Raw genomic sequence first — 57,671 nt, 5'->3', positions numbered from 1 at the left:
GGAAGGCAAGCCCAACATCACCGGCAACGCCGCGCTGAAGGCGTCGCTGGAGACGATCAACAAGATCATGACGGCCAACATCTACAAGCCGGCCGCCGGCTGGTCCGACTGGGTTGGCACCTTCACGTCCGGCGACGTGGCAAGCGTGATCACCGGCGTCTGGATCACCGGCACGGTCAAGGCGCAGCCGGATCAATCGGGCAAGTGGGGCGTGGCGCCGATCCCGGCACTCTCGATCGACGGCGCGACGCACGCTTCGAACCTCGGCGGCTCGAGCTGGTACGTGCTTGAAAGTTCGGCTGAAAAGGCCGAGGCGATCGATTTCCTCAACGAAGTCTACGCCAAGGACGTCGATTTCTACCAGACGATCCTCACGGACCGTGGCGCCGTCGGCTCTCTGCTCGCGGCCCGCGGCGGAGCTGCCTATGGCGAGGCCGATGCCTTCTTCGGCGGCGAGAAGGTCTGGCAGAACTTCTCCGACTGGCTGGCGAAGGTTCCTTCGGTCAACTACGGCGTCTTCACCAACGAGGCGGACACCGCCGTCACCGCGCAACTGCCGGCCCTGACGCAAGGAACTCCGGTTGACGAGGTGCTGAAGGCGATCGACGCCGAAGTCAGCGCCCAGATCCAGTAATCGCTCCCGCGACTGACCGCACCTGGCCGTGGCGACAAAGCCACGGCCAACGGCACCTGCTACCCATGAGGATGATGATGGCTCTCGCGCGCCGCGGCGGCATCGGCCGATACTACAACGTCAATGGCTGGCTCTTCGTCGCGCCGGCGCTCGGGTTGATCGCGCTGTTCATGGTCTACCCGATCCTCTGGTCGCTTTGGATGTCGTTCCAGTCTGGCCGCGGGATGATGCTGAAGTTCGCTGGCTTTTCCAACATCGTCCGTCTGTGGAACGACCCGGTCTTCATCAAGGCACTGACGAACACGCTGACCTACTTCGTCGTGCAGGTGCCGATCATGATCCTTTTGGCGCTGATCCTGGCGTCACTGCTCAACAATCCGAAGCTCGTCGGCCGCGGCTTTTTCCGCACCGCCATCTTCCTGCCCTGCGTCACCTCGCTCGTCGCCTATTCGGTTCTGTTCAAAGGCATGTTTGCCCATGACGGCGTCGTCAACGCGACGCTCGAAGCCATCGGCATTATCGGCGAGCCGATCCCTTGGCTGACGCATCCGTTCTGGGCGAAGGTTCTCGTCATCCTCGCCATCACCTGGCGCTGGACCGGCTACAACATGATCTTTTACCTCGCGGCGATGCAGAACATCGACAAGTCGATCTACGAGGTGGCGCGCATCGACGGCGTTCCCGCCTGGGCCCGCTTCACCCACATCACCATTCCGTTGTTGAAGCCCGTCATCCTGTTCACGACGGTCATTTCGACGATCGGCACCATCCAGCTCTTCGACGAGGTCTACAACCTCACCGAAGGCAAGGGCGGACCGTCGAACGCGACGCTGACACTGTCGCTCTACATCTACAACCTGACCTTCCGCTTCATGCCGAACTTCGGCTACGCGGCGACGGTCTCCTACGTCATCGTCGTGCTCGTCGCCTTGCTCGCCTGCCTGCAATTCTTCGCAGCCCGGGAGCGCGACCGATGAACACGACATTCACACGCATCGCGGCCACCACCTTCACCTACGGCTTCGTCGGGCTGATGGCCTTTCTGTCGATCTTTCCCTTCGTCTGGATGCTGCTCGGCGCCACCAATTCGTCGATCGACATCATCAAGGGCAAGATGATGCCCGGCGGCGCGCTCGCCACCAACATCAGCGCTTTCTTCACCCAGGTAAATGCGCCGCTGATCTTCTGGAACTCGGCCAAGATCGCCATTCTGGCGACGGTGCTCACCCTCGCCGTCTCGTCGCTTGCCGGCTACGGCTTTGAGATGTTCCGCTCGCGCCACCGCGACCGGATCTACAGCGCTCTTCTGTTGACGATGATGATCCCGTTTGCGGCGCTGATGATCCCGCTGTTCATCATGATGGGAAAGGCCGGCCTCATCAACACGCACTTAGCGGTGGTGCTGCCGACGATCGGCTCGGCCTTCATCGTCTTTTATTTCCGCCAGACCACCAAGGCCTTCCCATCGGAGCTTCGCGATGCCGCCAAGGTCGACGGGCTGAAGGAATGGCAGATCTTCCTGTTCATCTATGTGCCGGTGATGCGCTCGACCTATGCGGCCGCTTTCATCATCGTCTTCATGACCGCCTGGAACAACTACCTCTGGCCGCTGATCGTGCTGCAGTCGAACGAGCAGAAAACGATCACGCTCGTCATCTCCTCGCTCGCCTCGGCCTACTACCCCGACTACGGCGTCGTCATGGTCGGCACCATCCTCGCGACGCTTCCGACCCTCGCGGTCTTCTTCTTCATGCAACGCCAGTTCGTCCAGGGAATGCTGGGCTCAGTCAAATAGGAATGATCATGCGTTCTGTTACCTCTTTCAATGACAGCTGGGTCTTCTCCGAAGGCTTCGAAGCCGCCAATGCCGGCCGGATGCAGCCGGGCAAGGCCGTCAGCCTGCCGCACAATGCCGTCGAACTGCCGTTCAACTATTTCGACGAGACCAGCTATCAACGGGCCTTCACCTACCAGAAGGTGCTTGCCTGGCGCCGCGAGTTCCACGGTCGCGAGGTCTCGCTCGTCTTTGATGCCGCCATGGCCGATGCCGTCGTCTACCTCAACGGCGAGGAAGTCATCGCGCACAAGGACGGCTACACCCCCTTTGAAGCGCGGCTGACGGACAAGCTGCGCGAAGGCGACAACGTGGTCACCGTCAAGATCGACGGCAGCGAGAACCCGGAAATCCCGCCTTTCGGCGGCCGCATCGACTACCTGACCTATGCCGGCATCTATCGCGACGTCTGGCTGAAGATCACCGACACAGTCTCGATCGCCAATCTCAAGTTCGAGACCCGCGATACGCTCAGCGATGCCAAGTCCGTCTCGATCCGCTGCGATCTCGCCAACCCGCAAGGCCTCGCCTTTGCCGGCGCGATCACAGCCCTCCTCAAGGACGCCAGCGGCAAGGTGCTGGCGGAAGTAACCGGCGAAACACGTGGCGAGAGCGTCACGCTGCAGATGACCGGCCTCACCGGGCTTTCGCTCTGGGACATCGACAGCCCGGTTCTCTATGAGATCGAAACACAACTGCGCAGCGATCGCGGCAGCGACCGCCTGTCGTCGTGCTTCGGCTTCCGCACGGCTGAATTCACCACGGACGGTTTCAAGCTCAACGGGCGGCCGCTGAAGATCCGCGGCCTTAACCGCCACCAGGCCTTCCCCTATGTCGGCTATGCCATGGGCCAGACGGCGCAGGAACGCGACGCGGAAATCCTCAAGCACACGCTGCATTGCAACCTCGTGCGCACCTCGCACTATCCGCAATCCAAGTGGTTTATCGAGCATTGCGACCGCATCGGCCTGCTGGTCTTTGAAGAAATCCCCGGCTGGCAGCATATCGGTGGCGAGGCCTGGAAGCAGGAGGCGATCGAGAACGTCCGCCGCATGATCGGGCGCGACTGGAACCATCCCTCGATCATCATCTGGGGCGTGCGCATCAACGAGTCGCAGGATTCGCACGATTTCTACGCCGAAACCAACCGGCTGGCGCGCGAGCTCGACCCGACACGCCAGACCGGCGGCGTGCGCTACATCACCGACAGCGAGCTTCTCGAAGACGTCTACACGATGAACGACTTCATCCTCGGCAACGAGGAATTGCCGGGCGCAAACCGCCCGCGCACGGCGCTGAGGCCCCAGCAGGAATGCACCGGGCTCAAGCGCAAGGTGCCCTACATGATCACCGAATTCGGCGGCCACATGTATCCGACGAAGATCTACGACCAGGAACAGCGCCAGGCTGAGCACGTGCGCCGGCATCTGGAGGTGCTGAACGCGGCCTATGGCGATGACAGCATTTGCGGCGCCGTCGGCTGGTGCATGTTCGACTACAACACCCACAAGGACTTCGGCTCCGGCGACCGGATCTGCTATCACGGCGTCATGGACATGTTCCGCCAGCCAAAATTCGCAGCCTATGTCTATGCCAGCCAGTGCGCGCCCTCGGAGGAGGTGGTGATGAAGCCGGTGACCTTCTGGGCGCGTGGCGAGCGCAATATCGGTGGCGTGCTGCCGCTGATCGTGCTGACCAATTGCGACGAGGTCGAGCTGAAATACGGTTCGCTCGTCAAGCGCGTCAGCCCAGATCGCCAGAACTTCCCGCACCTGCCGCATCCGCCCGTCGTCATCGACCATCGCCATTTCACCAAGGACGAGCTCGGGGTCTGGGGCATGAAGTGGGAGGATGCAGAGTTCACCGGCTTTATCGACGGCAAACCTGTGGCAAGCCTTCACATGGTCGCCGATCCCGTGCCGACGACGCTCGACGTTGTCGCCGACAACACGACGCTTAAGTCCGAGGGCCGCGACAGCGTGCGGGTGATCGTGCGCGCCCTCGATCAGGCCGGCAATGTCCTGCCGTTCCTCAACGATGCGGTCGACGTCACGGTCACTGGCCCGGCCCGGCTGCTCGGGCCCGAGCGCCTCGTCTTCCAGGGCGGCTCGACCGGTTTCTGGCTGGAATCGACAGGGACTGCCGGCGGCATCGCGGTCACGGTCACTTCGACGCGGCTTGGTACCGTGCGGCTGGAGCTTTCAGCGAAGTCGCAGGAGGCAGCCGCTGCATGAGCGAACTGCAACTCAGCGACGTCAGAAAATCCTATGGCAACTTCGAGGTCATCAAGGGTGTCGACCTCGACATCAAGTCCGGCGAGTTCGTCGTCTTCGTCGGCCCTTCGGGCTGCGGTAAGTCGACCCTGCTTCGGATGATCGCCGGTCTCGAAGAGATCACGTCAGGTGACCTGACGATCGACGGCGAGCGCATGAACGATGTCGATCCGTCGAAGCGCGGAATCGCCATGGTCTTCCAGTCCTATGCGCTCTATCCGCATATGACGGTCCGGGAGAACATGGGCTTTGCGTTGCGCTTTGCCGGCGTGCCGAAGGCGGAGATCGAACAACGGGTCGGCGAGGCAGCAGCGATCCTCGAGCTTGGACCGCTGCTAGACCGCAAGCCGAAGCAGCTTTCCGGCGGCCAGCGCCAGCGCGTGGCGATCGGCCGCGCGATCGTCCGCCATCCGAAGATCTTTCTCTTCGACGAGCCCCTGTCCAATCTCGATGCGGAACTTCGGGTCCATATGCGCATCGAGATCGCCAGGCTGCACAAGAAGCTGGCGACGACGATCATCTACGTCACCCATGATCAGGTCGAGGCGATGACACTTGCCGACAAGATCGTGGTCATGCGCGGCGGCGTGGTCGAGCAGGTCGGCTCGCCGCTCGACCTTTACGATAACCCCGCCAATCTCTTCGTCGCGGGCTTCATCGGCTCACCGAAGATGAATTTTCTCAAAGGGATCGTCGAGGCCGACGGAACCGAGGTCCGCCTGCCCGATTTCGGCAACGCGATCATTCCGGTCAGGGTCAAGGAGGCAAAGCCGGGGAGCGCGGTTACAATCGGCATTCGCCCCGAGCATTTTGGCGACAGTGGTTCGGCAAGCCTCGACCTGACGATCGACATGCTGGAGCATCTCGGCGGCGAAACCTTCGCCTATGCAAGGCACGGCAATGGCGAACTGGTCATCATCGAAACGAAGAACGGCCGCGACCTGAAATCGGGAGACGGCATCTCGGCCCGTTTCGATCCCGCAGCCGCTCTGGTGTTCGACGCCGATGGCCGGCGCCTGCGCTAAATCCGTTTCCGGGAAGAACAAAAGGACGGCGCCATCCGCAAGGTGGCGCCGTCCGACTTTGATTACGGGAACATGCCCTTCGGCGCCTCGCCCTTCAGGAAGGGCTCCATGAACGCCTGCAGCAGTTCCGGCTGATTGATGACGGCGGTGTGCGACGTCGCCGGCAGGATGGCGAGACGCGATGCCGAAAGCGGCTTGCCCATGTCGCCCATCGCGCCGCCACCGAGCAGGCGGAAAAGCGCAACGTTGTGTTCGAGCGTCGCCACATCAGCGTCACCAGCAATGATCAGCACCGGCACCTTCAGCATCTTGACGTCGGCCTCCCAGGCCATCGGCTCCTTTTCGAGCTGGATCAGCTTGCGTGCCAGTTCCGGAAAGCCGTTGGGATCGACGGCAAGCTTGCGATAGTCCTCGGCAAAGGGCAGGCCGACGAGCATCTCGACCGTCATCTGCGGGATGAACGCCTTGAATTCCGGCTGCCAGCCCTCGGCATCATAGGCAACCGATGCGGCGGCGAGCTTGTTCACCTTCTCCGGATGGCGGATTGCGAGTTGCAGGCCGGCGGCAGCGCCCATCGAATAGCCGAAGACATCGGCCTTCTCCAACTTCACCGCATCCATGAAGGCGGCGACGTCGTCCGCAAGGTTCGGGTAGGTGATCGGCCGGTCGATGTCGTTGGTCCGGCCATGCCCCTGCAGTTCGACGGCATAGACCTTGTGGGTCTCGGCCAACTTCGGAATGATCGCACCCATCGACGGTATGTTCATGTAGGCGCCGTGCAGCACGACCAGCGGCTCGCCCTCGCCCGAGACCTCGTAGTACATCTTCATGCCGTTGACTTCGACGGTCTCTGCCTCGGCAAATGCAGTGGCGGACATCAGCAGAGCGCCAGCGATCAAAGCGGTACGAAACATTCTCAATCTCCTTGTTGTCGGGGCGGCCCAGACCGCCTTCGAGATTAAGACGTGCGAGGATTTATCATTCCGACATCGACCACAAAGAAATTTTCGCGCTTTCATTGTGGAACCGCGAAAGCACGTCGCAAAGCGATGCGTCAGCCGTCGCTACAGGCACTTCAGCATGTAGCTCTTGAGCAGTTCTGCGTGGTTTTGCGTCTCGTCCTTGACGCTAAAGAGCAAGGTGACGGGACCTTCCTCCAAGCGCTGCCGCAGTTGCTCAACTGCGGCAGGGTTGCCGTCGAGTTCGGCGAGATAGCGCGCGCGGAATTCCTCCCAGCCTCCCTCACCCGCATGAAACCACCGGCGCAGTTCCGTCGTCGGCGCGATCTCCTTCAACCAAAGATCGACTGCGGCATCGGCCTTGGTGAGCCCGCGCGGCCACAGGCGATCGACCAGGATGCGCATCCCGTCGCCGTCCGCCTTTGGCTCATAGACACGTTTGGTCTTCAGCTGCATGACGCCCCTCGCCCGGTCACATTGCCTGGACCATAGCCGTCCGCGCTTACCCGACCAAGCCCGGAGATTGCGGCCGGCAACAGAAGTGCGGTCTCTATACCCCGCGCCGGTTGCCCCAGAGCAATACATGCAACTGCGGCAGCACGCGCGCCTCGAACCAGCGATCCTCCGTCACCTTGCCCACGAGCCAGAGCATGCGGTCGATGATGCCGTCGATGTCGACCGTGGCATCGTCATCATCGGGCGGTGGTGGTATGTGGTTGCCCGGCTGCAGGTAGAGCGGCAAAGCGGGGTAGCGCGCCGCGGCGTCACGGGCATAGGCATAGTCACGCTCGTCGAAGACGACGATCTTCAGGGCGATCTCGGGGCCGCCCGCCGCCATACGCAGACAGTCGTCGAAAGCCTGCCAGTCAGTCTCCATGCCGCTCGATGGTGGCTTCGGGCTCAGCACCAAAACGTCGAGATCAGCGAACCAGCCTTTGGCTATGCTGCCCTGCGTTTCCAGTGCGAAGCGGTAACCGTCGGCCTTTCCGCGGCCGATCAGCGGTCCCAGCGGCTGGATCGCCGGATTGCCGCCGGACAGCGACACCGTCAGCGCCTTGCCGCCGGAAAGCTTGGCGACCTCCGCCCAGATCTCGTCAACGGACATCGGCAGCCATTGGTCGCGGTATTCGCTGTCGACCGCATGCAGCGTATCGCACCAGGAACATCGGTAATCGCAGCCGCCGGTGCGCACGAACACGGTCGGAAGCCCGATCAGGACGCCTTCGCCCTGGATCGTCGGCCCGAAGATTTCGCTGACACGGATGCGCGTGTCTGCCGGCCCGGTCATGGCCGGTATTCCGCCCAGGTCTTCGGCGTCTCGCTGACACGAACGGCAGATGTTTCCGGCAGCCTCGCCTTGCACCAGTCGTAGAAGTGCTTCGCCAGGCATTCGGCCGTCACCCGGTCGTGGCCGAGAACGTCGTTCAGGTGGCGGTGGTCGAAGCTCTCGTCGATGTAGTGCTTCAGCGGCGAAAGCTCGTGGTAGTCGCGCACGAAGCCATGCTCGTTGAGATCAGTACCCGTCAGCTCGACCTCGACGACGTAGTTGTGGCCGTGCAGCCGCGCGCACTGATGATCCGCCGGCAGGCTTTTGAGCTGGTGCGAGGCGGAAAAATGGAATTCCTTGGTGATCCGGAACATCACTTCACCTCCTCGGCGGCAAAGGCCGACGTCGCCGCCACCCAGAAATCCGGGTCCTCGTAGTCGGTCGGGTCGACAACACCGGCAAGATGGAAGGCTTCGCGCCGCTCGACACAGGTGCCGCAGCGGCCGCAATGGCGCGCACCACCCTTGTAGCAGGACCAGGTCTCTTCGAACGGCGTCTGATGGCTTGCACCGTCCGTGACGATGTCCGCCTTCGAGATCGTCACGTAGGGCGCATAGAGCGACACATTGGCGTAGCCCTCGAGCGCGTGGTTCTGCATCGCCTGGAAGGCGTCGATGAAGCCGGGGCGACAGTCGGGATAGATGAAATGATCGCCGCCGTGCACGGCAACCGCAACGGCGTCCGCTTTCTGGGCCGCTGCGAGCCCGAAGGCAATGGCGAGCATGATGGCGTTGCGGTTCGGGACCACCGTCGCCTTCATCGTTTCCTCGGCATAGTGGCCGTCGGGCACGTCGACATCGTCCGTCAGCGCCGATCCCGTCAGATGCGCGCCAATCGGGCGGATGTCGATGATCTGATGCGGAACGTTGAGCCGCTTGGCGCAAGCGGCGGCAAAGTCCAGTTCCTTGCGGTGCCGCTGCCCGTAGTCGAAAGAGAGCAAGCCAGTGAGTTCGTGCTCGGCTGCGACCTTGTGGGCAAGCGAAATGGAATCCAACCCGCCGGAGCAGATGACAATCGTCTTCATCATAGGTGTCCTTGTTTTGACCGGGTAGGCTGCGACCGGATTACGGGGCGCCTTCTAGGACAAAGCGGCGGTGATGGGAAGCTTTATCTTGGTCCCGCGCGAACCGGGACCGTTTGCCCGCCTCTCGCTCGGCCACGCCTGCAATCGGCGCGGGTGGGACAAATATACGGGGGGTTCCGGGAATAAACTCCGCCGCTCGCCGTTCTTCCAGCATCTGCTCGAGGAGAACGACAATGGTTTTTGCCCTTCTGAACAGGCGGCAACCCGCGATGACCTTTCTCTGCCGCAAGGACGATGAGGCGGTGATCCCGCCGCCGGTGCGCGCCAAGACCGCATTGCCCGACTGGTTTCGCAAACTGCCGGCCATCGATGAGGCCCATCTGTCACAACCAGCAGCGGCATTACGGTCAAGCGCTGCATGCCCTTTCTCGACGCCATGGCGGCCGGCTGGGTCATCGGGCTTGCCGCAACCGTGCGCATGGAAATTTCCGGCAACGGTCGGACGGTCGATTGCGGCTGGGATTTCGACCGCACCATGGTAAGCAACCATGCCAGCCATCAGGTTGCCGGTAACCCACGCGAACCGCTGCCGCCCTGCAAGTTCCACAATTACTGGACCATCCGAACGCCACCGGGCTGGAGCTGCCTGTTCGTGCCGCCGCTCAACCGGCCGAGCGGCATCTTCGAAATCGTCTCCGGGATCGTCGACACCGACACCTATCACTCGGAAATCCACTTTCCCTTCTTCGCCACCGGCGCGGATGGTCTGCATGTGCTTGAGCGCGGCACGCCCATCGCCCAGGTCATTCCGTTCCGCCGCGACACCTGCGATCTCGACGCAGACATTCGTGCCGAGTGCGATCAGGAGCGCGAAGTGCGCAAGACGATCCTGCGCAAGACGCTAGCGTCGGATGGCTGGTACCGGAGGTTCGCCCGCGCACAGCGTTAGATCCGCTTCTCAGTCCGGCCATCTCACGGTCGCTTTGACCGGCAGCGGCGGCGCCTCGGCGCGCGCAGAGTATCCAAGCTATATAATTGAAAATATTTTTGTTTTTCTGGAATAGGCGCCCTTCAGCGACGTTCTTCCATCGCAGTCGCAGAGGCTGCCTCACAAAGGAGAACCGCCATGAAGAAGGCTATCGCAATTCTCAGCGCATTCCTGATGGTCGGCACGGCGGCGCCCGCGCCCGCCGTTGCCGACGACGACCCGGTTTCCCGCCTCCTGCAGAAAATGACGCGCAGCCACAAGGCAAGCCAGGTGCGCCACGACCGCTTTCGACACGACGACGGGTGGAGTTCCAACCGAAGCTCCAACAGTTCGTCGAACAGTTCGCGAAACTCCAGTTCGAACTCGAATTCAAACAGCAGCTCCAATTCATCGAGCAACTCCAGTTCAAACAGCTCGAGCAATTCCAGCTCGAACTCTTCGTCAAACTCCTCTTCGAACTCGTCCTCCGATGAGGATTGACACACAGGTTCATGAATGGGGGTCGCGCTGGCGGCGCGGCCCCTCCGGCCGGGCCGGAATGCACGACCTGCACCCGCACATATGCACAGCTCGAAATATTCGCCGACTGCCCGCTTGACTCGGCATGGGCTCGCCACTATCAAGTTGTAGGCCTAACCCTACAATTGGATGCCATGCACCAGTCTCAGTCACATTCAACGCCGGCGCTGTCCTTGACGGACCTTCCCGGTCCCGATGTCGCCATCCGCCCGCTGAAACACCCCGGACGCTGGATCAGCGGCGGTCTCGTGATCCTGCTCCTCGCCGTGATCGGACGCGCCTTCGCCGTCGGCCAGATCCAGTGGACCGTGGTCGGCGAGTTTCTGACCGCCGGTGTCATCATCACCGGCTTCGGCTGGACGCTGCTGATCTCGGCCTGCGCGCTGGTGCTCGGCGTGCTGCTCGGCTTTGCCTTCGGCATCATGCGGCTCTCGGAAAACCCGATCCTGCGTTTTGCCGCCTGGCTCTATGTCTGGGTGTTCCGCGGCACGCCGGTGCTGCTGCAGCTTCTCATCTGGTTCAACATCGCGCTGGTGTTCCCAAGGCTCTACATCCCCGGCCTCATCGACGCCCGCATGGTCGACGTGGTGACGCCGTTCGTCGCAGCCGTCCTCGGTCTCGGTGTGAACGAGGGATCCTACCTTACGGAAGTCGTGCGCGGCGGCATTTCTTCGGTGGACAAGGGCCAGAAGGAAGCGGCGCACACGCTCGGCATGACGCCCGGCCAGACGATGCGGCGCATCATCCTGCCGCAGACCCTGCGGCTGATCCTGCCCGTGCTCGGCAACAGCGCCATCGGCATGCTGAAGTTCTCTTCGCTTGCCGCCACCATCGCCATGGGCGAGATGCTGAACGCCGCACAGCGCATCTACTTCATCAATGGCGCCGTCATCGAACTCCTGTTCGTCTGCGCCGTCTGGTACCTGGCGGGAACCACGGTTCTCTCCATCGGCCAATACTATCTCGAACGTCATTTCGGCCGCGACGCCGCGACCGCAACCGGCGAACGCCGCTGGTTCAAACCATGGGCGCGGCGTCCGGCCGTCACAGGTGAAGCATGACACTTGCAGTCAAGGCGGTCGGTATCCGCAAGAGTTTTGGCAGCCACGAGGTCCTGAAGGGGCTCGATCTGGAAGTTGCCTATGGCGAGGTGCTCTGCATCCTTGGGCCTTCAGGCAGCGGCAAGAGCACCTTCCTGCGCTGCATCAACCATCTCGAAACGCCGAATGGCGGCTTTGTCTGGGTCGATGGCGCCATCATGGGCTACGAGCTTGCCCGCGGTGCCCTGCAGGAGCTGCCGGTCAAGCGGCTACGCGCCCAGCAGAGCCAGCTCGGCATGGTGTTCCAGCATTTCAATCTGTTCGCGCACCGCACGGTGCTCGGCAATGTCATCGAGGGACCGATGGTGGTGCGCGGCCTCAGCCGCGCGGACGCCGAGGCCCGCGCCATGGGCCTGCTCGAGCAGGTCGGCATGGCCGCCAAGGCGTCCAGCTATCCGTCGCAGCTTTCCGGCGGCCAGAAGCAACGCGTTGCAATTGCCCGGGCGCTCGCCATGGAACCGCGCGTCATGCTCTTCGACGAGCCGACCAGCGCGCTCGACCCGGAGCTCGTGGGCGAAGTGCTGGAAGTGATGCGCACTCTGGCACGCGGCGGCACGACGATGATCGTCGTCACCCACGAAATCGGCTTTGCGCGCGAGGTCGCCGACCGTGTCGTGGTGATGATCGATGGCGAGATCCGTGAAAACGGCGCGCCTCAACAGGTCCTCAGCAACCCCGGCGATCCGCGCGTGCGCACATTTCTCAGCCGGGTGCTTGCCTGATGCAAAGAGTTCAAAAAAGGGAGAACAGGAAATGAAACGACTGCTGCCGATGGTCATGGGGCTTGCCTCCGCCACCTTCATCAGCCTTGCTGCGGCGACTGCGGCGCATGCTGCCGACGAGAAGTTGGCCGCCGCCCTGCCGGACGCCGTGCGCGATACCGGCAAACTCAACGTCACGATCAGCCTTGCCTATCCGCCGATGGAATACAGCGACGCCGGCTCGACCGAGCTCAAGGGCTTCGACATCGACCTCGCCAAGGCGGTTGCGGAACGCCTCGGCCTGACGGCGGAGTTCCAGAACGTCGAGTTCCCGCAACTGATCCCGCAGGTCGTCACCGGTCGCTCCGACCTGATCATGACGGCCTTCTCCGACAAGGTGGAGCGCCAGACGCAGCTCGATTTCATCGACTACTTCAAGACCGGCAACGTCTTCTATTCGACCGTGGACCACCAGGGCGAGATCAAGGCCGAGGCCGACCTCTGCGGCAAGACCGTGGCCGTTGCGACCGGAACGAGTTGGGTCACCTGGGCGGAGAACCTCGGCAAGTCCATCTGCCCGGCCGACAAGCTGATCACCGTCATCCAGATCCCGACCCAGGCCGAGCACATCATGCAGATCCGCCAGGGCCGCGCCCAGGCCTCCGTAATCGGCCTTGAGGGCCTGCTCGACCTGATGAAGCAGGAACCGGACAAGTTCTACCAGATCGGCGAGGTCGGCGAGATCAACCACTACGGCATCGCGTTCGCGAAAGCCAACACGCAACTGCGCGATGCGATCAAGGGTGCGCTCGACGCCATGAAGGCCGATGGCACTTATGCACAGATCCTCGACCGCTACGGCTTGAAACAGGCCGGTGTCGAAGAGTTCAAGATAAACGGAGCCACGAAGTAACGGAACCGCGCCGGAGCCTGCCTTGACCCAACCTTCCATGCCAGAAGCACCCACCATCGCAGCACACGAAAACCCGGACGACCGCCTGTCCCGGCTGCGCCTCGATCTCTATTCGAGCGAACAGCTGTACCGGCAGCTCTATCGGGCATTGCGCGCCGCGATCCTCAGCGGCGATTTCTCCGAAGGCGAAGCCATTCCCTCGGAGAACCAGTTGCGCGACCAGTTCGGCATTGCCCGCACGACAGTGCGCAATGCGATGGCGCTTCTGGTGTCGGAAGGCCTGGTCCAGCAGGTTCGCGGCCGCGGCACGATCGTCTCGCACCGTCCGATCAGCCACAACATCTGGAACTTCGGCAGCTTCACGGAGCTTGCGCGCAAACAGGGCCAGCGCCCGGTGACACGGGTGCTGGAACACCGGGTGGACAACGGCCAACTCGTGCTGGTGCGCGCCCGCGGACTTGCCAATGGCGACAGCGTCACCTGGCTGAACGTCGACACGTCCGAGCTCGATCTTGCCCTCTACCCGGGCCTCGATCGTTACGATTTCGCGGCGCAATCGCTCTATGAAGTTTTGCGCCGTGACTATGACCGCCACCCCTTGCGTTCGGAATTGCTGCTGACCGTCGTGCCGGCCTCCGATCGCCTGCGGGAGGTCTTTGCTCCGGCACCGGATGTGCCGGGCTATCTTTGCGCCAGCGGAGATGTGCTCGATGCCGACGACCGTTTGGTCGAGCGTACGTCGATCGTCTACTCGCCGGCCGTCCAGATGAAATTCGCAACGCGCTGGGGCCGCGAGACCGCGCCGCCCGGCGTGCAGGAGAACAAGACATGAGCCGCTTCGGCGACACCTTCACCACCCCGAAACCGATCCTCGGCATGCTGCACCTTGCGGGCGACGGCCCGACAGCCAAGCTTGCCCAGGCCGAGGAAGAGGCCCGCATCATGGCCGGCGAAGGCGTAGACGGGCTGGTGGTGGAGAACTACTTCGGCAGCGCCGAGGACGTGGAGCGGGTACTGGAGCGGCTGTTCGGTCTCGACCTCGGCCCCCGCATCGGCGTCAACGTGCTGCGCAATGACGCGCGCGCCTTCGCGCTTGCAAAGCAATACCCCGTCACCTTCATTCAGGTCGATTCCGTCGCCGGGCATCTGACGCCGGATGCGGACGAACCCTTTGCGATCGAGCTGGCCGCGCGGCGCGAAGGCGTGTCGGCCCTTTTGCTCGGCGGCGTACGCTTCAAGTACCAGCCGGTTCTGTCGGGCCGCCCGGAAGAGGAAGACGTACGGATCGGCGCTTCGCGCTGTGACGGCCTCGTCGTCACCTCCGACGCCACCGGCCAGCCGACCGACATGGACAAGGTAGCCCGTTTCCGGACGGCGACCGGCGGGGAGACGCCCCTTCTGATCGGCGCCGGCCTTACCGAAGCCAATGCCGCCGAACAACTGGCCGGAGCCGACGGCGCCGTCGTCGGCAGCTGGTTCAAGCACGACCACAAGGACACCGGCCGCGTCGAGGCCAGCCACGTCGCCGGGCTGATGCGCGTCGTTCGCGCGATCAGGAGCGCCGCATGAGCGGCGGCGAAGCGGTTGTGGCAAAGCCGGTCACAGCTGAGAATTTCTCGCGATATGGCAAGGTCTACGACCTGACCGGAGACACCGATGCCAAGGTGACCTGGACGACCGGCGACGGCTGGCGTGACGGGTTCACCAAGAGCCCGCTGATCGATGGCGGCGGCCATCTCGGCATCACGCGCGGCGGCGCCGCCCCTTGGAACTGCGGCGCGATGGAGCGACATCCGCTGACCGAGGAGGCGATCTTTTGCCTCGCTGAACCGGTTATCCTCGCCGTCGCACCGGCCTCGCAGGCTAAGGCGCCGCACCGCGACGACATAGAGGCCTTCGTGATTGCGCCCGGACAGGCGGTCGTGATGGACCGCAACGTCTGGCACGACGCCTGCCGGGGTGTTTCCGGCCCCACCCCCTACTATTGGATGGCCGTCTGCGGCCTCGGCGAGACCCCCTGGGTGCCGGTCACCGGAGGACCCAAGCGGGTCGAGACGGCCGCAAGCGAGGGAGCCCTCGCATGACCGTCTTCTTCATCGGCGACGTCGCGCTCGACGAATACTACACCGCCGACCGCTGGCCCGGCCGCGCCGACAAGGGCATGGTCCAGGAACTGCCGGCCGAAGCTGGCGGCTCCATCGCCAATGCCGCAGTCGTGCATGCAGGCCTTGGCGGCGAGACGCAGTTCATATCACTGCTCAATGACAGCCCGCTGTCGAAGCGTCTGATTGCCGATCTCAAGGAGAACGACGTCGGCGTCGATCACATGCTGGTCGATCCGTCCATCCCGGAATCGCGCAACTTCATCTTCCTCGTCGACGGCGAACACATCGTGCTCACCGTCGAGATGGGCGAGCAGCCGATGTGGCTTACGTCCGCCAGTCTCGATGCACTGCGCCGGCCGGGTTTTGTCTACACGACGCTCTATCGCCTCCGCCGGCTGCACGCCGAAACGCCGGGCGGCATCCTCAAGCAGGCCGAGCTTCTCAAAGACCTGCGCCGCCATGGCCGCCGCGCGATCTTCGACCTCGATGTCGGCGGCTGCACGGACGAGGACATGCCCTATCTGGCGGGCGCGGCCGTCATCATCTTCAACCAGGTCGGTTTCCGCGCCGCCTTCGGCCACGACGATATCGCGCTGATCGGAGACTGGATGCGGGACCACCAGATCGACTGGGTGGTGCGGACCCTGGCAGCGGAAGGCGCCGAGGCACGCAATGGCGAGACGGTCATTCGCGTGCCGGGTCACGCGGTTGATGTCGTCGATGTCACCGGCGCCGGAGACACGTTCGGCGGCACGCTGACTTGGTGCCTTTCGCAAGGCCAGAGCTTCGAGCAGGCATTGGATTTTGCCATCGCCGCCGCCTCCCGATCGGTGACGATCCACGGACCGCGCGGCGGCAAGGCGAGCGCGGAACAGATCCGCCAATGGCGTGAAGCCGAAAGGCGATAGGCTCGATCCATTCTAACGGTGCTGTAGCAGGAACGCCTTGCTTCAGCTCATCCCGCAGCCGCGCTTTCCATGTCCTTCATGGCGAGTTGATGCGCGGTCGTCCCCAGGGCCGTGGCTGCCGCTTGCAGCTTGTCGATGTCGTATCCGGAGAAGCCGAGAATGAAGCCCTCGGCCTCGGTCTCTTCCATGAAGGTTTCCGCCAGCAGCAGCGCCTCGACATTGGCGCTGCTCCGGATCATCCGCGATAGCCCCGGCGCAAGACCCTCCCGCAGCCGGACGATCATGTGAAGGCCCTGCTCCGGAATGTCCGGCTGCAATACTCCGTGCGACGCGGTTCTGATGATTTCGGCCAACTGATCGCGGGCAGTGCGATACCGCCGCTGGCTCCTGCGCAGATACGAGGCAACCGTCCCGTCGGCCAGCAGATCGGCGACGGCATTCTGCAGGAAAACGGACATGAAACGGTCAAATCCGGCGCGACGCCTCAGGACCCGCTCCAGTGCTGCCGGCGGGACCACGGCATAGCCGATGCGCAAACCCGGAAACAGCGTCTTGGCGAAGGTCCCGAGATAGACGACCCGATCGGGCGCGAGACCGGCGAGCGCCGTCAGCGGCGGCCCCGAATAGCGGAACTCACTGTCATAATCGTCCTCGAAGATGAAAGCATCGGCCGCCTCCGCCCATTCGATCAAGGCCGCCCTCCGGGTCATCGCCATTCTCACACCGGTCGGAAACTGGTGCGAGGGGGTGACGTAGACGGCTCGTGCCCGGGGCGCACGCGAAACGCCGGCCTGAACATCGAGCCCGGCTGCGTCGACCGGCACCGGCACCGGTTGGACGGCGGCCGCAGCGAGCGTTGCCCGCGAGACGCCATAGCCAGGCTCTTCGACCCAGGCGTGGTCACCCGGGGCAAGCAGTGCATCGACACAGAGCCGCAAGCCGTGCTGGGTGCCGCTGACGATGATTACGCAACCGGGGTCACAGCGGATGCCGCGGTTGACGGCGAGGAACGACGCGACCTGCCGGCGCAAATGCAGGCTTCCCCGCGGGTCGCCATAGGCAAGGTCATTGGGGTTTGCATCGGCGATATGGCGCCGGGCGGCAGCAGCCAGCCGTGCCAGGAAGGCGGGGTCCACATGGGTCTGGCCGAGCGCGAAGGGCTGCCGGCTGCCGAAGACCAACGGAATATCCGGGGCCACCACTACGGATGGCGGTGTCGGCAGGCTGGTCGAAACGAACGTGCCCGAACCCGGGCGGGTATCGATAAGCCCGTCACTCGCCAGGTGCTCGAAGGCAGCGACGATCATGTTGCGGCCGATGCCGAGCTGTTCCGCGAGTTCCCGGGTTGATGGCAGACGCGCCCCGGGCGTCAGCAGTCCGTCGACAATGGCGAGGCGCAGTCCGCCGTGGACCCGAAGCGCCTGGTTGCGGATCGACGGATCGAGTTTGATCGGCGGAAAGGCCGATCGCTGTTTTGAGCGCAAAGTGGTTGCCATGGCGATGTTGAAAGCGGACCTATTCGCAACCAATTTGCGCATGGGAGGGTTGAGGACGCAAGCTTTGAAAGGAGCCGCAGTTGTCAGAGCACCCGATCCCCGCCTATCCCGTCGACCCCATCAATCGCGTCAAGCGCCGCCACGATCGCGGGTTCTACGACCATCAGACCGTGCACAAGCTGCTCGATGCCGCAGCGCTCGCCCACGTCGCCTATGTCATCGACGGCCAGCCCTTTTGCACGCCGACGCTGTTCTGGCGCGAAGGACAATATCTCTACTGGCACGGCAGCACGGCGAGCCGCATGTTGCGCAACCTTTCGGAAGGCGAGCCTGCCTGTCTGACGGTCACCCACCTCGACAGCCTCGTTCTCGCCCGCTCCGGCTTCAACCATTCCGCCGACTACACCTCGGTCATGGTCTTTGGAACCGCGCGACTGGTCGAGGACCCGCAGGAAAAGCTGCGTGCCCTGACGATGATGGTCGATCGGCTCTTCCCCGACCGCACCGCGACGTTGCGGCCAAGCACCACCCAGGAGATCAAGGCCACGGCGGTCATCGTCATGGAAATCGAGCGTGCCTCGGCAAAGGTCAGGGCCAAGGGGATCGCCGACGATGAGGAAGACTACGACCTGCCGATCTACGCCGAACGCCTGCCGGTACACACCGTACTCGGCGCGCCGGAGCCTTGCGTCCGTCTCGCCGAAGGCGTCGCGCGCCCGGAAACGCTTTCTCCCTATCGAACGGGTCGTGCCCTGGAAGGGGCTCTCAGCGAGGCCTATCAGGCCGCCTATGCCGGGAAAGTGGGCAGCTAGGGCACCCAACCCTGGAACGCCCGCGTCTATCTCGCCTCCGGCACGCTTGCCGGTCTCGCCGGCGTCATCCTCGCCTCGCAATTCGGCGCGGGTCAGCTGACGGAAGGTGTGGGTTGGGAGCTCTTCGCCATCGCCTCGGTGGTCGTCGGCGGCACGTTGTTCACCGGCGGCACGTTGTTCACCGGCGGCTCCGGCTCGGTCGGCGCGGCGCTTGCCGGCGCGCTGCTGCTTGCCATGGTGTTCAACATCCTGAACTTCGAGAACGGGCTGGGCTGGATCTCGCTCTCCGCCTATTGGCAATCTGTCATCCGCGGCGCCTTCCTGCTCGTGGTGGTCGCCTTGCAGGCAAAGCTGATGGTACGGCACCGCAATACGTAGATGCCGGTTCTGCAGAGCAAACGCATCTGCTTTGCCCTTGGGGCTGAAAAAACGGATTACACTGAAGCTACGCCGCGTACTCGCGGCCCGGAGCTGCGGCGCCGGGCCGCGGTCTTACTTTCACTCATCATCATGCATGGGCATGCGGGTGCTGCCGTTCGTCCCAGACCGACCAGATCGCGAGCGCAGTCACCAGCCCGCCGAGGACGACATGCGTCCACATCGGGGTGGCACTGATCGAGAAACCGAGCAGCCAGGGTGAAGCGATCAGCCAGAGCCCGACGATGAGGCTTGCCCATTCTTCCCATTCCGCGAACATGGCAAGCGTTGCGATCGCCAGAGCGCCGAGCACGACGGCAGCGATCCAGGCGTTCCAGGCCGGAACGCTTTCGACAACGAAACCCATGATCCAGGGAGAGACGAAAAGGCAGGCGGCAAGAACCAGATTGATCCAGTCCTGCGCTTTCTTTCCTTCCATCAGTGCCATGACAACCTCCACGAATGAAGCTTGGCCAAAGCGTATGACCGCGTGCGGTCGCACGCTCTGAAAACTATAATAAATTCAACCGAAAGCGCTTTCAAATCTTTTTCGCGCGAGCAGGTGGTGAAAGGCAGTGCTTTTCCCTGCGGCGGAGCTTCGTTCCGCCGCATCCGATCGACCCTGTTTGCCTGCCGCCACCCTATCGTGGACGCTAGTAGCCGCGCGCGGCACCCGCGCCGATGCGGCTGTCGACCGCGCCGTTGTAGCGGGCGCCACCACCCTTTTCGATGTCGGCAAGGCTCTCGCCACCGACGAGAATGCCGGTCGCCTGTCCCCAGATCGTCCAGCTTTCGTCGATCTCGACGTCATGACCCATCGCCGCAAGCAGCTTGCGGGTATCGGGAGACAGCGCATAGGGCTCCATGAACACCTTGTCCGGCAGCCACTGGTGATGGATGCGCGGTGCGTCGACCGCCTCCTGGATATTCATGCCGTGATCGATGACGTTGAGGATCGCTTCCAGCGTGATGGTGATGATGCGCGCACCGCCGGGGCTGCCGATCACCATGAACGGCTTGCCGTCCTTGGAGATGATCGTCGGGCTCATCGACGACAGCGGCGTCTTGCCGGGGGCAATCGCGTTGGCCTCGCCCTGGATCAGCCCATAGAGGTTGGGCACGCCGGGCTTGGCGGTGAAATCATCCATCTCGTTGTTCAGCAGAATGCCTGTTCCGGGCGCCACGACGCCGGCGCCGAAACTTCCGTTCAGTGTATAGGTAACGGCGACCGCATTGCCCTCATCGTCGATGATCGAATAATGCGTCGTTTCCTTGCTTTCGCCGAAGCCCGCGGGGATCAACGCTTGCGAGACGCCGGCGCGGAACGGTTCGATCTTGCCGCGGATCTCCTCGGCATAGGCCTTGTCGGTGAACTTGGCGACCGGGTTGTCGACGAAGTCCGGATCGCCGAGCGCGGTATTGCGGTCGACATAGGCATGGCGCATCGCTTCGATCATCACATGCACCGTGTCGGCGGAACCGTATCCCATGTAGGAAAGCGGATAGCCCTCAAGCACATTGAGGATCTCGCAGATGATCACGCCGCCGGAGGAAGGCGGCGGCGAGGAGACAATGTCATAGCCGCGATAGTTGCACTTGACCGGCTCGAGCTCGCGCACGGCATAACGTTCGAAATCGGCCTTGGCCAGGATGCCGCCCTTCTCTGCACTTGCCTTGACGATCTGGTCCGCGATTGTGCCCTTGTAGAACGCATCGGGACCTTTCTCGGCGATGCTCGAAAGCGACTTTGCAAGATCCACCTGGACCAGCTTCTCGCCAACCGCAAAGGTCTTGCCGTCGGGTTTCAGAAAGATCGCGGCGGCGGCCGGGTCGCGGGCCAGCCTTTCCGCCCCACCTTCGAGCGAGTCGACATCGCCCTGCTCCAGCGCAAAGCCATCCTTCGCAAGCGCGATCGCCGGCGCGATCAGTTCGGCAAGCGGCTTCGTCCCATAGCGGCTGCGGGCATATTCGAACCCCATGACGGGGCCCGGCACACCGACCGCGAGATAGCCTTGCGTGCTCAAGCCTTTGACAATATTACCTTCGGCATCGAGATACATGGTCTTGCTCGCTGCCTGCGGCGCGCGTTCGCGGAAATCGAGGAAGGTGGTCTTGCCGTCCTTGAAGCGGATGGTCATGAAGCCGCCGCCGCCGATATTGCCGGCAGTCGGATAGGTGACGGCGAGCGCATAGCCGACAGCGACGGCCGCATCCACAGCGTTGCCGCCGCTTTTTAAGACCGCAACACCAATATCGGACGCCAGGTGCTGCGCCGTGACCACCATGCCATGCTCCGCCTTCACCGGCTCTGGCGAGGCGGCATGCGCCGACCAAGGGGCCAGGCTCGATGCAAGGAGCAAGGTAATCGACAGGATCTTCAACCGGGAACTCGGCATGCGTCTCTCCCTCGCAGGCTCGTGGCGCATTGCCAAAGTTCCACGGTCGTGACCTCGCCGCGTCGAGCGCGGTGGCAACGATCGTTCGGTAGGGGCAAGCACCTGATATGGGCGGCTATGAAGTGCGGGAAGTATAGCCACGCCCGACCGGCGATTGCAATTCACGTGTGGCCGCCACGCACAGGGGGCAATTGCCCCCTGTGTCCGTGATCCGCAGCAACGGTGCTCCAGCCCGTTTGGTCCGGAGCGTCGTTCTGCCTAAGCGGCGTCCGCGAGGATCAGGTCAGCACCCTTCTCGGCAACCATCATCGTCGGCGCATTGATGTTGCCCGCGGTGATGTTCGGGAAGATCGACGCGTCGACGACGCGCAAGCCGGGCACGCCATGCACGCGCAGACGGCTATCGACGACCGCGCTCGTTTCGTCCGGCCCCATCGCGCAGGTTCCACAGAGATGATAGATCGATCCGGAGTTTTCGCGGAAATAGTCCATCAGCGCTTCGTCGCTCTGAACCACGGGCGCCGGCGAGATTTCTTCGGCCGTCAGCGATGAGAGAGCAGAGGCCGACGCAATCCGCCGCACCAGCCGGCTTCCCTGCAGCACCTCATCGATGTCGCGCTCGGTCGTCAGGTAGTTCGGCCGGATCAGCGGTTTTTGTGCCGCATCAGACGATGCGATCGAAATGCTGCCGCGGCTCGTCGGCCGGCAGGAATTGAAGCAGATCAGATAGCCCGGATAGGGTTCCGGCTTCAGCCCAGCCTTCGGATCCTTGGGAATGCGATAGGACAGCGGATTGAAGTAGAGCTGGATGTTCGGCCGCTCCTCATCAGGCCGGCCGCGGAAGAAGCCGCCCGCCTGGTTGACGCTCATCGAGAACGGGCCCTTGCCGGTCAATAGATATTGCAGGCCGAGCCGCATCTGGCCGAAGAGGCTGCCGAACTCGTCGTTGAGGGTCGGGATGGTGGCGCGGTAGTAGAAGCTCGCACAGAGATGATCCTGCAGGTTCTGGCCGACCGCCGGCAGGTGCCGCCGTATCTCGACGCCGAGCGACGACAGCGCCTTGCCGTCGCCAATGCCCGAAACCTGCAGCAGCTGCGGACTGCCGACAGCACCGGCGGCAAGGATGACCTCGCGCCGCGCCGTGAAGCGCCGCTTTTCTCCATTCTGGACAACGTCGACGCCGCTCACGCGCCCGTCATCGGCAAAGACCAGCTTTTCGGCCTGCGCGTAGCGCTCGATCGTCAGGTTGGGACGCTTGAGCGCCGGACGCAGGTATTCGGCACTCGAATGCGACCGGCGTCCGTTGTTGGTGTTGACGTCGTAGACACCGGCTCCTTCGATGCTCGCGCCGTTGAAATCCTCGTTGAGCGGCAGTTGCAGCGATCCGCAGCTTTCGAGAAACGCGTCGGTGATCGGATGCGTCATGCCCCGCATCGGGGTGATGTGGATCGGTCCTTCGCCGCCATGCCATTCGGATGATCCGCGGGCGTGGGTTTCCAGCCGACGGAAATAGGGCAGCACGTCGTCATAGCCCCAGCCGGCATTGCCGGCCGCTTTCCAGTCGTTGAAATCGTCGCGGGCGCCGCGAACATAGATCATCGCGTTGATCGAGCCCGAACCGCCCTGCACCTTGCCGCGCGGCACGTAGATGCTGCGATCCTGAAGCTCGGCCTCCGGCTCGCTCGAATACATCCAGTTGACCTGAGGATTGTAGTAGCTGCGGGCGTAGCCGACCGGGATCTTGAACCAGAAGGAGTTATCGCTGCCGCCCGCCTCGAGCAACAGGACGCGGTAGCGACCGCTTTCGCTAAGCCGGCTCGCCAGGATGCAGCCGGCCGAGCCGGCGCCGACGATGATGTAATCGTAGGTCATCTCGTGTCCCATTGTCGCAAATTACCCGCGCGCCGGCGCAAAGGCCTTCACGTCCGCCGGCCGGCTGTCCATCTGCAGGTGAAGGCGTTCACCGGTGTACGGCGTGTGCTTTTCGACGACGTCCATGTTGAGCTCGATGCCGAGGCCCGGTTCGCGCGACGGAATGATGTAGCCGTCCTCGACCACGAGCTTGGATTTCAGCACATCGGCATGGAACCCTGAGAAATCGAGGATTGCCTCGTGGATGAGGAAGTTTGGCGTGGCGGCCGAGAGCTGGATGCTGGCGGCGGCACCGACCGGGCCGTTATAGAGATGCGGCGCGATCTGGGCATAGTAGGCCTCGGCCATGCCTGCGATCTTCTTGGCTTCGAGCAGGCCGCCGACGCGTGCCACGTTCATCTGCAGGATCGAGGCAGCCTTCAGCTCAAGCACGCGCTGGAACTCGTACTTGGTCGTCAGGCGCTCGCCGGTCGAAACCGGTATGGACGTTGCGCGCGCCACTTCGGCCATCGCCGCTTCCTGCCCCGGAGGGACCGGCTCTTCGAACCAGAGCGGATCGTATTTTTCGAGACGGCGGGCAAGGCGGATGGCAGAGGACGGAACCATCTGTCCATGGGTGCCGAACAGCAGATCGGCACTGCTTCCGACCGCATCGCGGATCTTTCGGCAGAACTCCTCGCAGCGATCCATGACGCCAAGGGAGATCTGATGACCGGAGTAATTGGTATAGGGACCGGCCGGGTCGAACTTGACGGCGGTGAAGCCCATGTCGACCATTTCGATCGCGCATTCGGCCGCGAGATCCGGATCGTTGAAATCAAACTCCCCGGCAGCGTTCTTCGGGTAGAGATAGGTGTAGGCCCGGAGCTTCTCGTGCACGGTCCCGCCGAGGAGGTCCGAGACCGGCCGGCCGGCCGCCTTGCCGATGATGTCCCAGCAGGCGATCTCCAGGCCCGAGACGATGCCCATCATCGTGGGGTCGGGGCGCTGGGTGAAGCCGCTCGAATAGGCCGAGCGCCAGAAGCGCTCGATCTGGTGCGGATCATGGCCAAGCAGGTGCCGCTCGAACACGTCCTCGATCAGCGGCGTCATGGCGCTCGGATGGAAGGAAGTCGCATAGATCTCACCGATGCCCTCGATGCCGCAGGCGGTCGTGAGGCGGACGAAGATCCAGTACATGCCGCCCACATGCGGTGGCGGGACGGCGACGGCGTAGGTCTTGAGAGACGCGATCTTCATTGTGTCATGCCTTCTTCTTGAGGCGGGCCATCAGCGCCAGGGTGGCGATGGCGCCGAGGATGCAGATGGCGGCGATGTAGCCGAAATAGAACTGGTAGCCGGTAATGCCCGGATAGGTATCGGAGAGGTATCCGTTGACCAGCGGCAGGTAGGTGTCGGGCGCATAGCCGACCAGCGAGATGATGCCGATCGCAAGACCGGTGATGTTGGCTGGCACGTGGCAATCGTCGAGGATCGCCCAGTAGAGGCCGCGGATCGTATAGGTGATGAGGCCGACGACGAGCACCAGCCCGACGAAGAGGATCGTGGAGCCGATACCCGGCAGGGCGATCATCGCCACCAGGCTGGCGGCCGCCACGATGAAGCTCAGAAGCAGGATCGCGGTCTTGCCGTAGCGGTCGCCAAGCAGGCCACCACCGATGCCGCCGACCGGGCGCAGCCAAAGCTTGATCGTGACAATCAGGCCAGCCATCGCCGCCGAAATGCCGAAACCGCCTTCCTGCAGATAGGCCGAGAAGCTGTAGGTCGCGAGGAACACATGGTAGCCGCAGAAGATGATGGCAGCGACCAGCCAGACCTCGGGGATGGCGAGCAGTGTCTTAATGTCGGCGAGAAGGTTGCCGTCGCGCTTGCTGGCTGTCCTGTCGGTTTTGACCGGCTGCGACACCGCGAAATAGGCGACGCCGACGATGATGCAGAAGATGGCGTAGAGAAGCACGACATCACGGAAGCCAACGGCAAGCCCTGCCCCGCGCGTTTCCGTGGTGAAGACGAAGAGCGCGATGGCGACGCTTGCGAGCAATGCTTCGACAAGGCCGCGGCCGCCGTCGAGGATGCCGAAGAAGCGTCCCTGTTCATTGGCGCCGGCGATCAGGTTCACCTGCTTCAGTGTGGCTGCCCAGAACGTCAGTCCCGTCGTGACGCCGAAGCCGCAATAAATGACGAGTAGGGCGGAATAGCCGGGCAGCGTCGCGTACCAGAGGCCGAGCAGACCGGTGCCGACCATGGAGATCAGGATCAGGATGCGCGGCTGGACGCGGTCGGCCAGCCAGCCGCTCGGCAGGTAGCCGAGAAGAAAGCTGGTGCCGAGGATGGAATAGAGGACACCGAGCTCGGTGTTCGAAAGCTTCAGCACCTCCAGCATCGTCGTCTGGTAGGACTGGCGCAAATAGAGGATCGGATAGATCGCGCCGGCGGCGATCACGATAAGCGCGAGCTGCAGATAACGGCTGCGTGCCGACACAGTTGGCGCTGACATTTCGGATTCGATCGTTAGGCTCACGGGCAGTCTCCTCCCCGGCCGACGGCGAGAGCGATGCCACCGGCCCGGTATTGATGTGTTGGTGTCAGAGCAGTTCCAGCCTTCGCTTGGGATTGCTCAATTCAGAAGATCTAGTGCTTCAGGACGACGAGGCGTGTCTGGGTGAACTCGAGCATGCCGTGCTTGCCGTCGTCGCCACCGAGGCCCGAACGTTTCCAGCCTGCATGGAAGCCCTGGTAGGGATCGGCCGGGAAGCGGTTGACGTAAAGCTCGCCCGCCTCGATCGCGTCACTGGCGCGCATCACGGCGCGATAGTTCTCGGTAAAGAGCACCGCGCTCAGGCCGAACTGATGATCGCTCGCCTTTGCCAGCGCCTCTTCGAAGGTAGCGTAGGAAAGGACCGCGAGCACCGGTCCGAAGACCTCCTCGCGAACGATCTCCATGTCCTGGCGGCAGCCGGAAATCAGCGTCGCCGGATAGAAATAGCCCGGGCCTTCTGGCAGATAGCCGCCGGCTTCGACGACGCCGCCCTCGGCTTTCGCCTGCTCGACCATATCGTGGACGCGCTTCTGTGCCGCGGCGTTGGCGAGCGGACCCATGCGGGTCGCATCCTCGGCTCGGTCGCCGAAGGTGCGGGCTGCGAAGCCTTCCTTGAGCTTGGCGAGCAGGCGATCATGAACGCCTTCGTGGACATAGAGCCGCTCGGCGCTGGTGCAGACCTGGCCGCAATGGGTGGTCTTGGCAGCGATGATCATCCGGGCGACGGCGTCGAGATCCGCGTCCGGCTCGACGATGACAGGCGTCTTGCCGCCGAGTTCGAGCGACGGCTTGGCGATGTTTTCCTTGCAGTAGTCGAGCACGATCCGGCCGGCAGACACGCTGCCCGTCAGCGTGATCATGCCGACAGCCGGATGGGTGCAAAGCGTCTTTGCAACATCGTGCGACATGGTGAGAATGTTGACGAGGCCCTCCGGCAGGCCCGCCTCGACAATCGCTTCCGCCACGGCGAACGCGGAGGTCGGCGTGTTGTTGCTTGGCCGCACGACGACGGCGTTGCCGGCAATCAGCGCCGGGGCGATTTTCCGAGCAAGCGTATAGATCGGATAGTTGAACGGGATCAGGCAGGCCGCAACGCCGATCGGCGCACGCTTGAGCAGCAACGTCTCGCCGGGATTGTCGCTCTCGATCACCTCGCCCTCGATGCGACGCGCCCATTCGGCGTGATAGCGCATCAATTCGGCGCCGTAGATCGCCTCGGCCGTGGCGTCGGCAAGGCTCTTGCCTGATTCCAGCGCCAGGGCCGCGCCGATGCGCTCGGCCCGGCTTTCGAGCACCGCCGCCAGCCGGCGCAGGGCGTCGCCGCGCTGGATGGCCGGCAATGCGCCCCAAGCGCGCTGCGCCTTCACTGCGGCTTCAACTGCCGCCTTTGCCTCGTCGTGTGTTGCCGCCGGCACCGACGTGAACACCGCACCGGTTGCCGGGTTGCGAACGTCGATTGCGGCGGCAGACGTGCTTTCGATGAAGCGTCCGCCGGAAAAGTTGCGATAGGGGCTCATGGCATCTCGGAATGGTTTGCCGCGACCGGCATGCCAAAAGCGGCGCAGGAGGCGGACGAGCCGGGAGAGAGCATCACGAGCGACGGCCCGTCCTCTCTCCCACGACCGGATCCGTCACCAAATTGATGCGACGATGCGCAGAACCGCACAAGCGAGTTATTTTTGGTGAGAGCATTCCAAAAAGGAATGCTTGGCTCAGGCCTGGCGTTCGGCCACCACTTCCGAAAGCAGCCAGGCGCGGAACGCGTCCACCTTGCCGTCGCCGGCCGCCTGCGGTCGCGTGACGAACCAGTAGGATTCGTGGCCTTCGACCTCGACGTCGAAGAGCTGCACCAATTGCCCCGACTGCAGCTGGTTGCGGACCATGGAACGGTCGGCGACGGTGACGCCGAGCCCGGCGCAGGCCGCCTCGATCGCCAGATCGAGCAGGTCGAATTCGAGCCCGCCGCGGGTATCGACATCCTGAAATCCAGCCGCGTCCAGCCAATGGCGCCAGGTCAGATAGCGCCGGTCGGGCGAGGCAAGCACGTGCAGGAACGTGAAGCGCTGCAGGTCGGAAGGGCCGGTGACGTCAGTGCCTTCGAGCAACGAGGGCGCGCAGACGACCACGTGCCGCTCGGTCATCAGGATGCTGGCGTCGAGCATCGGCCACTCACCGTCGCCAAAGCGGATCGCGCAATCGAGAAGCCCGCGCTCGGCGAGTGTGTCGGTGGCTTCGGTGCTGACGCTGATATCGACGTCAGGCAAGGCCTCGCGCAGCCGGGCAAGGCGTGGCAGTAGCCAGCGCTTGGCAAAGGTCGGCGGCACGTTGATTCTTAAGCGGTTCTGGTTGCTCTTCTCGGTGATGCTACGCAGCGACACCTCGATGTTGTGGAACGCTTCCTGGATCGTCGCCAGCAATTCGGCACCGGCGGGCGTCAGCTCGAGATGATGATGACGGCGGATGAGCAGGTCCTCGCCGAGCTCGTCCTCGAGGTTGCGGACCTGCCGGCTGACGGCGCTCTGCGTCAGGTTGAGCCGTTCGGCGGCGCGGGTAAAACTGCGGGTCTGCCCGACGACCTCGAAGACCTTCATCGCTGACAATCCAGGTAGTCTTCGCATGGTGATCTCGGGCCTCTGGACGTTACACTCGAACGCATCCCTGCGGGTATCGCCGCGGGATCGATGCGCACTTTTGCGCGCCATGCACTAAAGCGCCGCGCGTCTTGTCAGCCGCGCAAAGGTCGCTGTAGGACTTTGAATTGCTGCATGTTTTTATCCTCCACCCGGCTAGGATTAGAGGAAACATGCAGCGGCGCACAAGCACGAAAATCCAAATCACATCTGACTGACCGCAGGCATGCGCCCGGCCGGCCCGGAGCGACAAACGGCGGCTCGCGCCGCCGTTTGCCTATCCAAGCTATCGCCCGGCCAAGTCCAGGCGAAAACCGGAAACTCGCTCGCCCCTACTCCGCGGCGTAAAAGCCGTAGAGCACCGGCATCAGTCCGACCAGCGCTTCGAAACGCTTGAACGACTTGCGCTCCGGCTTCGTCCAGCCGGTTTCGGCGAGTGCCGAAAGCCTCGGGAAGACGAGGCGGTCGAAGACGGCGCGGTCGGTCATCGGCTCGGACCAGATGCAGCACTGCACGCCGAGCAAGTGCTTCTTCTGCGTCTCTGTCCAGCCCTCGATCGGATCGAAGGCGTAGACCTTTTCCGGATCCGACCAGCCGGCCCAGCTGCCACCGGGCTCCGACCAGGCCGGGCTGTTGGCCATGTCGAGATAGTAGACCTGGCCGGGGCAGACGACGATGTCATAGCCTTCCTCGGCAAGCGCTGCCGACGCCTCGACCGTGCGCCAGCCGAAGAGCAGCGACTTTTGCTTGTCGATGACATTGCCGTGGGCGGCTTCCTGCCAGCCGCCGGTGACGCAGCCGCGGCTGGCGAGAAACGCCTGGATTCGCGCCAGGAATTCGCCCTGCAGCACTGCCGCACCCGAGCCGTCGATCTCGTCGGCGCCATGGGTGTTGGTGACGACGTTCAGCCGCTTGGCGTGGGTTTCGGCAACCTCGTCGCCGGCAACGGCCCGAAGCCGCGACAGCGCCTCGGGCGAACCCGACCAGGCGCCGAGCGGCACCTCGTCGGCGCCGACATGGATGGCGCGCATCGGGAAGAGCTCGATCAGTTCGTCGAAGATGATCTCCAGGACGCGGTAGGTTTCCTCCCGCGCCGGGTTGAGGCAATTGTCCGGGAAGCCCTGGACCGAGAAGTAGCTGCCCTGCTCCTCAGGGTCGCGCAGCTCCGGGATTGCCTGCAGCATCGCATAGGAATGGCCGGGGATGTCGATCTCCGGCATCACCTCGATTCCGAGGCTTTCCGCCAACGCCACGATCTGACGGATCGCCGCCTTGGTGTAGTAGCCGCCGGTCTGCTGCGGACCGGAGCCGAGCAGCGGCGGGATCGTGCGCCCGTGTCCACGCCAGGCACCGATTTCCGTCAGCGCCGGATAGGCGTCGATCTCGACCCGCCAGGCCTCGTCGTCAGTCAGGTGCCAGTGGAAGCGGTTGAGCTTGTTCCAGGCCATCAACTGCAGGAACCGCTCGACCTCAGCGGTGCTGTAGAACTGGCGGGCGACGTCGAGATGCGTGCCGCGCCAGGCAAGCGCCGGCTCGTCCCTGACCTCCCCACCCGTCGGGAACACGAAGGTGCCAGGATGAAGACGCGCACCGCGCAGGACCTGGCCAAGCGTGATCAGGCCGTAGAGGATACCGGTCTGCGTGCTGCCGGCAACGGCAACGCCGGCTGGCGAGAAACGGATCGAGTAGGCTTCGGGGCCAAGATCCGTGGCCTTCGACAGGGAGACCGGAAAGCCGCCCTCAGCCGCTGGCCGGACGATGCCTTCGACCGGGAACAGGCTTGCCGTCAGATCCGCGAAAGCCTTCGCCGCGCGGGCCGCTTCGTCACCCTCGGGCTTCAGATCGAGCCCCGGAGGCGCCACCAGTTGTCCAGAGACGGAAACGGCCTCAGGCCACGGTACGATCGACACCGGCACCGGCGCCACTTTCGGAACCGGATAGACGGCAGCACCACGCTTCAGCTCGGCATTGTCGCCATGGGCGCGGGAGGCAAGCACCGCGACCGGCGCCATCGCGCCGTCCGCGAGCACCAGGAAGGCGGCATTGGCGCCATCGGTCCAGTGGCGCGGCTCGAAGCTCATGCCGTGCGCCTTCACCGTCCAGGTGGCACCCGGCGCGAGCTCGAAGCCTTCCGGCGGCGCAAATTCCGCGTAGTTCGAAAGCCGGATCAGCAATTGGCCGCCCTCGATCTCGGCTGCCGGGTCGATGCGCGCCGGTCCGGAAACGCCGAGGCGAATGCCTTTCAGCGTTCGGTCCGAGTTGTTGGTCAGGGTGAGCGCATAGACGGACTTGTCGGCGGTGCCGACCGGGACCCAGAGGGTTTCCAGCAGGAATTCAGATTTGGCGGCAAACGTCATCAAACGGCTCCATTGGCAGGACTGGTCTTGCAGGCCGACAAAACAGTCGGCGGTTACTCCTGGGGAAGGCTTTCCTTGGTTCACATAGCTCGCGTCGGCGATTGGCCAAGGGCACGGAAGAAATGGTTTGCCGGACCTTCTTTCAACCACAGCCGATGGCTGCCGGCGTGCAGGGGACTGCGCAGACACCGCATTGCCTCGACAGCCGTCATGACGAATTCCCCCTCAGGTTTCGTTGATCGATCTATTAAGTCAAGTAATTTGACTTAGCGATAAATCCGTCGAAGACACGCTGTCAATCGGGACGTTTCGTCCTGTCGATAGTGATTGCCGGAACCGCAAAGTGGTATTTGGAAGTTGAATACCACTTGCGAAAATGCACCATTCGGCGGGGCAATCAGCCGACCAGATCCGGCCGTGCAAACACTTGGCTGAGCGTGGCAAGGAGAATCACCGCACAGCCCAACATCTGTGAGAGGCTCAAAGGTGCGCCGAGAAATGTCAGCGAGAACAGCAGAACCCACACCGGTTCACTGCACATGATCAGCGACGCCCGCGCCGCCGAAATCGACTGCTGGCCGCGAAACTGCAGAACGAAACGAAGACAGGTCGATATCAGCACGCTTGCGAGAAACCAGCCCCAGATCTCGATCGAAGGGACCGCAGCGGGCACCTCCTCGACCACCAGCGAGGCGGCAAGGATGACGAAGCCCGCAACCACCAGCTGGACGGCCGCCACGCCCCCCGCGCCGACCGCGGCCGAGTTGTGTTTGACGAACGCCATGCTCGCCGCCCAGAGCAGTGCCGAGACGACGAAGTAGATGTGGGCCGCCTCGACGCGAGCGTTCGGCCCAAGAAACAGCAGCGCCATCCCGGCAAGCGCGATCGCGATCGATATCCAGAGCCTGGCCCCGACCGGCCAACCGAAGAAAAGCAGACCGAAGACCGGCACCAGAAGGTTGCCGGTCGAGGTGATGAAGGCGGCAACGCCCGGGTTGGCCGTTTGTTTCAGGCCGAAAATCCACGCTATCATCGCGACAGCAAAGGCGAGTGCTCCGGGAAGCAGCAAACGAACGGTCCTGCCGAGAGCAGCAATGGGCGGGAAACTCGCCATGATGCCGATCAAGAGACCCGCAATGACAAAGCGGCTGCCGAGAAACAGGAGCGGAGGAAGTCCGGCAAGCGCCTTGATCGAGAAGAGCCAGCCGGCGCCGGCCACGAAAGCCGCGATGGCGATCTGCGCGTCGGCGACCGCTCGAGGGGCATGCAGCACGGTGCGGTCTGAGGACATGGATGACGACGCAAGAGAGTTTTCGCCGGCAATGGACGACGGCCCTCTGTCCTCTTTATCAGTTCAGGCCGGAAACGACTACAGGTTGTTTCCGGCCGCTACTGAGGCTCGGCTGGCAGACGGGCAGCGGCTAATAACTCGCCACGAACGGCGCGCTCAACGGCCACCGGAGCTCCGTGGCCCTCGAACCGGCGCACTGAGGGGTGGCCGTTTTCGGCAATTCGGAACAAACATCCGATATCAGCCCGGTGCGGCGCGCGCCACCCTGTCTCACGCTCCACGGGGCGGTGGCGCTACTCCGCCGCCACGGCCGAGGGATAGCTCACCGGCTTCTGGATGTCTGAATCGAGCGGCTCCGCCTTGTCGGGCTCGGTCGAAGCCTTCTTGGGTTCGCGGCCGAAGAACAGGGCGTAGCCGGCCGGCAGCACCAGCACGGTCAACACGGTCGCCACCAGGATGCCGCCCATCATGGCGTAGGCGAGCGGTCCCCAGAAGACGCCGCGGGAGATCGGGATCAGGGCCAGAACGGCGGTCAAGGCCGTCAGCATGATCGGCCGGAAGCGGCGCACGGCAGAGCCGACGATCGCCTCGGCCCGATCCATGCCTGACGCAATGTCCTGGTCGATCTGGTCGACGAGGATGATCGAGTTGCGCATGATGATGCCGAGCAGCGCGATGACGCCGAGGATCGCGACGAAGCCGAAGGGGGCGCCGCTGAGAAGAAGTGCGGCCGAAGCACCGATAATGCCGAGCGGGCCGGTTGCCAGAACCAGCATCGCCTTGCCGAAATGCTGAAGCTGCACCATCAGGAGCACGACGATGACCGCCAGCATGATCGGCGCCTTTGCGGCAATCGAGGCCTGGCTTTCGGCCGAATCCTCGGCACCACCCTGAATGTTGATGCTGTAGCCGGCTGGCAGGCTGTCGCGCAGCGGCTGCATGTCGGCGAACATCTTCATCGCCACGTCATTCGGCTGCACACCGTCAGGCAGTGTGCCGCGCACGGTGATCGTCGGCAGGCGATCGCGCCGCCATTCAATGCCCTGTTCGAGTACCGGTTCGATCTTGGCGACCTGCGACAGCGGCACGAAGCCGCCGAAGTCGGTCGGGATGTAGATCGAGTCGACCGAGCTTAGGAGCTTGCGGCTGTCCGCCGGCTCGCGGGCAACGATCGCCACCGTTTCCTCGCCGTCTCGGAAATTGTCGAGCGGTGCCCCGGTCACGCTTGCCTGCAACATCTGGCGGATCCGCTGCGAGGTGACACCGAGCGCGCGGGCGCGATCCTGGTCGATGACCAGTTTCATCGCCGGCACCGGCTCCAGCCAGTCGTCGTGAACGGCTCCGAGTTCAGGGTTCTCGTGGAACTTCGCCTTCACCCGGTCGGCGATACGCCTGACCTCTTCACGGTCCGGGCCCATGACGCGCATCTGCACCGGCCAGCCGGTCGGCGGTCCCAGGAACAGCCGGTCGACCTTGGCGCGGATCGACGGAAAGTCGGCCGCAAGGATCGAGCGCATCTTGGCAATCAGCCGTTCGCGCGCTGGTTCGTCCTTGGCCATGACCAGAAGCTGGGCGAAGTTCGGATTGCGCAGTTGCTGGTCGAGCGGCAGGAAGAAGCGCGGCGCGCCCTCGCCGATATAGGTGGCGATGAAGCGCTTGTCTTCGTCGTCCATCATGCGGGCTTCGAGTGCCTTGGCCTGTTTTTCCACCTCTTCGATGCTGGTGCCTTCCGGCAGCCATAGGTCGACGAGAATTTCCGGTCGCGACGACTGCGGGAAGAAGTTCTTCGGAATGAACTGGAACGCCCAGAGGCTGACGAAGAAGATCACCAGGGTCGTTGACAGAACGATGACGCGATGGCGCACCGCCCAGGTCACCGTCGAGCGCAGGTGCCGATAAAAGCGCGTGTCGAAGACGTCGTGATGGTTGCCGGCATGGCTGCGCTGCTTCAGGAGCATGTTGCCGAGCCACGGGGTGAAGTAGACCGCGACGAACCAGGAAACGACGAGCGCAATGCCGACCACGAAGAACAGCGAACGCACGTATTCGCCGGCGGTGGACGCTGCAAAGCCGACGGGGATGAAGCCAGCGGTGGTGATCAACGTGCCGGTCAGCATCGGGAAGGCGGTCGAGGTATAGGCGAAGCTCGCGGCCTCGACCTTGACGAGGCCCTCCTCGAGCTTGCGCTCCATCATCTCGACGACGATCATGGCATCGTCGACGAGCAGACCGAGCGCAATGATGAGGGCGCCAAGCGAGATGCGCTGCAGGTCGATGCCAAGCTCGTACATGATGGCGAAAGTCGCCGCCAGTACCAGTGGGATGGTGATCGCGATCACCAGGCCCGAGCGCCAGCCGATCGACAGGAACGACACGACGAGCACGATCGCGAGCGCTTCGCCGAGCGCCTTCATGAACTCGCCGACGGCCTCCTTGACCACTTCGGGCTGGTTGGAAACCTGATCGACCTTGACCCCATAGGGCAGTGACGCCTCGAAGCGTTCATAGGTCGCCTCGACCGCCTTGCCGACGTCGGTCACCTTGAAGCCCTTGGCCATGACCACGCCGATCTGCACGCTGTCCTGGCCGTTGAAGCGGAACTTGCGCGAATAGGGATCCTCGAGCCCTGAGCTGATCGTGGCGATATCGCCGAGCCGGGTGATCTGGCCGCCCGCGCGAAGCCGGAGGTTCTTCAGATCCTCCACCTTGTCGAGGCTGCCTTCGACCGAAATGCGCACCGAGCGCGCGCCGGTATCGACGGAGCCAGCCGGGTCGATATTGTTCTGGCCGGCGATAGTGCTCCTGAGATCATTCAGCGTCAGCCCACGTTCGGCCAGCACCTTGGAGGAGACATCGATATAGATCTTCTCCGGTTGGTCGCCGATGATGACCGCCTTTTCGACGCCGGGCGTCGTCAACAGCATGTCGCGGGCCTGGATCGCAAACTTCTTCAGCTCCGGATAGCTGTAGCCTTCGCCGCTCAACGAATTGAGCGTGATGAAGGTGTCGCCGAACTCGTCGTTGAAATAGGGACCGAGCAAACCTTCCGGCAACTCGCTGGAGATGTCGCCGACCTTCTTGCGTACCTGGTAGAAGGCGTCCGCCACCTGCTCGGCATTGGTGTCGCCTTCGACCTGGAGCGTGATGATCGCGCTGCCGGCGCGTGTATAGGAGCGCACGAAATCGAGATGCGGCGTTTCCTGCAGCTTGCGCTCGATCTTGTTGACGACCTGGTCCTGCATTTCCTCGATCGAGGCGCCCGGCCAGAATGCCTGCACGACCATCACGCGGAAGGTGAAGTCCGGATCTTCCTTCTGCCCCATCCGCATCAGGCCGAAGGCGCCGCAAAGGATGATGAGGCCGAACAGGAAACGTGCCATGCTCGGATGTGCGATCGCCCAACGCGAAAGGTTGAAGGGGCGCTTTTCTTCAGAAGAAGAGGTGGTCATCGGCTCGGTTCCGCCCTTGGAGAAAGATCAACGCACGAGGCGGGTGTCGTCTGCCTCGGGGGTCACCAAGGCCGACTGATGCGATGTGTCGTTTGAAATCGTGACCTTGAGATCATCCGCCATGAACTGCGTTCCCGCGGCAACGACGAGATCGCCGACCTCAAGGCCATCGGTCACCCGCACACCGTCACCGGTGAAATCGGCAAGCGTAACCGGGCGGCTGCGCACGAGTTCGGTGCCGCGGTCGACGACCCAGACGATCGGATAACCGTCCTTCTGCGCCAGGGCACTCAAGGGCACGGAAACGAAGGGCGTGTCGCCGCCGGCAGAGGCCTCGACCGTCGCCGTCATGCCGAGCAGAACCCGCTGATCATTCGGCAGGCTGACGCGCACGGAAAAGGTTCGCGACTGCTGGTCGGCGCTGCCCGCTACCTCGCGCACCGTGCCGTCGAGCGACAGTGCCTTGTCGGCCCAAAGGCCGACCTTGACCGGCAGGCCTGCCCTAAAATTGGCGATCTCCGTCTCGGGTACGGCAACCTGAACTTCCTTTTCGCCTTCGACGGCGACGGTGGCGACAGGCGTACCGGAGCCGACGACCTGACCGACATCGGCATTGATTCCAGTCACGATGCCCGGCCGGTCGGCGGCTAGGCTGGTGTAGACCACTTGGTTCTTTGCCTGGGAGAGCGCTGATTTTGCCGCGTCCCGGGTGGCAACAGCCTGATTGTAGCTCAGCACCGCCTGATCGAACTGGGCCTGCGAGGCGAACTTCCTGGCGAGCAACTGCTCGGCGCGATCGCGCACCAGCATGACCGTCTCGACCTGGCGCTCGGCGGCGTCCAGGTTGGCAGAAGCGCTGCGAACCGCAAGCTCGTAGTCGGTCGCGTCGATGCGGGCGAGAAGATCGCCCACCTTGACCCGGTCGCCGACATTGACGAGGCGCTCGACGATCTTGCCGCTGACGCGGAACCCGAGGTTCATTTCGGTACGCGCCCTGACGGCGCCGGAATAGGTGAGTTGGCGCGCGGTATCGGCCTCGGCGATCTCGATAACCTTGACCGGCCGGACAAGCTCAGCGGTCTCGGCTTTCTCTTCCGAGCAGCCGGCAAGCCCCATGGAAGCGGCTGAAATCAGCGCTGCACTGGCAATGAATGAAATACGGCGGCGAAGTTCAATAGGCATAAACATAGTCGCACTCCTGAAAAATGGGCCGGCGCCGCACCTGGCCGCGCCGGAAGCAGTTCCGTCAGACCTTCAGCGCCTTGATCGCGAATTCGATCAGATCCTCCGGGCTGGGGCGGTTTTCCTTACTGAGGCATTGGGCAACCATTTGCGGATGACAGAGCGTGACGGTTGCCGCGCCGAAACAGCGCGAGGCAACGTCGGCGTCCTGCTCCGGGAACTCGCCGGCGGCGATCCCTTCCCGGATGACGTCCGCGAGCAGCTTGTCGATCCGGTCGATATGCTTGTCGATGACATGCCACTCGCTCTCAATGGCGACGATCACCATCTCGTGCACCTTCGTGTCGTCGAGCATCAGCTCGACGGTCATCTGATGTTGCGCGTGAACGTAGCGGCGGAGACGCTCGCTCGCGCTCAAGGGCTGCCGACAGATGTCCTCGGCCATTTGATAGCTGGCAGCCAGCATGCGCCCGCAGAGCGCCTGATGAATCTCGGTCTTCGAGGCGAAGAACCGGTAGATGTTTGCCGGCGACATGCCGAGGTCCCGGGCGATATCGGCAACATTGGTCTTGCTGTAGCCGAAATGCCGAAAGAGCCGCTCGGCGGCGTCCAGGATACGCGTGATGTTATCCTGCCTGGTCTGCTCGACGACGATATCGTTGTTTGCCGGCATTGCCGCCCTTTCGATTTACGAATGACGAATTTCATATTTCGTCAGTCGTAAATCGAAACAGGCTCGCGGTCAATGGTAGAGACCACTTCAGGCGGTCACAATTTGAGTCAAATTTGAACGCTGCGCCGTTTCGGGCATCGTGCGCTTTCGGATCGCGATTTGCTCGCAGGATCACACGGCCGTTGACTCGACACGCTATGGTGGCTACTGGCGATTTTACAGCCAAATTCCTTGGATTGCTCTCAAAGGGTTAGCAGTTTATGGCCACCGGTTTGATCGCCCTCCTCGACGATATCGCGGCCATCGCCAAGTTGGCCGCCGCCTCGCTGGACGACGTTGCAGCGCAAACCGCGAAAGCCAGCGCCAAGGCGGCTGGCGTCGTCATCGACGATGCAGCGGTCACACCGCGTTATGTCGTAGGCCTGACGCCGGAGCGGGAACTTCCGATCATCGCGCGCATCGCCTTCGGCTCACTCAAGAACAAGCTGCTGTTCCTTCTGCCCGGCGCGCTGCTGCTCGGCTATTTCGCGCCCTGGGCGATCACGCCGCTCTTGATGCTGGGCGGCGTCTATCTTTGCTACGAGGGCGCCGAAAAGCTCTACGGCGCGGTCTTCCCCCATGCCGCGCATGCGCATGAGGAAGCGGTGCTCGGCGAAAAGAGCGATCCGCTTGCCCTCGAAAACGAGAAAGTTGCCGGCGCCATCCGCACCGACTTCATCCTCTCGGCCGAAATCATGGCACTGACGCTGTCGACGGTTGCCGATGCCGGTGTCTACATGCAGGGCGCGGTGCTTGCAGGCGTCGGCATCCTGATCACGCTTGCCGTCTATGGCGTCGTGGCGCTGATCGTCAAAGCCGATGACGCCGGTGTTGCCCTGGCAAGGAACCCGCTGTCGGCCTTGCGCCTCTTTGGCCGTGGCCTCGTTTTCGGCATGCCGGCCTTTCTGAAGGTCCTCGCCGCGATTGGCACCGCGGCCATGCTCTGGGTGGGCGGCAGCATCCTTGTCCATGGCATGGCGCAGCTGGGCTACGCTGGACCGGAACACGTCATCCACGACATCTCCGAAGCCGTTGCGCATGCGGTACAGGTGGTGCCTGGCGTGGTCGGCTGGTTTGCCACTTCGGCAATCCAGGCGCTGCTCGCGATCGTCGTCGGCGCCGTCACCATCATGGTTATGGGCAACATCATCGGACCGATCTGGAGCCGCCTGCGTCCGGCAAACAGCTGACCCCTCACCAATCTGAGAAGGGTCAAGATCGTGCCAGCCGACGCGGCTTACCGTGACGGAAGCTCCCTCGAGCTGTCCGTCGCCCGGATGCCCGATCTCCGTTCGCCTTACCGCTTGTACTTCACGCCCGGCAAAACGCAGAGCATTTCATAGAGCAGGTTCGCCGCGGTGATTGCGGTTGTTCCGGTCGTGTCGAAAGGCGGGCTCACCTCGACGAGGTCGGCGCCGACCAGGTTGAGGCCGCGGCAGCCGCGAATGATCTCAAGCGCCTGGATCACGGTCAGCCCACCGATTTCAGGCGTGCCAGTACCGGGCGCATAGGCGGGGTCGAGGCTGTCGATATCGAAAGTCAAATAGGTCTTGTGGTTACCGATCTTGGCGTGGATGCCTTCGATCAGCGGCACGAGCGACTTGTGCCAGCATTCCTCGGCCGGGACGACGGTGAAACCCTTGTCGCGCGACCAGTCGAAATCATCAGACGCATAGCCTGTGCCGCGCAGGCCGATCTGGAAGACGAGGTTCGGGTTGAGGCAACCGTCCTCGAAGGCACGGCGGAACGGGGTGCCATGTGCGATCTTCTCGCCGAACATGGTGTCGTTGATGTCCGCATGGGCATCGACATGGATGAGCGCCACCGGTCCGTGTTTTTCGGCAATCGCCTTCAGGATCGGGTAGCTGATCGTGTGATCGCCACCGAGTGTCAGCGGAATGCAGTCGTGCTTGAGGATCGCGCCGATGTTGCGGCTGATGATCTCCAGATTGGCCGGCAGGTTGAAGGTGTTGATGGCGATGTCGCCGATATCGGCCACCTGCAGGCTTTCGAAGGGAGCAGCGCCCGTTGCCATGTTGTAGGGCCGGATCATCACGGATTCGGCGCGGATCTGCCGCGGCCCGTAGCGTGTTCCCGAGCGGTTGGACGCGCCGATATCCATGGGGATGCCGACGAAGCAGGCATCCAATCCCGCAGCCGACGCTGCCGTCGGAAGGCGCATCATCGTGCCGGGGCCGCCGAAGCGGGGCATGTTGTTGCCGCCGAGCGGCTGATTGAATTTCTCTTCCATCGAAGCTCTCCCTTTTGATTTCGCCGGAACCTATCAGGCGCTGCGAGCCGAGAAATGCCCATTGATCGAATGTTGCTTCGATCGCGATCAAACCAACATGTCTGACCCAGCAAAGGCAGGCGTTGCTTGCCATGTACGACGGCTCAGCCACGGCCGCACCTAGCCAAAGGGAGTGTTGCCCTCACAGGACCCGCCGATCACTTTGGCGAAAACAAAAATACGATGTCCTTGGGAGGAACCATGCAAAACTTATCTCGCACCACCCTGCGCTCCGTCATCGCGGCATCGCTTGCCGTCCTTGCGGTCTCCACCGCTGCCCAGGCGCAGGACAAACTCTTCATCTACAATTTCTCCGACTACTTCGCAGAAGACACCGTTGCCAACTTCCAGACGCGCACCGGCGTCGAGACGCGGCTCGACTTCTACGATTCCCTCGAAGTGCTCGAAACCCGGCTGCTTGCCGGTGGCAGCGGCTTCGATGTGGCCTTTCCGAGCGCCACTGTCGGCGAGCGCCTGATCCAGTCCGGCGCGCTGAAGCCGGTCGATCCGGCAAGCCTGAAGAACTACGGCAACCTCGACAAGGAACTCCTGAAGCTCGTCGCCGAACACGACCCGGACAACAAGTATCTCGTTCCCTACATGTGGCTGACGACCGGCGTCGCCTACAATGCCAAGCTCGTCGGCGAGCGGCTGGCCGATGCGCCGGTCGACAGCCTCGACATGTTTTTCAAGCCGGAAGTCGCCGAAAAATTTAGGGATTGCGGCATCGGCATCGTCGACGCGCCGAACGAGGTGATCCCGATTGCGCTCAACTATCTCGGCCTCGATCCCTATTCCACCAAGCCGGATGAACTCGAGAAAGCGAAGGAGCTACTGCTCAAGCTGCGCCCCTATATCCGCCACATGCAGAGCGGCCAGCTCGTGGCCGACATGGCGTCGGGCCAGCTCTGCCTGGCGCTGATGTGGAGCGGGGACGCCGGCATTGCGGCTGCCCGTGCCGAGGAGGCCGAAACGGGTGTGAAGGTCGACTATTCGATCCCGCAGGAAGGAACGATCATCTCCTTCGACACGATGGCAATCCCGGCGGATGCGCCGGACCCGGAGCAGGCACTCGCCTTCATCGACTATATCCTTGAGCCGAAGACGGTCGCGGCGATCAGCAACCACGTCTACTACGCCAATGCCAATGCGGCGGCGACGGCAGAGGTCAGCGCCGAGATTCGCGACAACCCGAACATCTATCCGCCTGCAGAGGTGCGCTCCAAGCTCTTTGTCGACAAATCCTTGCCGCCGCGCCAGACGCGCGAACGCACCCGCGTCTGGTCCGCCTTCCGGGCCGGCCAATAGCGCGAACCCGTCAACAGCAGGATCAGACCCCGTGCAATCCTATATTTCGATCGAGAACCTGGCGAAGTCCTATGGTGTCGTCCATGCCGTCAACAACATCAACCTTGGGATTGAGAAGGGCGAGTTCTTCTCGCTCCTCGGGCCTTCCGGCTGCGGGAAGTCGACGCTGCTCAGGATGATCGCCGGCTTCGAGACACCGACATCCGGCGTCATCCGGCTGGAGGGCACCGATGTGACCGACGTTCCGGCGCACCGCCGCCCGACCAACATGATGTTCCAGTCCTATGCGCTCTTTCCGCATCTCACGGTCGGCAAGAATATCGCCTTCGGCCTGCAGCAGGACGGGCTCGACAAGATCGAGATCAAGAAGCGCATCGACGATGTGGCCGAGAAGCTGCAACTGACCGCGCTGCTCGATCGCAAGCCGGCTCAGCTTTCCGGCGGCCAGCGCCAGCGCGTTGCGCTGGCCCGGGCGCTGGTCAAACGGCCGAAAGTACTGCTTCTCGACGAGCCGCTCGGCGCGCTCGACAAGAACCTGCGCACGGAAACGCAGCTCGAGCTCGTCCGCCTGCAAAGGGAACTCGGCCTCACCTTCATCATCGTCACCCACGACCAGCACGAGGCGATGACCGTCTCGACCCGCATCGCCATCATGAAACAGGGTCAGGTGCTGCAGGTCGGCTCGCCCGCCAATGTCTATGAGGCGCCGCATTCACGCTACGTCGCCAAGTTCCTCGGCGAAACCAATGTCTTTGCCGGCGGCCGGGCTGAGCGCAACGGCGACACGCTGCAGATCGACAGCAACGAAGCCGGCGGTCAGGTCCGCGCTACCTTTACCGACCGGGTGGCGCTCGATGCACCCTTCTGGGTCTCTGTCCGCCCGGAGCGGGTGGCACTCGCGACATCCGGCACAGGACTTGAAGGCACGGTCGAGCAACTCACCTACACCGGCGTCGAACGCCACTACCGGGTGCGGTTGAACTCCGGCGCAATCCTCGACGCGCGCCGGGTCAATCTCGGAGCCGAAAGCGATCTTGGTGTCGGCGATCGGGTTTTTGCGAGCTGGCCGCCGCAGGCGAGCCGGCTTCTCGCCGAATAGGAGGCCGCCATGTCCGCTGAACTGATCTCTTCTGCACGCATGGGCGACCGCTGGGGCAAGCGCCTCCTGATCGGCATACCCTATGCCTGGCTGCTGGTCCTGTTCCTCGCCCCCTTCGCGCTGGTTGCCGCCATAAGCCTTTCGACCGTGCGGCTCGGCATGCCGCCCTTCGAACCGCTGACCGCCTGGGATGGCTCGATCCTGAACCTCAGGCTGAACTTCGAAAACTTCCTCTACGTTCTCACCGACGACACCTATCTTCTGGCCTACCTGACGAGCCTCAAGGTCGCGGCGATCTCGACGGCCGTCATGCTCCTGATCGCCTACCCGCTCGCCTACGGCATTGCCTCCTGTGCGCCGTCCTCCCGTTCGCTGCTCGTTTTCCTGGTGATCGTGCCATTCTGGAGTTCGATGCTGATCCGGGTCTATTCGTGGATGAGCATCCTCAGGAACGACGGGCTTTTGAACGCCCTGCTCTTGAAGCTCGGCCTCATCAGCGAGCCGCTGCGCATCCTCAACACCGAAACGGCGATCTATATCGGCATCGTCTATACCTATCTGCCCTTCATGGTGCTGCCGATCTATTCCAACCTTGTCAGCGCCGACCGGACCCTGATCGAGGCGGCACGTGATCTCGGCTGTTCGCGGATCTCGGCCTTCTGGCGCGTCACCTTCCCCTTGAGCTGGCCGGGTGTTGCCGCCGGCTGCGCCCTGGTCTTCATCCCCGTCGTCGGCGAGTTCGTGATCCCGGACCTTCTGGGTGGTGCCGACACGCAGATGATCGGCCGCGCCATCTGGCTGGAATTCTTCAACAATCGCGACTGGCCGATGGCGGCCGCCGTGACGATCGTGCTCTTGGCGCTGCTCGTCGTGCCGATCGTGTTCTTCCAATCGCGCCCACCACGCGCTGGAGCTTGAGGAGTTGGCCATGACGAAACCAAGCCTGTTCAACCGGCTGTCGATCCTGTTCGGCCTTGCCTTCTTCTATCTGCCGATCGTCGTCCTCGTGATCTACAGCTTCAACGGTTCCAAGCTCGTGACCGTCTGGGGCGGCTTCTCGACGCAATGGTATGCCGCGGTTCTCAACAACCCCTCGATCATCGAAGGCGCCAAGGTCAGTTTCCTGGTGGCCGCGGTCTCGGCAACCGCTGCAACCGTTCTGGGGATCCTTGCCGCCATCGTCATGGTCCGGCTCCGCCGCTTCCGCGGCCGGGCGCTCTTGAACGGCATGCTGCTTGCCCCGATGGTCATGCCGGAAGTGGTGATGGCGGTGTCGATGCTGCTGATGTTCGTGACGCTCGGGATCGATCGCGGCCCGCTGACGATCACGCTCGCCCACACCACCTTCACCTTATGTTTCGCAACGGTGGTGCTGCAATCGCGACTGGTCGAACTCGACCCGTCTCTCGAAGAAGCGGCGCGCGATCTCGGCTGCCCGCCGGCCAAGGCCTTCGTCCACGTCGCCTTACCCAACATGATCCCGGCGATCGTCTCGGCCTGGCTCCTGTCCTTCACCCTGTCGCTTGACGACCTGGTGATCTCCAGCTTCACCACGGGTCCGGGCGCCTCGACCCTGCCGATGAAGATCTACTCGCAGATCAAGTTCGGTGTGACGCCGGAGATCAACGCGATTTCGACCATCATCCTCGGCATCGTCGTCTTGGGACTGGTGGCCGCGCAACTGCTCTCGCGCCGCACGGAACAGCGTGCGGGCGCTGCGGCCTGACGCGATACCGGGCAGGGTGTGACCGCGGCTTGCACGCGGAAGCGCCCTCCCCGGGAAAGATCAGTGCGGCCGCACCCAACCGGTTAGAGAACTGCCCGGAGACAGATAGGTGGTCAAAGGATCCTCGAAGGCATTGTTGGCCGACGACACCGCATCGATGAACAGCGAGAACAGCGCGGTCTGCGACGTGATGTCGAGCTTGGCGTAGAGGTTGCGGCGGTGCAGCTTGACCGTCGCCGGCGAGATGCCGAGCTTCTCGGCCGCCCCTTTGACCGAGTATCCGCGCAGGATCATCTGCGCCACCTGGCATTCGCGATCGGTCAGCACGCTACGGCCGAAATTCTTGATCGCCTGCGCCAGGGCATTCTGGAGCGAAGGGCTTTCGTCCCCCAGGCTTTCCGGCCGAAGGTCGCGAAAATGCCTGAGCACCGCCATGCTGAGCAGTGGCGCCGCCGTCTGCAGGAAGTCCTGGTCCTCAGCGCTGAAAGCAGCATTGCACCGACGCCTTGCCAGCGAGATCGCGATCTTCGTGTCGGCATCGAGCCCGACGAAGACGTTGATTTCGTCGTGCAGACCGGAATGCTGGTAGTAGTCCCGGTAATATTGCGAACGATCATAGGACGGGTCGATCTGCTTCAGCCGGTATAAGCCGTCGTCGCCATTGTCGAGCGCCAGCTGGTAGAAGGGATCCATCCGGTAGGGCCCCTGCAGATAGGCCCTGATGTCGGACAGGCCCTTGTCAGTGCGCCAATCGTTGAACAGGATCTTCGGCGCCGCATTGCGGCGATAAAGGAGGATCAGCCCGGCATCGATGGCAACGTGGCGCTTCAGCGACAACGCCAGCCTGTCCTGAAAATCCGAGCGGCCGACACCCCCCATCAATGACAGGGCCAGGTCGCCCATATTGGACGCCTGCTGCGTATCGGTCGAAACCTTGATGATCGTGTCATGGCTCATGATGTTCTCCTCCGCGCGGTACTTTAGGCGAAGGTTGAAGGTGCCGCAAGTAACGGATTTTCACTGCGGGATTTCCAAAACTATCTGTCGGCAACACAAAACAAGCCGGAAAACGCCGAAATCGCCGCCAGCCAACGGCCGGCGGCGTGCAATGGCGGCGCTCCTGCGGCTCCGACCTAGCCCTTTGGCGTATTCCGGGCATGCCGCCGAGCAACTAAAAAATGCAGCAAGCCGCAAAGAAAAGCGGCGGCGAGCGGAACAACGGACAACTGCCGAGGCGACATCGATCGCAGACGGCCACGAAATCGAAGCAACAAAACCGGGACGGCCCGCAGATTTACTTGTCGTGCGCCGTTCAGAACTGGAGTCTACATGTCGAAGGTCATCAAACTCGGCCGCAATGGTGTCGGCCTGCGGGAGCTTGAAAAGTGCAGCGTCGTCCCGCCGGAGGCGATCCTCTCGGGCACAGCCGACGAACTGGGTGATGTGCATTTCGAAAGCCAGGACGTCGTCATCGGCACCTGGCAGTCGACGCCGTACGCGGAAATGCTGTCTTACCCGAACGGCGTCGAATACAGCGTGATCCTCTCGGGCAAGGTCGCCATCACCAATCCGGATGGCTCGGTCGAGACCTTCGGAGCCGGTGAAAGCTACATCCTGCCGGCCGGTACCGAGGTGCGTTTCGAAGTGATCGAGACCATGCGCAAGGTCTACGTCCTTTACACCGCACCCGCTGCGAAATGATGTGAGGGCATCGTCCATGACCAAGGTAAAGACCAAAGCCCTCGCCGATGTGACCATGAAGCCGTTCTGGCTCGACCGGGCCGATGCCCCCGAGCCGAAAGAGCGATTGGCACGTCACCTGAAGGCGGACGTGCTCGTCGTTGGCGGCGGCTTTACCGGGTTGTGGGGTGCCATCCAGGCGAAACAGCGCCAGCCGGAAATCGACGTCGTGCTGATCGAAAAGGGCTCGGTCGCCAATGGCGCTTCCGGCCGGCCGGGCGGCGTCGTTTCGACCTCGGTGATGCACGGGCTGTCCAACGCCGTGCGGATCTTCCCCAAGGATATCGCGGCCCTTGAAAAGCTGGGCCAGGAGAACATGCACGGCTTCCTGCAGACGATCGAGGAACATCAGATCGACTGCCATGCCGAATGGGGTGGCGAACTGACCGTTGCCGTCGATGACGCCCATATCGAGGCGCTGCACGAGGAGCACGAACTCCACCTGAAGTATGGCCACCAGGCCACGTTCCTCGACCAGACTGCCGTGCGCGCCGAGATCAATTCGCCACGCTACAAGGCGGGTGTCTGGTCGAAGCACATTTGCGGCACGGTGCATCCCGCCCTGCTGGCCTTTGGACTGAAGCGGGTGGCACTCACTCTCGGCGTCCAGATCTTCGAAAACACCGAACTGACGGGTTTCGAGGACCTCGGCAACAGCATGAAGGCCCACACTCCCTCGGGCAGCGTGACCGCGCCCAAGGTGCTGCTTGCCACCAATGCCTTCACCTCCGGGCACAAGCAGATCAAGCGCCGCGTCGTTGCCGTGCGCGACCGGGTGCTTGCGACCGAACCGTTGTCGGCTGAACGCTTGGCGTCGATCGGCTGGAGCCACCGGCAGGGTGTCTACGACACCCGCACGCAGATGAACTACATGCGGCTCACCAAGGACAACCGCATCATCTTCGGCGGTCGGCTCGCCTATGCGTTTGCCGGCGACCCCTTCCCTTCCGTCGACCGGGAACTCGAGACCTACGAGCCGCTGGCGGCCGCCTTCTTCGACACGTTCCCGCAGCTCGAAGGCTTGCGCTTCAGCCATGCCTGGAGCGGCCCGATCGACCTCAGCACCCGCATGGCCGTGCATTTCCAGCGCTATTTCGGCGAAAAGGTCGTCTATGCCGGTGGCTATTCCGGATTCGGCGTGTCGGCGTCGCGCTTCGGCGCACGCATCGCACTCGACATTCTCGATGGCTCGAAGACACCGGAGAGCCGGCTCGAATTCGCCACCAGCCTTCCGAACGCCATCCCGCCGGAACCGTTCCGCTGGCTCGGCGCGCAGATCACCATGTATGCGCTCGATACGGCCGACAAGTCGGGCGGCTGGCGCAAACCCTGGCTGAAGATGGTCTCGGCCATGGGCTTCCCGCTCAGCTGAGGCTCACTACCGATGCGAACTCAAGCAGAGCCGGTTTTCCTGGCTCTGCTTTTTCATGGTTGCGACTGCGGCGGATCGGTTGCCGGGCGCAGTGGTTCACCGACCTGCGCGCAGGCGCGAAGCGCCTCGCCCGGATGGCGACACGCCGAACTCGCTCGTCAGCAGCTTGACGAAGAACGGCACCAGGCCCGATTTGGCACGCGCCTTGTCGAAGGCCGCCTGAAACGGCGCCTTGTAGCTGAAGAGATCCGGACGGATCGGCCGCAGCAGACCTTCATCGACATAGCGGTTGGCGAAATGGTCCGGCAGATAGCCGAGATAGCGCCCGGAGAGGATCAGCCGTGCTTCCGCCTCCATGTCGCTGACGGTCGCCCGCGGATTGGCGATCGAGAAGATCTTCAAGTCACGGGCGTTCCAATAGGAGCGGCCGATGAGATTGTAGGAGCGGATGTCGTCGACCTCGATCTCGCTGTCGTCCCGGGAAAACAGCGGATGCCCGGCACCGCAGTAGAAGCGCTGGGTCTCTTCGTAGAGATCGATATATTCCAGCCCCAGCGTCGTGCGCGGAAAGCTGGCGATCGCAATGTGAAGGTCTCCGGTGATCACGTCGCGCAACAATTCATGCGGCGGCCGCGTGACGATCGAAAGCGCCACTTCCGGCGCCTCTTCCGTCATTCGGGCAAAGACACGGTTCAGCCGGGAAGACGGATCGGACAGGGTGTTGTCGATGAGGCCGATCGAGAGCGTGCCATTGAGCTGATGCTGCAGGCCCTTCATGCGGGTGTCGAACTGGTCGATCGAGCCGAACAGGCGCTTGGCCTCCTCGTAGACGGCGCGGCCCTCCTCCGTCAGTCGGAAACCCGATCGGCCGCGTTGGCAGAGCGTCAGTCCCAGCCGGCTCTCCAGCGCAGAAATATGGTTGGAGATGGTCGAGAGCGACAGGTTGAGCTCCCCTTGCGCCGCGGCGAAGCCACCGGCTTCCACGATCGTGACGAAGATGCGCAGCAGCCGCACATCCAGCGAATCCAATGCCATTCCGACGCGCCCTTACCTTGAGAAAACTCCAAGTGAGGTGCGATTATTATGCATTTTCATGCACTAAGCTAGGTCCACACGCCTTTTGGCTAGGACGAGCTTAAGCGGCGGGCGACGCGTCGTCCTCCGACAGGAACTTTGCGTATTTGAGCATGTAGTCCGCCGCATCGCGGATATCGTGGGCGACCGCTTCGCGTGCACGCTGCGGGTCCTTCGCCTCGAGCGCTGCGACGATCCTGTCGTGAAAATCGACATCGAGGACTTCGGTCGCGGTAAACGGCGTTCCCTCGACCAGTTTGCGCAGGAACGGCCCTGCCTGCAGCCAGAGCATCTCGATGATGTAGATCAGGTGTTCGTTGCCGCAATGGCGGTAGATCGAGAACTTGAAGTCGAAGTTCGCCTGCAGATAACGGTCGATGTCGCCGGCCTTCGCCGCTGCGGTGCGCTGGTTGCAGTGATGGCGCACCGTGCGCAGGTTGTTGCCGTTGAGACGGGTGGCGGCAAGCTCCGTTGCGGTGCCTTCGATGGCGATGCGCGCTTCCGTCAGGCTGACGAAGGATTTGACGGTCAGGAGCGGCACCTCGACGCTGCCGTTCGGCAAAAGCTCCAACCCCTTCAACGCCTGCAACCGCTGGAAGGCGGTGCGCACCGGCATGGGGCTCGTCCCGAACTGTTCGGCGACCTTGCGGTAGGTCAGCTTCTGGCCGGGTTCGAAATGCCCGGCCATCAGCGCCTGCACGATCTGCTGATAGACCTGTTCATACATCGGAACCGGTGTTTCGATGCTGGTGATTTTTGCCGTCTTCTTCGTCGCCATGCCCGAAACCTAAGGCTGCGCCGGGAGCGCAGCCGAAAAAGAGAGAGTTCGCTTTGGTAGGAGATTTCGCGACACCAGCGCAAGACCTTCCGGATCGCTTGCGGCCGCTCAGACCATCTTCGCCAACGCCTTCATGAAGGCGAGGTTATCGTAGTCGAGCGCCTCCATCAGGGGTTCCGGCTGGCACGACATTCTGACAACCACCACCTCATTTTCCGGATCGACGAAAAGCCATTGGCCATGAATGCCGATGCCGCAGAAACTGCCCTCGCCGGTCTGGTACCATTTGTTGCGATAGCGCCCCTTGGGGAACAGCGGCGCGAAATCGCTACGTTGCCAGGCCTCGTGGCTGCCATTGTTGAGCGTGTCGGAGACCCAACCTTGCGAGACGATGCGTCGGCCGTTTGCGATGCCGCCGTTGCGCATCATCTCGCCGACCCGTGCCAGGTCGCGGGGCGTCAGCGATATGCCGGCCGAGGCACGGCTGGTGCCCTCTCGATCGACGGTAATGGCGATCTCGCCAGTGGTACCCAACGGCGCCCACAGCCTCTCCCGCATCAAGTCGGCGATCCTTCTGCCGGATACACGCTCGAGCAGAATGCCGAGCAGGTCGGTATTCGGAGACCGGTAGCGGAAAACCTCGCCATGCGGCGTCGGCAGGCGTTTCAGCGTGCAGAGGAATTCGAACAGCCCTTCGCCACCGCCGCCGGGATTCCAGAGCATCGCGCGCCGGTAGCGGCCGAAAGCACTGTCCGGATCAAGATAGGCTTCCTCGATATCAAGGCTGACGGTCATGTCCAGCACGTGCCGGACGGTCGCATCCGCATAGGCAGATCCCGCAGTTTCCGGAAGATAGTCGATAACCGGTGCGTCCGGGTGGAGCAGCCCCTCATCCTGCAGGATGCCGGCAATGATCGCGACCATCGACTTGCTGATGGAAAAGGCAATGTGCTTTTCGCCGAACTGCATGGTCGGCGCCACCCAGTCGCCGATGAACGTTCCACCCTTCATGACCGCCAGCGCGTCGGCATAGGAGCGCTCAAGAAAGTCGCCGATCCGCGTTTGCCCACTTGGCAGGGCAACCCGTTCCGAAAGCAGCCCAGACAGATCACGGGCCTCTTCCACTGCGCCTACAGTGGCGCCCATGACCGGCGCGCTCGGCACCAACTCACCAACGTTCTGGAACGCCCAGCGGCTGAAGGGGGCCGTGCGCCAGTTGGCAAGCGTTACCTGGTCGCGGCCAAAGCCGTATCTTTCGCTGAACGCAGTCTTGCCGGTCATGCATATGTCCTTTCTTGAACGGATCGACACAGCGCACGATGCCGCCACCAGACGAATGTCGGGCGGGAAGCAACGGTGTCGGCGCTGGCGAGAAGTGCTGGCGGCAGAGCCGCCAGCACTGAGATCAGAGGCATAGGCGAACGCCTACTTGCGAAGGTCGGTCCAGATCCGCGTATAGAGGTCCTGGGCTTCGGCTGAGCAGAGCCGCTGCAACTGCCCGCCTTCGCGGCTTTCGGCCGGGATCACGATTTCAGGCGCATTCTTCATGGCGTCGGGCATGAATTTTTCCGACCCGGCGATGCCGTTGGCATAGCCGTGGAAGGCCGAATTCATCGCCGCGTTTTCCGGATCCATGACGAAATTGATGAAGAGCCTGGCGTTCTCGGCGTTCTTCGCGTCCTTCAGCACCGCCGCGTTGTCGCTCCAGACCCCGTAGCCTTCCTTGGGGTAATGGAAGCGGATCGCCTGGTTCTTCATCCGGGCGCGAAAGCCCGCGCCGTTCCAGGCAAGCGTCGCCTTGAAGTCTCCGGCCGCCATCTTCTCGATGGTGTTGTATTCCATGGCGATCCAGTCGGCCTTGGCATTCACCAGGAGATCGCGGACCTTCTTCAGCACCGCCTTGTCGGCCGTGCATTGTTCGCCACCGACATACTGGATGGCGGCGGCCATCACGTCGTTGAGCTCGGGAACGACATTGACCTTGCCCTTCAGTTCTTCCGGCGGGTTGAAGACGATGCTCCAGCTATCGGCATCCCCCTTGTAGGTGTCACTGTTGACAACCACGCCGGTCGTGCCGACGGCCCAGGGGATCGTATATTTGCGACCGGGATCGAAGTCGGCGCTGACCCATTCCGGCGCGACATTCCTGAAGTTCTCCATGCCGCTCGCATCGAGCTCCATCAGGAGACCTTCCTTCACCCAGATCGGCACATAGACCTGGTTGACCACGACCACATCGTAGCCGGAGCCGCCCTGCCTTGCTTTCGCAAGGGCGGTGTCGCTGGAATCGTAGTCGGTGAGAGTGACCTTGACGTCGAATGTCTGCTCGAACTTCTTGACCATCTCGGGGCTCGTATAGTTGCCCCAGTTGTAGATGTTGAGTTCGCCCTCGGCATGCGCGATGCCGGTCGAGGCAAGGAGTGCGGCAAGCAGAAGGCTCAGGCGGTTGGCACGGTTCATTTGGTTCCTCCCATTAAGATCAGGTGCGTTTTCGGCTGACGATGAAAAACAGCGTGACGATGACGATCGACAGCAGCAGGAAGGCCGTCGAAATCGCGTTCATCTCCGGCGTGATGCCGCGGCGGATCTGGCCGAGCATGTAGGTGGGCAGCGTGTCCTGGCCGCCGGACTTCACAAACTCGGTGATGACGACGTCGTCGAGCGACAGCACGAAGGCGAGCATGAAGGCGCCGAGTATGCCGGGCCAGAGCAGGGGCAGCGTCACGCGGCGGAAGGTGTAGAACGGCTTGGCATAGAGGTCGGCCGCTGCCCGCTCCAGGCACAGGTCCATGTTTTCGAGCCGGGCGCGGATCGGCAGATAGGCGAAGGGAATGCAGAACGCCGTGTGCGCGACGATCAGATAGCCAAGGCCCGAGTAGCCGGCAAATGCCTTCACCTGCGCGACGATGATCAACAAGGCGACCGCGGTGACGATCTCGGGAACCATCAGCGGCTGGTTGATGAAAGCATAGATGAAGCCCAGCCCGCGATAGCGCCGCGTCCGCGTTGTTGCCAGCGCCGCCATGGTGGCAAAGACCGTGGCAAGGCAGGCCGCAACAGTCGCGATCTGGAAGGAGCGGATCGACGCGTCGATGACGTCGCTGTTGGTCAGCGCAACCTGAAACCAGTGGAGCGAAAGTCCGCCCCAGGCCGCAACGGACGGCGCACTGTTGAAAGCGTAGACCACCAAAGTGATGACCGGCAGGTAGAGGAGCGCAAAACAGGCGACGGCGATTGCGGTAAAGCCGGGCTGATAGCGGACGGAAAAACCCTTACGCATGGCGTTCGTCCTTCGAGGCATTGTTGCGCACATAGATCAGCAGCGCCGCCATGACGATGATCATCACGGTGATCGAGAGTGCCGAGCCGAGCGGCCAGTTCCGCCCTTGGCCGAACTGCAGTTCGATCAGGTTCGAAAACATCATGTTCTTGCCGCCGCCGAGAACACTCGGCGAGACGAAGGCGCCGATGGCGGGAATGAAGACGAGGATCGAGCCGGCGATCACGCCCGGCTTGGCGAGCGGCAGGATGATCTTGCGCAGCACCCGCCAGCGCGTCGCGTAGAGATCGTATCCGGCCTCGACCAGACGGAAGTCGAGCCGTTCGAGGCTCGCATAGATCGGCAGCACCATCAGCGGCAGATAGACGTAGACCATGCCGATCAGGATCGCCGTGTCGGTGAAGAGGATCTGAATGGGCTCGTTGATCACGCCGAGCTTGATCAAAACCGTATTGAGGATGCCTTCGTTGCGGATGATCTGCAGGATCGCGAGCGTGCGGATGAGCAGGTTGGTCCAGAACGGAATGGTGATCAGGAACTGCCAGAGATCCCGGCTCCGCTCGCTGCGCGTCGCCATGAAATAGGCGGTCGGGAAACCGAAGAACAGCGTCAGGGCGGTCGTGATCAAGGCGAGCTTCACCGAGCGCCAGAAGATGTCGATATGGGCCGTTGCAAGCGAAAGCGTGTCGTCGAAAATATCGCGCTCGAAAAAGACGCTCATCCAGGCATCGAGCGAGAACTGCCACTTGACGTCACCATAGTCGCCCGGCGCCAGGAACGAATAGGCAAGAACGATGAACAGCGGGCCGATGGCCGCGACGAAGATCGTCAGCAGCGCAGGCGAGGCGAGCAGCCAGCGCCGGCGCGCATCGGCGGCTTCGATTTCGGTCGTGAGGTCGTTGACGCTGGTCATGGTGCTCACGCCTTCACGACCTGCGCCGCGCCGTCGGTGATCGCGACTGCTACCGCCTGCCCCGCCTCGACGCTGCAGCCGGCAATCGAACCATTCTGCTGCCTGACCATGAAGGCTTCGCCGCTATCCAGGCGAAGATGGATATGCGTGTCGGTGCCGAAATAGACGACCTTATCGACCGATGCCCTGACGTCGCCGGGTCCGTCGACCAGCCGAGCATGCTCCGGACGTACGATGAAAGTGACCTCGCCTGATGCCGGCGTTCCGGGCGCAACATTGACGACGATCGATCGACCGGACTTCAACGCAACCTTTGCCTTGCCATTGGCGTGATCCTGCAGCATGCCCGTCAGGAAGTTCGTCTCGCCAATGAAGCTCGCCACGAAGCGGTCCGCTGGCCGGTTGTAGATCTCGCGCGGCGTGCCGATCTGCAGGATGCGGCCGGCCGACATCACCGCGACGCGATCGGACATCGTCAACGCCTCTTCCTGGTCGTGGGTGACGAAGATGAAGGTGATGCCGGTTTCGTACTGCAGCCGCTTCAGCTCCGACTGCATCTCTTTGCGCAGCTTGTAGTCGAGCGCCGACAAGGGCTCGTCGAGCAGCAGCACCTTCGGCTGTGGCGCCAACGCTCTTGCCAGCGCGACGCGCTGCTGCTGGCCGCCGGACATCTGGCTTGTGCGGCGACCGGCCAGATGCTCCAGTTGCACGAGCCTGAGCATCTCCGCCACCCGCGCCTTGACCTCGGCGCGGGACTTGCCGAGCGCCTCCAGGCCGAAGGCAACGTTCTCGGCAACCGTCATATGCGGGAAGAGCGCATAGTTCTGGAAGACGGTGTTCACCGGTCGCTTGAACGGCGGCAGGCTGGTGATATCCGCACCGTTGAGAAGAATTTCTCCGCTTGTCGGGTAATCGAAGCCGGCGATCATGCGCAGCAACGTCGTCTTGCCACAGCCGGAAGGACCGAGCAGCGTAAAGAACTCGTTTTGCCGAACCGAGACGGTTGCCTCATCGAGCGCGACAAAGGCACTCTCGCCGACCCCGTAAGCCTTGCGCACGGCGCGGATGTCGACCGCGCAATGTGCGGAAATCGTTGTGTTTTGCATCTTTCCTCCCGACGAAGTCGAGCGCCTAGCGCCGCTGAATGACGCGCCACACCCTTGCCTTCGACATTTTTCAGGAGCGTATAGTGTGATCTCAGATCACGCAATAGCAATTATATTTGTGAGTCCTGATTTTTGATTTTTCACCGCACGAAGCGTCGGCGTGTCAAATTTATTAAACAATATCAATCATCTATAAAAGCGCGACACCCTACGAGAGATTCGAAAAAAATCGCATCGGACCCCGAACAGCCTCAAAAACTCGTTTTCAGAACACCTTGTTTTGGACTGAACGTCGAGAAAGCGGCATCGATTGCAGCCGGCCGTCGAGCAGAAAAACGAAATCGACCGGCGCCACGGGGGCGCCGGTCGATGCAACAGACTGTTCCTGCAGCTGGTTGTCAGTGCCTGCGGTAGACTTCGCTCCCGGCAAGATAAGTCGCCTCGACCTTGCGCTCACGGATAGAGCGATCGAGCGGCTCGGGCAGCGTGCCATCGATGACGACGAAATCAGCCCATTTGCCGACGCTGATCGAGCCGATCTGGTCGCCCCAAGGCGTCATGTCGGCGCCCGCCTGAGTGAGGCCGTGCAACGCCTGATCGAAGCTGACCGCCTGCTCCGGATGCCACGGACCGTCGCCGAGGCCAAAGGGGCTCTCGCGGAAGACGGCATCGTTGATCTGGGTGAGCGGGCTCAGCGGCGATGTCGGCCAATCCGAGCCGAACACCAATGGCACGCCGGCATCGAGCATGGAATGCCAGACATAGGCCCGCGGCTCGCGATCGGTACCGATGCGTTCGGTGATGTATTTGCCGATCGTGCCGGTCGCATGGTTCGGCTGCATCGAGGCGGCGACACCAAGCTCCTTGAAGCGCTGGATGTCCTTGGTCTCGACCACCTCGATATGCTCGATGCGGTTGGGCTGCGGCCCCGGCACGGAGGCTTCCGCAAAGGCGTCGAGCACGAGGCTGACGCCGCCGTCGCCGATCGCGTGCACCGCCGTCGGGAAGCCGTTCTCGTTGGAAGCCTTGATGGCGGCCGCCAGTTGCTCCATGGTCTCGAAGGGTTTGCCTTTCCAGCCGTGCTGGTCGGAATAGTCCTCATGCATGTAGGCGGTGCGGGTCGAAAGCACGCCGTCGATCACCGACTTGGTGTATCCGAGCTTCAGCAGCGGTCCCTTCTTCTCCTGTTCACCGGAATCCGCTGCAACCTTGTCGACCTCTTCGCGGTCCTTGACGGCGCCGGCGATCTTCTTCGGGTCACCTTCGAAGAAGCCGTACCAGACGCGCAGCGGCAACTTCTTCTCGGCAAGGATCGCGGCATAGTCGTGCACCGCGGCAAGATCGGACATGTCGTTCACGCCGGTGATGCCGAGGCTATTGGCGAACTTCATCGTCTGCAGCAGGGCCTCGCGCCGCTCGGCATCGGGCACAACCGGCCGATGTTTCTCAACCAGATTGCCGGCGCTCTCGAGCAGAATGCCGCTCGGCTCGCCCTTGTCGTTGAGCACGACCTCGCCGCCCTCCTCGACCTTCGACGTCGCGGTCACGCCCCCCACTTCGAGCGCCTTGGAATTGACCCAGTAGGAATGGAAATCGATGTCGCGCAGGATGACGACGCGGTCCGGCACCACCGCATCGAGATCCTCCTTGGTCGGCAGCTTGCCTTCACCGAGCGTATAGTCCCAGCCGCCACCCATCAGCCACGCGCCCTTCGGCAGCCGGGCATCGACTTCCTTGATCTTTTCGAGCCAGGTCTTCTTGTCCGGGATGTAGGAGAGGTCGACACCGGTCACCATGTCCATGCCGGATGTCAGATGCGTATGGCCGTCGATGAAGCCCGGCGTCACCGTCTTGCCACCGGCATCGATCACCTTGGTCTTGCCGTCGGCCAGAGCCTTGATTTCGTCGTTGCTGCCGACCGCAGTGAACTTGCCGCCCTCCACGGCGAAAGCCTGTACCTTGGGCTTGCTCCCATCGACCGTGCGCACATCCCCGTTGAGCACGATCAGATCGGGTGCCGCCCAGGCCGACCCGGTGGCGCACACCAGGATCGCCAGGATCGATGTTGCGCTCAACGCGCGGATTTTTGCTGGCAATGTCATGAAACTCCTCCTCGCGCGACTGCATCCCTCCACCCCCGGCGAGCCGCGGCACCGGCGTCTGGCGATGATGTTGCAAAGGTCGAGGCGGCGTTATACTCCTTCGGGCTAGGTCGGTGTTTCGCTTCCCTGCTTCCGATAACATTCGGAATCGAGCTGCTCATAAGTGTCCGGTCGCCCGCCCGGCGTGAGGTCCAGCAGGGTCCACATCGGTTCGACCGTTCCGACATGGCGCGGATCCTGTCCTGAATCCGACGGCTCAAACAGGAGTTCGGAGGCCCAGCTCAATCTGATCACGCCGTCGGCCCCCTTGTGGAAGACGGTCAGGATCGGGACCTGCTGACCATCCTCGGCTTCACCGCGATAATCGCGCTTGAAGCTGTTGTTGGCAGCCGAAAGCAGCTTCAAGTGGCGCCAGCCGCGATGCGCGGCGAAGGCGGCAACATGCTCGATCGGCGCCTTGGCAACAGCGGCAATGTTCACGCCCAGCCCCTCCACATGCGGCACGGCTCCTTCCCAATTGTCGAGCAAGGCGGTGCAGGAGGGGCACGGCCCGTCCTTGAGCGCAAGCACTGCCGCCGGGCCTGACCTCGGACCCGGGCGGTCGTCGCCGCAATGACGCGGAAACATGTAATGATAGAGGATCAACGTGTCCGTGCCTGGCCGAAACAACTCGGACAGTCGCACCTTCGCGGGCTCGCCCCTGGCATCGATATGGTCAAACACATAGTCCTCGGGTACGCGCCCGCCCTGTGGGAGGGCACGGATCTCCGCGGCAACCGCCTCCATTTCGCGCCGAAGCGCCGCCTCGCGCTTAAGCAACCCGTCGCGCGCGTGACGATAATCGGGGCTTTCATTCGGAAAGGTCACACCCATGGATGCCTCCATCGAAGCGGCGTATCGGATGCATCATACCATAGCGGCAAAGTGGCGCCCGCCGTCAGGCGAGCCCAATGCTCATCCGGCTCATGTCGCTGCCGGCGCCGACCGTTTGATCACGCTCTTGTCAAAAACCACGTCGCCGGTCGGCGAGACCGTGAAGCGGTAGGCCTCGTTCATGAACCTCTTGCCGGAATGGGTGAAGGCGAGAACACGCTCACCATCGGTGCGCACGTGCGAAATGCCGAAATTGGTGCGCTCGAAAGCAAAGACCCTCCTGTTGGGATCGTCGGGGTCGGTGACATAACCCAAGGTCTTGAAGAAGGCGGCAAGCTCGGTGCAGAAAATGATAGCCGGCGTCGTGCGCGCCGCCCTGCCGAGCGCCGCCATCAGCGTCGCGCGCGGGTGGATATATTCCTTGGCCTCGCTCTCGTCTCCAGACGATATCAGCGAAACGACGGCACCGATTTCCTTCAGGAACTCCATGTCGAAATCGGCCGAGCCGTGATGCGGTGCCTTGAGGATTTCCGAGCGAAGGGCCGCC

General features: G+C 62.8%; 51 protein-coding genes and 2 pseudogenes (2 of these 53 running past the window's edge). 22 read left to right on the top strand and 31 right to left on the bottom strand.

Going from position 1 to position 57,671, the window contains the following annotated elements; translation table 11 throughout:
• The 5 genes from MKZ91_RS10795 to MKZ91_RS10775 form a co-directional block, all read left to right on the top strand.
• Positions 1-634, top strand: the 3' portion of a protein-coding gene (locus MKZ91_RS10795; RefSeq protein WP_336170840.1) for an ABC transporter substrate-binding protein. Its footprint begins 635 nt before the window's first position; 634 of the gene's 1,269 nt are visible here — the last part of the coding sequence; its start codon lies beyond the left edge, outside the window; the stop codon is at positions 632-634.
• Between the two features lie 77 nt (positions 635-711).
• Complete coding sequence (locus MKZ91_RS10790; RefSeq protein ID WP_336170838.1) at positions 712-1,611, top strand: carbohydrate ABC transporter permease; 900 nt, start codon at positions 712-714, stop codon at positions 1,609-1,611.
• Positions 1,608-2,429, top strand: coding sequence for a carbohydrate ABC transporter permease (locus MKZ91_RS10785; protein WP_336170836.1), 822 nt, complete (start codon positions 1,608-1,610; stop codon positions 2,427-2,429). Before MKZ91_RS10790 ends, MKZ91_RS10785 begins: the two co-directional genes overlap by 4 nt.
• An 8-nt stretch (positions 2,430-2,437) precedes the next feature.
• The gene (locus MKZ91_RS10780; protein ID WP_336170834.1) at positions 2,438-4,702 is read left to right on the top strand and encodes a glycoside hydrolase family 2 protein; all 2,265 of its coding nucleotides are present in this window, start codon (positions 2,438-2,440) and stop codon (positions 4,700-4,702) included.
• A complete protein-coding gene (locus tag MKZ91_RS10775; RefSeq protein ID WP_336170833.1) occupies positions 4,699-5,766 on the top strand; it encodes an ABC transporter ATP-binding protein in 1,068 nt (355 codons plus the stop codon). Before MKZ91_RS10780 ends, MKZ91_RS10775 begins: the two co-directional genes overlap by 4 nt.
• Positions 5,767-5,828: 62 nt before the next feature.
• Here MKZ91_RS10775 and MKZ91_RS10770 read toward each other — a convergent pair whose 3' ends face one another.
• From MKZ91_RS10770 to queC, 5 genes are all read right to left on the bottom strand, one after another.
• On the bottom strand, positions 5,829-6,680 hold the full coding sequence (locus MKZ91_RS10770) for an alpha/beta fold hydrolase (protein ID WP_336170832.1): 852 nt from the start codon (positions 6,678-6,680) through the stop codon (positions 5,829-5,831).
• Positions 6,681-6,830: 150 nt separating this feature from the next.
• Positions 6,831-7,181, bottom strand: a complete 351-nt coding sequence (locus tag MKZ91_RS10765) for a DUF488 domain-containing protein (protein WP_336170831.1) — start codon at positions 7,179-7,181, stop codon at positions 6,831-6,833.
• A 94-nt stretch (positions 7,182-7,275) separates the two neighbouring features.
• Positions 7,276-8,013 carry a 7-carboxy-7-deazaguanine synthase QueE gene (gene queE / locus MKZ91_RS10760; protein WP_336170830.1) on the bottom strand — a complete coding sequence of 246 codons (738 nt, stop codon included), beginning with the start codon at positions 8,011-8,013 and terminating at the stop codon, positions 7,276-7,278.
• On the bottom strand, positions 8,010-8,366 hold the full coding sequence (gene queD, locus MKZ91_RS10755) for a 6-carboxytetrahydropterin synthase QueD (RefSeq protein WP_336170829.1): 357 nt from the start codon (positions 8,364-8,366) through the stop codon (positions 8,010-8,012). Before queD ends, queE begins: the two co-directional genes overlap by 4 nt.
• Positions 8,366-9,076, bottom strand: a complete 711-nt coding sequence (gene queC, locus MKZ91_RS10750) for a 7-cyano-7-deazaguanine synthase QueC (protein ID WP_336170827.1) — start codon at positions 9,074-9,076, stop codon at positions 8,366-8,368. The genes queD and queC overlap by 1 nt, the downstream gene beginning before the upstream one ends.
• A gap of 233 nt (positions 9,077-9,309) precedes the next feature.
• On the opposite strand from queC, the pseudogene MKZ91_RS10745 reads away from it, so the two are divergent.
• Positions 9,310-10,025: pseudogene (locus tag MKZ91_RS10745) on the top strand (DUF6065 family protein).
• Positions 10,026-10,147: 122 nt separating this feature from the next.
• On the opposite strand, the gene MKZ91_RS10740 reads toward MKZ91_RS10745, so the two are convergent.
• Positions 10,148-10,486, bottom strand: coding sequence for a hypothetical protein (locus tag MKZ91_RS10740; RefSeq protein WP_336170826.1), 339 nt, complete (start codon positions 10,484-10,486; stop codon positions 10,148-10,150).
• 270 nt (positions 10,487-10,756) lie between these two features.
• Here MKZ91_RS10740 and MKZ91_RS10735 point away from each other — a divergent pair, with 270 nt between their 5' ends.
• The 7 genes from MKZ91_RS10735 to MKZ91_RS10705 are packed head-to-tail and all read left to right on the top strand — an operon-like array spanning position 10,757 to position 16,310.
• A complete protein-coding gene (locus tag MKZ91_RS10735; protein WP_442892246.1) occupies positions 10,757-11,644 on the top strand; it encodes an amino acid ABC transporter permease in 888 nt (295 codons plus the stop codon).
• Positions 11,641-12,405: an amino acid ABC transporter ATP-binding protein gene (locus MKZ91_RS10730; protein ID WP_336170822.1), complete on the top strand. Its 765-nt coding sequence runs from the start codon at positions 11,641-11,643 to the stop codon at positions 12,403-12,405. The genes MKZ91_RS10735 and MKZ91_RS10730 overlap by 4 nt, the downstream gene beginning before the upstream one ends.
• 31 nt (positions 12,406-12,436) lie before the next feature.
• Positions 12,437-13,297 carry an ABC transporter substrate-binding protein gene (locus MKZ91_RS10725; RefSeq protein WP_336170821.1) on the top strand — a complete coding sequence of 287 codons (861 nt, stop codon included), beginning with the start codon at positions 12,437-12,439 and terminating at the stop codon, positions 13,295-13,297.
• Between the two features lie 22 nt (positions 13,298-13,319).
• Positions 13,320-14,129 carry a GntR family transcriptional regulator gene (locus MKZ91_RS10720; RefSeq protein WP_336170819.1) on the top strand — a complete coding sequence of 270 codons (810 nt, stop codon included), beginning with the start codon at positions 13,320-13,322 and terminating at the stop codon, positions 14,127-14,129.
• The gene (locus MKZ91_RS10715; RefSeq protein WP_336170817.1) at positions 14,126-14,866 is read left to right on the top strand and encodes a BtpA/SgcQ family protein; all 741 of its coding nucleotides are present in this window, start codon (positions 14,126-14,128) and stop codon (positions 14,864-14,866) included. Before MKZ91_RS10720 ends, MKZ91_RS10715 begins: the two co-directional genes overlap by 4 nt.
• Positions 14,863-15,381, top strand: coding sequence for an ureidoglycolate lyase (locus tag MKZ91_RS10710; protein ID WP_336170815.1), 519 nt, complete (start codon positions 14,863-14,865; stop codon positions 15,379-15,381). Before MKZ91_RS10715 ends, MKZ91_RS10710 begins: the two co-directional genes overlap by 4 nt.
• A complete protein-coding gene (locus MKZ91_RS10705; RefSeq protein WP_336170813.1) occupies positions 15,378-16,310 on the top strand; it encodes a carbohydrate kinase family protein in 933 nt (310 codons plus the stop codon). The genes MKZ91_RS10710 and MKZ91_RS10705 overlap by 4 nt, the downstream gene beginning before the upstream one ends.
• Positions 16,311-16,357: 47 nt before the next feature.
• On the opposite strand, the gene pdxR is transcribed toward MKZ91_RS10705, so the two are convergent.
• A complete protein-coding gene (pdxR, locus tag MKZ91_RS10700; RefSeq protein ID WP_336170811.1) occupies positions 16,358-17,806 on the bottom strand; it encodes a MocR-like pyridoxine biosynthesis transcription factor PdxR in 1,449 nt (482 codons plus the stop codon).
• Positions 17,807-17,886: 80 nt separating this feature from the next.
• On the opposite strand from pdxR, the gene MKZ91_RS10695 reads away from it, so the two are divergent.
• Entirely contained in the window at positions 17,887-18,618 is a 732-nt protein-coding gene (locus MKZ91_RS10695) for a pyridoxamine 5'-phosphate oxidase family protein (protein ID WP_336170808.1), read from the top strand.
• 18 nt (positions 18,619-18,636) lie between these two features.
• Positions 18,637-18,996, top strand: a pseudogene (locus MKZ91_RS10690) (ABC transporter permease subunit); the annotation flags it as partial.
• A gap of 130 nt (positions 18,997-19,126) precedes the next feature.
• On the opposite strand, the gene MKZ91_RS10685 reads toward MKZ91_RS10690, so the two are convergent.
• From MKZ91_RS10685 to MKZ91_RS10630, 12 genes are all read right to left on the bottom strand, one after another.
• On the bottom strand, positions 19,127-19,483 hold the full coding sequence (locus MKZ91_RS10685) for an SPW repeat protein (protein ID WP_336170807.1): 357 nt from the start codon (positions 19,481-19,483) through the stop codon (positions 19,127-19,129).
• Positions 19,484-19,688: 205 nt separating this feature from the next.
• On the bottom strand, positions 19,689-21,431 hold the full coding sequence (gene ggt, locus MKZ91_RS10680; protein ID WP_336170805.1) for a gamma-glutamyltransferase: 1,743 nt from the start codon (positions 21,429-21,431) through the stop codon (positions 19,689-19,691).
• Positions 21,432-21,689: 258 nt separating this feature from the next.
• On the bottom strand, positions 21,690-23,303 hold the full coding sequence (locus MKZ91_RS10675; protein ID WP_336170803.1) for a GMC family oxidoreductase: 1,614 nt from the start codon (positions 23,301-23,303) through the stop codon (positions 21,690-21,692).
• 21 nt (positions 23,304-23,324) lie between these two features.
• Positions 23,325-24,542: a mandelate racemase/muconate lactonizing enzyme family protein gene (locus MKZ91_RS10670; protein WP_336170801.1), complete on the bottom strand. Its 1,218-nt coding sequence runs from the start codon at positions 24,540-24,542 to the stop codon at positions 23,325-23,327.
• Positions 24,543-24,546: 4 nt separating this feature from the next.
• Positions 24,547-25,824, bottom strand: a complete 1,278-nt coding sequence (locus tag MKZ91_RS10665; protein ID WP_336170799.1) for an MFS transporter — start codon at positions 25,822-25,824, stop codon at positions 24,547-24,549.
• Between the two features lie 110 nt (positions 25,825-25,934).
• Positions 25,935-27,359, bottom strand: coding sequence for an aldehyde dehydrogenase (gene aldA, locus MKZ91_RS10660; protein ID WP_336170797.1), 1,425 nt, complete (start codon positions 27,357-27,359; stop codon positions 25,935-25,937).
• 195 nt (positions 27,360-27,554) lie between these two features.
• Complete coding sequence (locus MKZ91_RS10655; RefSeq protein WP_336170795.1) at positions 27,555-28,433, bottom strand: LysR substrate-binding domain-containing protein; 879 nt, start codon at positions 28,431-28,433, stop codon at positions 27,555-27,557.
• A gap of 371 nt (positions 28,434-28,804) precedes the next feature.
• On the bottom strand, positions 28,805-30,829 hold the full coding sequence (locus tag MKZ91_RS10650) for a beta-N-acetylhexosaminidase (protein ID WP_336170794.1): 2,025 nt from the start codon (positions 30,827-30,829) through the stop codon (positions 28,805-28,807).
• A 397-nt stretch (positions 30,830-31,226) separates the two neighbouring features.
• On the bottom strand, positions 31,227-32,120 hold the full coding sequence (locus MKZ91_RS10645) for a DMT family transporter (protein WP_336170792.1): 894 nt from the start codon (positions 32,118-32,120) through the stop codon (positions 31,227-31,229).
• 293 nt (positions 32,121-32,413) lie between these two features.
• Positions 32,414-35,569 carry an efflux RND transporter permease subunit gene (locus MKZ91_RS10640; protein ID WP_336170790.1) on the bottom strand — a complete coding sequence of 1,052 codons (3,156 nt, stop codon included), beginning with the start codon at positions 35,567-35,569 and terminating at the stop codon, positions 32,414-32,416.
• 27 nt (positions 35,570-35,596) lie between these two features.
• Complete coding sequence (locus MKZ91_RS10635) at positions 35,597-36,757, bottom strand: efflux RND transporter periplasmic adaptor subunit (protein WP_442892245.1); 1,161 nt, start codon at positions 36,755-36,757, stop codon at positions 35,597-35,599.
• Between the two features lie 58 nt (positions 36,758-36,815).
• A complete protein-coding gene (locus tag MKZ91_RS10630; protein WP_336170789.1) occupies positions 36,816-37,424 on the bottom strand; it encodes a TetR family transcriptional regulator in 609 nt (202 codons plus the stop codon).
• A 260-nt stretch (positions 37,425-37,684) separates the two neighbouring features.
• On the opposite strand from MKZ91_RS10630, the gene MKZ91_RS10625 reads away from it, so the two are divergent.
• Entirely contained in the window at positions 37,685-38,653 is a 969-nt protein-coding gene (locus tag MKZ91_RS10625; RefSeq protein WP_336170787.1) for a DUF808 domain-containing protein, read from the top strand.
• A 107-nt stretch (positions 38,654-38,760) separates the two neighbouring features.
• Here MKZ91_RS10625 and speB read toward each other — a convergent pair whose 3' ends face one another.
• Positions 38,761-39,714, bottom strand: coding sequence for an agmatinase (gene speB, locus MKZ91_RS10620; protein ID WP_336170785.1), 954 nt, complete (start codon positions 39,712-39,714; stop codon positions 38,761-38,763).
• Between the two features lie 240 nt (positions 39,715-39,954).
• Here speB and MKZ91_RS10615 point away from each other — a divergent pair, with 240 nt between their 5' ends.
• The 4 genes from MKZ91_RS10615 to MKZ91_RS10600 are packed head-to-tail and all read left to right on the top strand — an operon-like array spanning position 39,955 to position 43,886.
• Complete coding sequence (locus MKZ91_RS10615) at positions 39,955-41,061, top strand: extracellular solute-binding protein (RefSeq protein ID WP_336170783.1); 1,107 nt, start codon at positions 39,955-39,957, stop codon at positions 41,059-41,061.
• 31 nt (positions 41,062-41,092) lie between these two features.
• Positions 41,093-42,160, top strand: a complete 1,068-nt coding sequence (locus tag MKZ91_RS10610) for an ABC transporter ATP-binding protein (protein WP_442892244.1) — start codon at positions 41,093-41,095, stop codon at positions 42,158-42,160.
• Positions 42,161-42,169: 9 nt separating this feature from the next.
• The gene (locus tag MKZ91_RS10605; protein WP_336170780.1) at positions 42,170-43,078 is read left to right on the top strand and encodes an ABC transporter permease subunit; all 909 of its coding nucleotides are present in this window, start codon (positions 42,170-42,172) and stop codon (positions 43,076-43,078) included.
• 10 nt (positions 43,079-43,088) lie between these two features.
• Positions 43,089-43,886, top strand: coding sequence for an ABC transporter permease (locus MKZ91_RS10600; RefSeq protein WP_336170779.1), 798 nt, complete (start codon positions 43,089-43,091; stop codon positions 43,884-43,886).
• Positions 43,887-43,946: 60 nt separating this feature from the next.
• Here MKZ91_RS10600 and MKZ91_RS10595 read toward each other — a convergent pair whose 3' ends face one another.
• Positions 43,947-44,843: a helix-turn-helix transcriptional regulator gene (locus MKZ91_RS10595; protein WP_336170778.1), complete on the bottom strand. Its 897-nt coding sequence runs from the start codon at positions 44,841-44,843 to the stop codon at positions 43,947-43,949.
• 372 nt (positions 44,844-45,215) lie between these two features.
• On the opposite strand from MKZ91_RS10595, the gene MKZ91_RS10590 reads away from it, so the two are divergent.
• Both MKZ91_RS10590 and MKZ91_RS10585 read left to right on the top strand, forming a co-directional pair.
• Entirely contained in the window at positions 45,216-45,587 is a 372-nt protein-coding gene (locus MKZ91_RS10590; protein ID WP_336170776.1) for a cupin domain-containing protein, read from the top strand.
• Between the two features lie 16 nt (positions 45,588-45,603).
• Positions 45,604-46,998 (top strand): NAD(P)/FAD-dependent oxidoreductase, encoded by a 1,395-nt coding sequence (locus MKZ91_RS10585; protein WP_336170774.1) that lies wholly within the window; start codon positions 45,604-45,606, stop codon positions 46,996-46,998.
• A gap of 96 nt (positions 46,999-47,094) precedes the next feature.
• On the opposite strand, the gene MKZ91_RS10580 is transcribed toward MKZ91_RS10585, so the two are convergent.
• From MKZ91_RS10580 to MKZ91_RS10535, 10 genes are all read right to left on the bottom strand, one after another.
• Positions 47,095-48,033 (bottom strand): LysR family transcriptional regulator, encoded by a 939-nt coding sequence (locus MKZ91_RS10580; protein WP_336170772.1) that lies wholly within the window; start codon positions 48,031-48,033, stop codon positions 47,095-47,097.
• A gap of 100 nt (positions 48,034-48,133) precedes the next feature.
• Positions 48,134-48,850: a GntR family transcriptional regulator gene (locus tag MKZ91_RS10575; RefSeq protein WP_336170770.1), complete on the bottom strand. Its 717-nt coding sequence runs from the start codon at positions 48,848-48,850 to the stop codon at positions 48,134-48,136.
• A gap of 108 nt (positions 48,851-48,958) precedes the next feature.
• A complete protein-coding gene (locus MKZ91_RS10570; protein ID WP_336170768.1) occupies positions 48,959-50,131 on the bottom strand; it encodes a serine hydrolase domain-containing protein in 1,173 nt (390 codons plus the stop codon).
• Between the two features lie 144 nt (positions 50,132-50,275).
• Positions 50,276-51,310: an extracellular solute-binding protein gene (locus tag MKZ91_RS10565; protein ID WP_336170767.1), complete on the bottom strand. Its 1,035-nt coding sequence runs from the start codon at positions 51,308-51,310 to the stop codon at positions 50,276-50,278.
• Positions 51,311-51,329: 19 nt separating this feature from the next.
• The gene (locus MKZ91_RS10560; protein ID WP_336170766.1) at positions 51,330-52,130 is read right to left on the bottom strand and encodes an ABC transporter permease; all 801 of its coding nucleotides are present in this window, start codon (positions 52,128-52,130) and stop codon (positions 51,330-51,332) included.
• Positions 52,123-53,043: an ABC transporter permease gene (locus tag MKZ91_RS10555; RefSeq protein WP_336170764.1), complete on the bottom strand. Its 921-nt coding sequence runs from the start codon at positions 53,041-53,043 to the stop codon at positions 52,123-52,125. Before MKZ91_RS10555 ends, MKZ91_RS10560 begins: the two co-directional genes overlap by 8 nt.
• 5 nt (positions 53,044-53,048) lie before the next feature.
• Positions 53,049-54,149, bottom strand: coding sequence for an ABC transporter ATP-binding protein (locus MKZ91_RS10550; RefSeq protein WP_336170762.1), 1,101 nt, complete (start codon positions 54,147-54,149; stop codon positions 53,049-53,051).
• A 398-nt stretch (positions 54,150-54,547) separates the two neighbouring features.
• On the bottom strand, positions 54,548-56,251 hold the full coding sequence (locus MKZ91_RS10545) for an amidohydrolase (RefSeq protein ID WP_336170761.1): 1,704 nt from the start codon (positions 56,249-56,251) through the stop codon (positions 54,548-54,550).
• Between the two features lie 105 nt (positions 56,252-56,356).
• On the bottom strand, positions 56,357-57,124 hold the full coding sequence (locus MKZ91_RS10540) for a DUF899 family protein (protein WP_336170759.1): 768 nt from the start codon (positions 57,122-57,124) through the stop codon (positions 56,357-56,359).
• 90 nt (positions 57,125-57,214) lie between these two features.
• Positions 57,215-57,671, bottom strand: partial view of a ComEC/Rec2 family competence protein gene (locus MKZ91_RS10535; protein WP_336170757.1) — the 3' portion only. 1,016 nt of this gene lie beyond the right edge of the window; the window shows 457 of its 1,473 coding nt (coding positions 1,017-1,473); its start codon lies beyond the right edge, outside the window; its stop codon occupies positions 57,215-57,217.

The sequence above is a fragment of the Ensifer sp. MJa1 genome, assembly GCF_037026475.1.
In the GTDB taxonomy this organism is placed as follows: domain Bacteria; phylum Pseudomonadota; class Alphaproteobacteria; order Rhizobiales; family Rhizobiaceae; genus Ensifer.
This window is presented reverse-complemented; position numbering and strand designations above follow the sequence as displayed.

Bases quoted from the DNA above. Each gene is read 5' to 3' on its own strand.
- MKZ91_RS10685 (WP_336170807.1), bottom strand. From the start codon at position 19,483: ATGGCACTGATGGAAGGAAAGAAAGCGCAGGACTGGATCAATCTGGTT.
- MKZ91_RS10565 (WP_336170767.1), bottom strand. From the start codon at position 51,310: ATGAACCGTGCCAACCGCCTGAGCCTTCTGCTTGCCGCACTCCTTGCC.
- MKZ91_RS10575 (WP_336170770.1), bottom strand. From the start codon at position 48,850: ATGGCGACGAAGAAGACGGCAAAAATCACCAGCATCGAAACACCGGTT.
- MKZ91_RS10600 (WP_336170779.1), top strand. From the start codon at position 43,089: ATGACGAAACCAAGCCTGTTCAACCGGCTGTCGATCCTGTTCGGCCTT.
- MKZ91_RS10715 (WP_336170817.1), top strand. From the start codon at position 14,126: ATGAGCCGCTTCGGCGACACCTTCACCACCCCGAAACCGATCCTCGGC.
- MKZ91_RS10585 (WP_336170774.1), top strand. From the start codon at position 45,604: ATGACCAAGGTAAAGACCAAAGCCCTCGCCGATGTGACCATGAAGCCG.
- MKZ91_RS10605 (WP_336170780.1), top strand. From the start codon at position 42,170: ATGTCCGCTGAACTGATCTCTTCTGCACGCATGGGCGACCGCTGGGGC.
- MKZ91_RS10670 (WP_336170801.1), bottom strand. From the start codon at position 24,542: ATGAAGATCGCGTCTCTCAAGACCTACGCCGTCGCCGTCCCGCCACCG.
- ggt (WP_336170805.1), bottom strand. From the start codon at position 21,431: ATGCCGAGTTCCCGGTTGAAGATCCTGTCGATTACCTTGCTCCTTGCA.
- MKZ91_RS10550 (WP_336170762.1), bottom strand. From the start codon at position 54,149: ATGCAAAACACAACGATTTCCGCACATTGCGCGGTCGACATCCGCGCC.
- MKZ91_RS10710 (WP_336170815.1), top strand. From the start codon at position 14,863: ATGAGCGGCGGCGAAGCGGTTGTGGCAAAGCCGGTCACAGCTGAGAAT.
- MKZ91_RS10775 (WP_336170833.1), top strand. From the start codon at position 4,699: ATGAGCGAACTGCAACTCAGCGACGTCAGAAAATCCTATGGCAACTTC.
- pdxR (WP_336170811.1), bottom strand. From the start codon at position 17,806: ATGGCAACCACTTTGCGCTCAAAACAGCGATCGGCCTTTCCGCCGATC.
- MKZ91_RS10770 (WP_336170832.1), bottom strand. From the start codon at position 6,680: ATGTTTCGTACCGCTTTGATCGCTGGCGCTCTGCTGATGTCCGCCACT.
- MKZ91_RS10640 (WP_336170790.1), bottom strand. From the start codon at position 35,569: ATGACCACCTCTTCTTCTGAAGAAAAGCGCCCCTTCAACCTTTCGCGT.
- MKZ91_RS10790 (WP_336170838.1), top strand. From the start codon at position 712: ATGGCTCTCGCGCGCCGCGGCGGCATCGGCCGATACTACAACGTCAAT.
- MKZ91_RS10635 (WP_442892245.1), bottom strand. From the start codon at position 36,757: ATGTTTATGCCTATTGAACTTCGCCGCCGTATTTCATTCATTGCCAGT.
- MKZ91_RS10650 (WP_336170794.1), bottom strand. From the start codon at position 30,829: ATGACGTTTGCCGCCAAATCTGAATTCCTGCTGGAAACCCTCTGGGTC.
- queE (WP_336170830.1), bottom strand. From the start codon at position 8,013: ATGACCGGGCCGGCAGACACGCGCATCCGTGTCAGCGAAATCTTCGGG.
- MKZ91_RS10765 (WP_336170831.1), bottom strand. From the start codon at position 7,181: ATGCAGCTGAAGACCAAACGTGTCTATGAGCCAAAGGCGGACGGCGAC.
- MKZ91_RS10540 (WP_336170759.1), bottom strand. From the start codon at position 57,124: ATGGGTGTGACCTTTCCGAATGAAAGCCCCGATTATCGTCACGCGCGC.
- MKZ91_RS10615 (WP_336170783.1), top strand. From the start codon at position 39,955: ATGCAAAACTTATCTCGCACCACCCTGCGCTCCGTCATCGCGGCATCG.
- MKZ91_RS10570 (WP_336170768.1), bottom strand. From the start codon at position 50,131: ATGACCGGCAAGACTGCGTTCAGCGAAAGATACGGCTTTGGCCGCGAC.
- MKZ91_RS10780 (WP_336170834.1), top strand. From the start codon at position 2,438: ATGCGTTCTGTTACCTCTTTCAATGACAGCTGGGTCTTCTCCGAAGGC.
- aldA (WP_336170797.1), bottom strand. From the start codon at position 27,359: ATGAGCCCCTATCGCAACTTTTCCGGCGGACGCTTCATCGAAAGCACG.
- MKZ91_RS10545 (WP_336170761.1), bottom strand. From the start codon at position 56,251: ATGACATTGCCAGCAAAAATCCGCGCGTTGAGCGCAACATCGATCCTG.
- MKZ91_RS10555 (WP_336170764.1), bottom strand. From the start codon at position 53,043: ATGACCAGCGTCAACGACCTCACGACCGAAATCGAAGCCGCCGATGCG.
- MKZ91_RS10725 (WP_336170821.1), top strand. From the start codon at position 12,437: ATGAAACGACTGCTGCCGATGGTCATGGGGCTTGCCTCCGCCACCTTC.
- MKZ91_RS10580 (WP_336170772.1), bottom strand. From the start codon at position 48,033: ATGGCATTGGATTCGCTGGATGTGCGGCTGCTGCGCATCTTCGTCACG.
- MKZ91_RS10595 (WP_336170778.1), bottom strand. From the start codon at position 44,843: ATGAGCCATGACACGATCATCAAGGTTTCGACCGATACGCAGCAGGCG.
- MKZ91_RS10785 (WP_336170836.1), top strand. From the start codon at position 1,608: ATGAACACGACATTCACACGCATCGCGGCCACCACCTTCACCTACGGC.
- speB (WP_336170785.1), bottom strand. From the start codon at position 39,714: ATGGAAGAGAAATTCAATCAGCCGCTCGGCGGCAACAACATGCCCCGC.
- MKZ91_RS10705 (WP_336170813.1), top strand. From the start codon at position 15,378: ATGACCGTCTTCTTCATCGGCGACGTCGCGCTCGACGAATACTACACC.
- MKZ91_RS10560 (WP_336170766.1), bottom strand. From the start codon at position 52,130: ATGCGTAAGGGTTTTTCCGTCCGCTATCAGCCCGGCTTTACCGCAATC.
- MKZ91_RS10630 (WP_336170789.1), bottom strand. From the start codon at position 37,424: ATGCCGGCAAACAACGATATCGTCGTCGAGCAGACCAGGCAGGATAAC.
- MKZ91_RS10655 (WP_336170795.1), bottom strand. From the start codon at position 28,433: ATGAAGGTCTTCGAGGTCGTCGGGCAGACCCGCAGTTTTACCCGCGCC.
- MKZ91_RS10730 (WP_336170822.1), top strand. From the start codon at position 11,641: ATGACACTTGCAGTCAAGGCGGTCGGTATCCGCAAGAGTTTTGGCAGC.
- MKZ91_RS10625 (WP_336170787.1), top strand. From the start codon at position 37,685: ATGGCCACCGGTTTGATCGCCCTCCTCGACGATATCGCGGCCATCGCC.
- queD (WP_336170829.1), bottom strand. From the start codon at position 8,366: ATGTTCCGGATCACCAAGGAATTCCATTTTTCCGCCTCGCACCAGCTC.
- MKZ91_RS10590 (WP_336170776.1), top strand. From the start codon at position 45,216: ATGTCGAAGGTCATCAAACTCGGCCGCAATGGTGTCGGCCTGCGGGAG.
- MKZ91_RS10675 (WP_336170803.1), bottom strand. From the start codon at position 23,303: ATGACCTACGATTACATCATCGTCGGCGCCGGCTCGGCCGGCTGCATC.
- MKZ91_RS10645 (WP_336170792.1), bottom strand. From the start codon at position 32,120: ATGTCCTCAGACCGCACCGTGCTGCATGCCCCTCGAGCGGTCGCCGAC.
- queC (WP_336170827.1), bottom strand. From the start codon at position 9,076: ATGAAGACGATTGTCATCTGCTCCGGCGGGTTGGATTCCATTTCGCTT.